This window comes from Actinocrinis sp., assembly GCF_035653575.1.
Lineage (GTDB): Bacteria > Actinomycetota > Actinomycetes > Streptomycetales > Catenulisporaceae > Actinocrinis.
On sequence record NZ_DASRBQ010000003.1, the window covers coordinates 1 to 57,671 of the forward strand.

The 57,671-nt window shown below is 69.6% G+C and carries 45 protein-coding genes (1 of these 45 running past the window's edge); 28 read left to right on the forward strand and 17 right to left on the reverse strand.

Translation table 11 applies throughout. The features are described from left to right. Positions 1–1,918, reverse strand: a 1,918-nt coding sequence (locus VFA06_RS00375) for an AAA family ATPase (RefSeq protein ID WP_324838291.1), incomplete at its 3' end; no start/stop codon positions are given. Further along, complete coding sequence (locus VFA06_RS00380) at positions 1,915–3,081, reverse strand: DNA repair exonuclease (RefSeq protein WP_324838292.1); 1,167 nt, start codon at positions 3,079–3,081, stop codon at positions 1,915–1,917. The genes VFA06_RS00380 and VFA06_RS00375, both read right to left, overlap by 4 nt. Before the next feature lie 145 nt (positions 3,082–3,226). On the opposite strand from VFA06_RS00380, the gene lepA reads away from it, so the two are divergent. Together lepA and hemW are read left to right on the forward strand one after the other, a co-directional pair. Beyond that, positions 3,227–5,089 carry a translation elongation factor 4 gene (gene lepA, locus VFA06_RS00385; RefSeq protein ID WP_324838293.1) on the forward strand — a complete coding sequence of 621 codons (1,863 nt, stop codon included), beginning with the start codon at positions 3,227–3,229 and terminating at the stop codon, positions 5,087–5,089. 33 nt (positions 5,090–5,122) lie between these two features. Further along, positions 5,123–6,343 carry a radical SAM family heme chaperone HemW gene (gene hemW / locus VFA06_RS00390; protein WP_324838294.1) on the forward strand — a complete coding sequence of 407 codons (1,221 nt, stop codon included), beginning with the start codon at positions 5,123–5,125 and terminating at the stop codon, positions 6,341–6,343. Positions 6,344–6,424: 81 nt separating this feature from the next. Here hemW and VFA06_RS00395 read toward each other — a convergent pair whose 3' ends face one another. Further along, positions 6,425–7,456: an RNA polymerase subunit sigma-70 gene (locus VFA06_RS00395; protein ID WP_324838295.1), complete on the reverse strand. Its 1,032-nt coding sequence runs from the start codon at positions 7,454–7,456 to the stop codon at positions 6,425–6,427. 158 nt (positions 7,457–7,614) lie between these two features. On the opposite strand from VFA06_RS00395, the gene VFA06_RS00400 reads away from it, so the two are divergent. Further along, positions 7,615–9,093 (forward strand): MFS transporter, encoded by a 1,479-nt coding sequence (locus VFA06_RS00400; protein ID WP_324838296.1) that lies wholly within the window; start codon positions 7,615–7,617, stop codon positions 9,091–9,093. A 72-nt stretch (positions 9,094–9,165) separates the two neighbouring features. On the opposite strand, the gene VFA06_RS00405 is transcribed toward VFA06_RS00400, so the two are convergent. Further along, the gene (locus VFA06_RS00405; RefSeq protein ID WP_324838297.1) at positions 9,166–10,050 is read right to left on the reverse strand and encodes a DUF3097 domain-containing protein; all 885 of its coding nucleotides are present in this window, start codon (positions 10,048–10,050) and stop codon (positions 9,166–9,168) included. 197 nt (positions 10,051–10,247) lie between these two features. Here VFA06_RS00405 and hrcA point away from each other — a divergent pair, with 197 nt between their 5' ends. The 3 genes from hrcA (at position 10,248) to VFA06_RS00420 (ending at position 13,402) form a co-directional block, all read left to right on the forward strand. After that, positions 10,248–11,354 (forward strand): heat-inducible transcriptional repressor HrcA, encoded by a 1,107-nt coding sequence (hrcA, locus tag VFA06_RS00410; protein WP_324838298.1) that lies wholly within the window; start codon positions 10,248–10,250, stop codon positions 11,352–11,354. A 91-nt stretch (positions 11,355–11,445) separates the two neighbouring features. Continuing rightward, positions 11,446–12,582: a molecular chaperone DnaJ gene (gene dnaJ, locus VFA06_RS00415; RefSeq protein WP_324838299.1), complete on the forward strand. Its 1,137-nt coding sequence runs from the start codon at positions 11,446–11,448 to the stop codon at positions 12,580–12,582. Between the two features lie 61 nt (positions 12,583–12,643). Continuing rightward, positions 12,644–13,402 carry a 16S rRNA (uracil(1498)-N(3))-methyltransferase gene (locus tag VFA06_RS00420; RefSeq protein ID WP_324838300.1) on the forward strand — a complete coding sequence of 253 codons (759 nt, stop codon included), beginning with the start codon at positions 12,644–12,646 and terminating at the stop codon, positions 13,400–13,402. Between the two features lie 16 nt (positions 13,403–13,418). On the opposite strand, the gene VFA06_RS00425 is transcribed toward VFA06_RS00420, so the two are convergent. Further along, on the reverse strand, positions 13,419–14,000 hold the full coding sequence (locus VFA06_RS00425) for a hypothetical protein (protein WP_324838301.1): 582 nt from the start codon (positions 13,998–14,000) through the stop codon (positions 13,419–13,421). Positions 14,001–14,199: 199 nt separating this feature from the next. On the opposite strand from VFA06_RS00425, the gene VFA06_RS00430 reads away from it, so the two are divergent. From VFA06_RS00430 to VFA06_RS00455, 6 genes are all read left to right on the forward strand, one after another. Then, complete coding sequence (locus tag VFA06_RS00430; protein ID WP_324838302.1) at positions 14,200–14,592, forward strand: histidine triad nucleotide-binding protein; 393 nt, start codon at positions 14,200–14,202, stop codon at positions 14,590–14,592. 174 nt (positions 14,593–14,766) lie between these two features. Continuing rightward, positions 14,767–15,948: a PhoH family protein gene (locus VFA06_RS00435; RefSeq protein WP_324838303.1), complete on the forward strand. Its 1,182-nt coding sequence runs from the start codon at positions 14,767–14,769 to the stop codon at positions 15,946–15,948. Positions 15,949–15,956: 8 nt separating this feature from the next. Next, a complete protein-coding gene (ybeY, locus tag VFA06_RS00440) occupies positions 15,957–16,436 on the forward strand; it encodes an rRNA maturation RNase YbeY (protein ID WP_324838304.1) in 480 nt (159 codons plus the stop codon). 3 nt (positions 16,437–16,439) lie between these two features. After that, entirely contained in the window at positions 16,440–17,918 is a 1,479-nt protein-coding gene (locus tag VFA06_RS00445; protein WP_324838305.1) for a hemolysin family protein, read from the forward strand. Between the two features lie 40 nt (positions 17,919–17,958). Continuing rightward, positions 17,959–18,312 carry a cytidine deaminase gene (locus tag VFA06_RS00450; RefSeq protein ID WP_324838306.1) on the forward strand — a complete coding sequence of 118 codons (354 nt, stop codon included), beginning with the start codon at positions 17,959–17,961 and terminating at the stop codon, positions 18,310–18,312. Between the two features lie 91 nt (positions 18,313–18,403). Further along, on the forward strand, positions 18,404–19,606 hold the full coding sequence (locus VFA06_RS00455; RefSeq protein WP_324838307.1) for an LCP family protein: 1,203 nt from the start codon (positions 18,404–18,406) through the stop codon (positions 19,604–19,606). Between the two features lie 82 nt (positions 19,607–19,688). Here the strand turns inward: VFA06_RS00455 and VFA06_RS00460 are convergent, their stop codons facing one another. Together VFA06_RS00460 and VFA06_RS00465 are read right to left on the reverse strand one after the other, a co-directional pair. Further along, positions 19,689–20,291, reverse strand: a complete 603-nt coding sequence (locus VFA06_RS00460) for a TMEM165/GDT1 family protein (RefSeq protein WP_324838308.1) — start codon at positions 20,289–20,291, stop codon at positions 19,689–19,691. Positions 20,292–20,379: 88 nt separating this feature from the next. Further along, complete coding sequence (locus VFA06_RS00465; protein WP_324838309.1) at positions 20,380–20,589, reverse strand: hypothetical protein; 210 nt, start codon at positions 20,587–20,589, stop codon at positions 20,380–20,382. Between the two features lie 411 nt (positions 20,590–21,000). On the opposite strand from VFA06_RS00465, the gene VFA06_RS00470 reads away from it, so the two are divergent. The 5 genes from VFA06_RS00470 to VFA06_RS00495 all read left to right on the forward strand — a co-directional run bounded on the left by VFA06_RS00470 (position 21,001) and on the right by VFA06_RS00495 (position 30,270). Then, positions 21,001–21,969 (forward strand): acyl-ACP desaturase, encoded by a 969-nt coding sequence (locus tag VFA06_RS00470; RefSeq protein ID WP_324838310.1) that lies wholly within the window; start codon positions 21,001–21,003, stop codon positions 21,967–21,969. 258 nt (positions 21,970–22,227) lie between these two features. Further along, positions 22,228–23,913 (forward strand): chaplin, encoded by a 1,686-nt coding sequence (locus VFA06_RS00475; protein ID WP_349259994.1) that lies wholly within the window; start codon positions 22,228–22,230, stop codon positions 23,911–23,913. Positions 23,914–24,049: 136 nt separating this feature from the next. Further along, on the forward strand, positions 24,050–24,811 hold the full coding sequence (locus VFA06_RS00485) for a class E sortase (protein ID WP_324838311.1): 762 nt from the start codon (positions 24,050–24,052) through the stop codon (positions 24,809–24,811). Positions 24,812–24,987: 176 nt separating this feature from the next. After that, positions 24,988–28,482 (forward strand): choice-of-anchor D domain-containing protein, encoded by a 3,495-nt coding sequence (locus VFA06_RS00490; RefSeq protein ID WP_324838312.1) that lies wholly within the window; start codon positions 24,988–24,990, stop codon positions 28,480–28,482. A 219-nt stretch (positions 28,483–28,701) separates the two neighbouring features. After that, positions 28,702–30,270, forward strand: coding sequence for a cellulase family glycosylhydrolase (locus tag VFA06_RS00495; protein ID WP_324838313.1), 1,569 nt, complete (start codon positions 28,702–28,704; stop codon positions 30,268–30,270). 128 nt (positions 30,271–30,398) lie between these two features. On the opposite strand, the gene VFA06_RS00500 is transcribed toward VFA06_RS00495, so the two are convergent. Continuing rightward, complete coding sequence (locus VFA06_RS00500) at positions 30,399–32,318, reverse strand: cellulase family glycosylhydrolase (RefSeq protein ID WP_324838314.1); 1,920 nt, start codon at positions 32,316–32,318, stop codon at positions 30,399–30,401. Positions 32,319–32,614: 296 nt separating this feature from the next. Here VFA06_RS00500 and VFA06_RS00505 point away from each other — a divergent pair, with 296 nt between their 5' ends. The 6 genes from VFA06_RS00505 to VFA06_RS00530 all read left to right on the forward strand — a co-directional run bounded on the left by VFA06_RS00505 (position 32,615) and on the right by VFA06_RS00530 (position 39,870). Further along, on the forward strand, positions 32,615–33,637 hold the full coding sequence (locus VFA06_RS00505; RefSeq protein WP_324838315.1) for a LacI family DNA-binding transcriptional regulator: 1,023 nt from the start codon (positions 32,615–32,617) through the stop codon (positions 33,635–33,637). A gap of 347 nt (positions 33,638–33,984) precedes the next feature. After that, the gene (locus tag VFA06_RS00510) at positions 33,985–35,646 is read left to right on the forward strand and encodes an ABC transporter substrate-binding protein (RefSeq protein ID WP_324838316.1); all 1,662 of its coding nucleotides are present in this window, start codon (positions 33,985–33,987) and stop codon (positions 35,644–35,646) included. A 145-nt stretch (positions 35,647–35,791) separates the two neighbouring features. Then, positions 35,792–36,772 carry an ABC transporter permease gene (locus tag VFA06_RS00515; protein ID WP_349259996.1) on the forward strand — a complete coding sequence of 327 codons (981 nt, stop codon included), beginning with the start codon at positions 35,792–35,794 and terminating at the stop codon, positions 36,770–36,772. Between the two features lies 1 nt (position 36,773). Further along, a complete protein-coding gene (locus VFA06_RS00520) occupies positions 36,774–37,730 on the forward strand; it encodes an ABC transporter permease (RefSeq protein ID WP_324838318.1) in 957 nt (318 codons plus the stop codon). Continuing rightward, a complete protein-coding gene (locus tag VFA06_RS00525; RefSeq protein WP_324838319.1) occupies positions 37,727–38,827 on the forward strand; it encodes an ABC transporter ATP-binding protein in 1,101 nt (366 codons plus the stop codon). The genes VFA06_RS00520 and VFA06_RS00525 overlap by 4 nt, the downstream gene beginning before the upstream one ends. Continuing rightward, entirely contained in the window at positions 38,824–39,870 is a 1,047-nt protein-coding gene (locus VFA06_RS00530) for an ABC transporter ATP-binding protein (protein ID WP_324838320.1), read from the forward strand. The genes VFA06_RS00525 and VFA06_RS00530 overlap by 4 nt, the downstream gene beginning before the upstream one ends. A gap of 72 nt (positions 39,871–39,942) precedes the next feature. Here the strand turns inward: VFA06_RS00530 and VFA06_RS00535 are convergent, their stop codons facing one another. The 7 genes from VFA06_RS00535 to VFA06_RS00565 all read right to left on the reverse strand — a co-directional run bounded on the left by VFA06_RS00535 (position 39,943) and on the right by VFA06_RS00565 (position 49,292). After that, complete coding sequence (locus VFA06_RS00535) at positions 39,943–40,914, reverse strand: acetylxylan esterase (protein ID WP_324838321.1); 972 nt, start codon at positions 40,912–40,914, stop codon at positions 39,943–39,945. A gap of 2 nt (positions 40,915–40,916) precedes the next feature. Beyond that, the gene (mmuM, locus tag VFA06_RS00540) at positions 40,917–41,867 is read right to left on the reverse strand and encodes a homocysteine S-methyltransferase (protein WP_324838322.1); all 951 of its coding nucleotides are present in this window, start codon (positions 41,865–41,867) and stop codon (positions 40,917–40,919) included. A 103-nt stretch (positions 41,868–41,970) separates the two neighbouring features. Beyond that, positions 41,971–43,551: a Na+/H+ antiporter gene (locus tag VFA06_RS00545; RefSeq protein WP_324838323.1), complete on the reverse strand. Its 1,581-nt coding sequence runs from the start codon at positions 43,549–43,551 to the stop codon at positions 41,971–41,973. A 194-nt stretch (positions 43,552–43,745) separates the two neighbouring features. Further along, complete coding sequence (locus VFA06_RS00550) at positions 43,746–45,449, reverse strand: MFS transporter (protein ID WP_324838324.1); 1,704 nt, start codon at positions 45,447–45,449, stop codon at positions 43,746–43,748. A gap of 158 nt (positions 45,450–45,607) precedes the next feature. Next, a complete protein-coding gene (locus tag VFA06_RS00555; protein ID WP_324838325.1) occupies positions 45,608–46,231 on the reverse strand; it encodes a TetR/AcrR family transcriptional regulator in 624 nt (207 codons plus the stop codon). A gap of 35 nt (positions 46,232–46,266) precedes the next feature. After that, the gene (locus tag VFA06_RS00560; protein WP_324838326.1) at positions 46,267–47,520 is read right to left on the reverse strand and encodes an acyl-CoA dehydrogenase family protein; all 1,254 of its coding nucleotides are present in this window, start codon (positions 47,518–47,520) and stop codon (positions 46,267–46,269) included. Positions 47,521–47,552: 32 nt separating this feature from the next. Next, a complete protein-coding gene (locus VFA06_RS00565) occupies positions 47,553–49,292 on the reverse strand; it encodes a long-chain fatty acid--CoA ligase (RefSeq protein WP_324838327.1) in 1,740 nt (579 codons plus the stop codon). A 109-nt stretch (positions 49,293–49,401) separates the two neighbouring features. Here VFA06_RS00565 and VFA06_RS00570 point away from each other — a divergent pair, with 109 nt between their 5' ends. From VFA06_RS00570 to VFA06_RS00585, 4 genes are all read left to right on the forward strand, one after another. Next, positions 49,402–50,493, forward strand: coding sequence for a phosphotransferase family protein (locus VFA06_RS00570; RefSeq protein ID WP_324838328.1), 1,092 nt, complete (start codon positions 49,402–49,404; stop codon positions 50,491–50,493). Positions 50,494–50,508: 15 nt separating this feature from the next. Next, complete coding sequence (locus tag VFA06_RS00575) at positions 50,509–51,708, forward strand: acyl-CoA dehydrogenase family protein (RefSeq protein ID WP_324838329.1); 1,200 nt, start codon at positions 50,509–50,511, stop codon at positions 51,706–51,708. A 113-nt stretch (positions 51,709–51,821) separates the two neighbouring features. Continuing rightward, positions 51,822–52,988: an acyl-CoA dehydrogenase family protein gene (locus VFA06_RS00580; protein ID WP_324838330.1), complete on the forward strand. Its 1,167-nt coding sequence runs from the start codon at positions 51,822–51,824 to the stop codon at positions 52,986–52,988. Positions 52,989–53,177: 189 nt separating this feature from the next. Further along, positions 53,178–55,175 (forward strand): LamG-like jellyroll fold domain-containing protein, encoded by a 1,998-nt coding sequence (locus VFA06_RS00585; protein ID WP_324838331.1) that lies wholly within the window; start codon positions 53,178–53,180, stop codon positions 55,173–55,175. Between the two features lie 60 nt (positions 55,176–55,235). On the opposite strand, the gene VFA06_RS00590 is transcribed toward VFA06_RS00585, so the two are convergent. Then, the gene (locus VFA06_RS00590; protein ID WP_324838332.1) at positions 55,236–55,529 is read right to left on the reverse strand and encodes a hypothetical protein; all 294 of its coding nucleotides are present in this window, start codon (positions 55,527–55,529) and stop codon (positions 55,236–55,238) included. On the opposite strand from VFA06_RS00590, the gene VFA06_RS00595 reads away from it, so the two are divergent. Continuing rightward, positions 55,486–56,163, forward strand: a complete 678-nt coding sequence (locus VFA06_RS00595) for an N-acetylmuramoyl-L-alanine amidase (protein ID WP_324838333.1) — start codon at positions 55,486–55,488, stop codon at positions 56,161–56,163. The two genes, VFA06_RS00590 and VFA06_RS00595, sit on opposite strands and share 44 nt — an antisense overlap. A 364-nt stretch (positions 56,164–56,527) precedes the next feature. Here VFA06_RS00595 and VFA06_RS00600 read toward each other — a convergent pair whose 3' ends face one another. After that, on the reverse strand, positions 56,528–57,671 hold the 3' portion of the coding sequence (locus tag VFA06_RS00600) for a helix-turn-helix transcriptional regulator (RefSeq protein WP_324838334.1). The gene runs 272 nt beyond the window's last position; the window shows 1,144 of its 1,416 coding nt (coding positions 273–1,416); its start codon lies beyond the right edge, outside the window; it ends in the stop codon at positions 56,528–56,530.

Here is a 57,671-nt window from a genome sequence, read left to right on the forward strand (position 1 = left end):
CCGCGTTGTCGACCTCGCGCTGGAGCGACGCGATCTTCTCCCGCAGGCCGACGACTCGCGACTCCTCGTGACCTGCCGCGGAATCGGCGACATGCAGCCGCGCCTCCGCGTCATCCTGAGCACTGCGCAGCTGCGTTTCCGCAGCCAGGGCCGCCTCAAGCGTTTCGGGCACCGGCTGATCGGCGGCCCGGCCGGCCTCCTGCGCGGTGATCCGGTCTCTGAGCGCCGCGAGCCGGTCGTGTAGGTCGGACAGCTCCTCGCCGTGTTGGCGCGCATCGGCGACCGCGGCGTCCCGCTCCTGAACTGCTGCGCGGCGCTCCTCTTCGGCCGCGCGTCGCCTGCGGTGAGCGTCCTTGGCCGCGGCCAGGTCCGCGACGCCAGCCGCCGCGCACAGCTCCCGGTATTGCGCGCGCGTCGTGCGCTCCTCCTCCCGGCGCTGGCTCTCGCCCGCACCCGGGCTGACCACGACACGCACGACGCCGGGTGCCTCGACCGTGATCGACTCGACGGCGGGGTAACTGGCCGGCATCGCCTCCAGCCCGGAACCTGAAGCGCGGCCAACTGCGCCGTCAATCGCGCTGCTCACCGTGCCGTCGGCCTCGGTACCGACGCCTGGCGCCTCGCCGCTGGCCACGCTCACCGGAGCATCTCCCAGCGGCGTGACGGTCACCGTCGCCGCGTTCGCGTGAAGGAGCGCCGCAGCCTTGTCCCACTGCTTATGCGCGGCTTCGATCCGGTCCAGCATCCGCTCGGTGAGCGGATTAGCCGCCAACAGTTGATCCGCGGCGCGCACCCGCTTCGCCGCGGCCTCCGCGCGTTCGAGTTGCGCCGCGAGCCGGTCCGCCACCTGCCGGTCTCGGTGCCAGCGGACGTCCTCTTCGGCCAGTCGCGCCGCTTCGCGCAGCCGTTCCGCCTCCGCGCGCAGACCGGCGGCTTGCTGCTGTGCGCCCTGATAATCGGCCTGCGCTGTGCCGAGCTCCGTCGTCGCAGTCGCCAGTTCCGCCTCCAGCTGCGCAGACCGGGCGGTGAAGCGTTCCACATCCGCAGCCGCGGCCTCGATCTGATGCGCCAGCGCGAGCGCCGCGTCGATCTCGCCGAGCCGACCGCGCAGCTGCGCCAGTTCCGCGCTCTGCTTTTCGAGCGCCGCGAGATCCGCGCGCGCCTCATCCAGTTCGAGCGCCGCTTCGTGTGACTCGCCGCGCAGCCGCGTCTGCTCCGCGATCGCGCCCTCGGCGTCGGCGAGCGCCTGCTTCGCCGCCTCGACCCTGCTGTTCGCTTCATCGAGCGCGGCGCGCGCCTCGGCGTATTCGCCACGCGGCTCGCCGCGCTTGGGGGTGTAGTAAAGCTCGTACTGCTGACGGGCCTGCTCGTACAGCGCCTCTTCCGGACCGGTACGCACCACGTGCGCGTTCTGCCGCTCCAGCGCACCGCTGACCGCCGGCAGTCCCGCGATCGCCGACTGTCCGTCCGGACGCTGACCCTGGGCACGGCTGCGCTGCCAGTCCTGACTGATCCTCAGCTGCCGCCACAAGAACAGATCGATACCCGCCTCGCCCAGCAACTCGGCGAAGCGCTCGTGTGCGGGATTGCCGCTGACCTGTTGCGGAGTCGGGCTGAGAATCCGCAGCTCGGTGGTCTTCCCCTTGATCCATTGCTTGCGGTACACCACCCGGTACCGGCCGAAACTCAGCTCCGCTTCGACGCACGGGCCGACATCGCGCCCGGCCGGCTGTACGGCCATGATCTCTCTGCGGGTCGAGCTGGCCTTCTCCTCGAGCAGCAGGTCCAGCGCCTCGACCAGCGAGGTCTTGCCGATTTCGTTGGGCCCGGACACGATCGTCACGCCCTGCTCGGCGAAGTGCACGGTCCGATCGCGCACGCCCCGATAGTCGGTCAGCGTGATCCGATGCAGCCTCATCGCACACCCGCCCCGCTCGCCATTGCGACGCCACCGGCCTTGGCAGCGCTGCCGCCGGCCAGCCGCAGCAGCAGGCCAAGCGCGTCGCGCGCCGTGTCGCTGTCCACGCCGCGCAACTCGTCCAGCGCTTCAGCCGCGAACCCGGTCAGCTCCAGGTCCGCGAAATCCTGATCATCCGACCGGACCCGCACATCGCTGCGTCCCGACGCCGGGATCGCCGCGAACAGATCACGCCGGTGCTCGATCGCCTCGGTCAGCCGAGCATGTTCCGCGATGGTCAACTCGCCGCGCAGGATCGGTTTCGCGACCGTGCGCGCCGGCGTGGGAAAGCCATCAAGCCACGCCAGCACGTCATCCGCGGAGTCGGCGCCACGCAGCACGAACTCCCGCTCCGCGAACGTCCAGGTCGCGACCTGATGCGGTGTCACTTTCGCTGCTGCGCCGGGCTCGACGTCGACCACGAGCAGCTGTCCCGGATCGATCTCACGTGTCGCGGTCGGCTCCGGCGTGCCCGAGTACCAGATGCGGCCGGTCGTGCCCACTTGCGTGCGCGAATGCCGGTCGCCGAGGGCCACGAAGTCGATTCGCCGGTCGGCCAGCGCCTTCTCGAGAGTCGCCACGCTGATCGGACCCTCGGTCAGCTGCGAGGCCGACGTGTCCACACCGCCATGGCCGACGCCGATCCGGACCGCGTCCGATCCGATAATCGGTGCACGCGCGGCCAAACGGTCGACCTGTTCGGCCGGCGGCTGCTTGCCATCCCAGGGCGCGACAAGCAGTTCGACGCCGGCACGCACCTCGACCACACCGGGCTCGTTCAGCACGTGCACGTTCGCCGGTCGCTCGGGGCCGAACCAGTGCGAGGCATAGATCGAAGCCGAGGAGAGGTGGTCGTGGTTGCCCGGCAGCAGATAGACCGGCACCTGCTCGGAAACGGCCCGAAGCGCGCGCAGCGCCGGAGCCGCCGTCTTGCGCGCGACCTGCACATGCTCGAACACGTCCCCGCACACCACGATGAACTCGCAGCCCTCAGCCCCCGCGATCCGCCCGATCCGTTCGATCGCCTCGAGCCGTGCCTGGTCGTAGCGCCCCTGCGCGCCGGGGCTGAGGAAGTGCCTGGTCATGCCGAGCTGCCAGTCGGCCGTGTGCGCGAACCGGACCATTCAGGGCCTTCCGAAGATCGGGATGACGCGAGGCTCCAGCATGGCACGCGCGTCCGCCCGATCGCTGGCACTTCTCCATTCGGAGAACGTGCTCGCCTCATGGGACCATGGAGCCGGTTCCCACCAGTCGAATGGATTGACTTCGTTGCCCTCGCTTCCGCCCAACGTGCCGCAGCCGTCCCGCACGGACCCCGCGCTGATCCGGAACTTCTGCATCATCGCGCACATCGACCACGGCAAGTCCACCCTGGCCGACCGGATGTTGCAGCTCACCGGCGTCGTCGACGAGCGGCAGATGCGCGCGCAGTACCTCGACCGGATGGACATCGAGCGCGAGCGCGGCATCACCATCAAGTCCCAGGCGGTCCGGCTGCCGTGGCGCGTCGAGGGCACCACGCACATCCTCAACCTGATCGACACCCCGGGCCACGTCGACTTCACCTACGAGGTCTCGCGCTCGCTCGCCGCTTGCGAGGGCGCGGTGCTGCTGGTCGACGCGGCGCAGGGAATCGAGGCGCAGACGCTGGCGAACCTGTACATGGCGCTGGAGAACGATCTGACGATCATCCCGGTGCTCAACAAGATCGACCTGCCGGCCGCGCAGCCGGAGAAGTACGCCGCCGAGCTGGCGCACCTGATCGGCTGCGCGCCGGAAGAGGTGCTGCGGGTCTCCGGCAAGACCGGGCAGGGCGTGCCCGAACTGCTGGACCATGTCGTGCGCACCATCCCCGGCCCGGTCGGCGAGCCGGACGGCAAGGCCCGCGCGATGATCTTCGACTCGGTCTATGACTCGTACCGAGGCGTGGTCACCTACGTCCGTGTCGTGGACGGCCACCTCACGAAGCGCGAGCGCATCCTGATGATGTCGACCGGCGCTACCCACGAGCTCCTGGAGATCGGGGTCATCTCACCCGAGCCGATGCCCGCGGACGGACTCGGTGCCGGCGAGGTCGGATACCTGATCACCGGCGTGAAGGACGTGCGCCAGTCCAAGGTCGGCGACACGATCACGGCGCAGAACAAGGGGGCGACCACGCCGCTCGGCGGCTACAAGGACCCCAAGCCGATGGTCTTCTCAGGGCTTTATCCGATCGACGGATCGGACTACCCGGACCTGCGCGACGCCCTGGACAAGCTGCGCCTCAACGACGCCGCGCTCGTCTACGAGCCGGAGACCTCGGCCGCGCTCGGCTTCGGCTTCCGCGTCGGGTTCCTCGGCCTGCTGCACCTGGAGATCATCCGCGAGCGGCTCGAGCGCGAGTTCAACCTCGACCTGATCGCGACCGCGCCGAACGTGGTCTACCGCGTCGTCATGGAGAACGGCCAGGAGCACACGGTCACCAACCCGAGCGAGTTCCCCTCGGACGGCAAGATCGCCGAGGTATACGAGCCGATGGTGCGCGCGACCGTGCTGGCGCCGTCCGACTACATCGGCGCGATCATGGAGCTGTGCCAGTCCCGCCGCGGCAACCTGCTCGGCATGGACTACCTGTCCGAGGACCGGGTCGAGCTGCGGTACACGCTGCCGCTCGGCGAGATCATCTTCGACTTCTTCGACGCGCTCAAGTCCAAGACCCGCGGCTACGCCTCGCTGGACTACGAACCGACCGGCGAGCAGCAGGCCGACCTGGTGAAGGTCGACATCCTGCTGCACGGCGAGAAGGTGGACGCGTTCTCCTCCATCGTGCACAAGGACCGGGCCTACAACTACGGCGTGAAGATGGCCGAACGGCTCAAGGACCTGATCCCGCGTCAGCAGTTCGAGGTCCCGATCCAGGCCGCGATCGGCGCCCGGGTGATCGCCCGCGAGACGGTCCGCGCGATGCGCAAGGACGTGCTGGCCAAGTGCTACGGCGGTGACATCACGCGTAAGCGCAAGCTGCTGGAGAAGCAGAAGGAAGGCAAGAAGCGGATGAAGATGGTCGGCCGGGTCGAGGTGCCGCAGGAGGCGTTCATCGCGGCGCTTTCCACCGACTCGGACGCACCCGTGGACGCGAAGAAGAAGTAGGAAACAGCGCGGCGGCAGGCGGACAATCGATTCATGCCATCAGTTCCACCCGACGGAGTACCGGTCCCGGATGACGGGGCGCTGCCTGCCGCGTCCGCAGCCGCGTTCGGGGAGCGGCCGTTCGGTTTCTACGTGCACGTGCCCTACTGCGCGACCCGCTGCGGTTACTGCGACTTCAACACCTATACCGCTAAGGAACTCGGCGGCGGTGCGTCCCAGGCGTCTTACGCGGAAACGGCTATCGCGGAGATCCGGCTGGCCAGGCGGGTACTCGGCGACCGATACGTGCCCGTAGAGACGGTGTTCTTCGGCGGCGGTACGCCCACACTGCTCCCCGCGCGGGACCTGAAGGCGATCCTCAAAACAATTCGCGACGAGTTCGGCCTGGACGCCGCGGCCGAGATCACCACCGAGGCGAATCCCGAATCGGTCGACGAGAAATATCTGGTTGAACTGGCCGAGGGCGGCTTTAACCGGATCTCGTTCGGCATGCAGTCCGCGCGCAAGCACGTCCTCGAGGTACTGGAACGCGGGCACACCCCTGGCCGACCGGAGCAATGCGTGCGCTGGGCGTACGACGCGGGATTCGAGCAGGTCAATCTCGACCTGATCTACGGCACGCCTGGGGAGACCGATGACGACTGGCGGGCTTCGCTCGAAGCGGTGATCGGCGCGTATCCGGACCACGTCTCGGCCTACTCGCTCATCGTGGAGGAGGGTACGCGGCTCGCGGCCCGGATAAGGCGCGGCGAGCTGCCGAATATCGACGATGACGTGCACGCGGACCGCTATGTAATCGCCGACGAGATGCTCACGGCGGCCGGTTATGGCTGGTATGAGGTATCGAACTGGGCGGTGTCCGAGGACGCGCGATGCCGCCACAACCTGCTGTATTGGAATGGCGCGGACTGGTGGGGCGTCGGACCGGGGGCGCACAGCCACGTCGCAGGCACGCGCTGGTGGAACGTGAAGCACCCAGCCGTCTACGCACAGCGCATCGCGGCAGGACAGTCTCCGGGCCAAGCGCGGGAACTGCTCGCCGGAGAAGATCGCCGAATCGAGCGCATTTTGCTGGAGCTGCGGCTGATCGACGGCCTCGACCTCGCCCTGCTCTCGCCCCAAGCCCGCGCCGCCGCCGGCCGCGCGCTGGGCGACGAACTGCTGGAGCCGCTGCCGTTCGCCGACGGGCACGCGGTGCTGACCCTGCGCGGCCGCCTGCTCGCAGACGCCTTAGTCCGTGACCTCACGGACTAAGAGCGTGAGATCCGATTGTCTGAAAGAAAAGATATGGATCTTGTAGGACGTGGGGCTTGCGGTGCTGTTGAGCGGCGTTGGTCATACGTGCGGTAGAGCTGCGTGCGTCGTGCAATGACGAAGCCGGCTACGTGCGTGGCAGGGTGCGGGGGTAGCCGAAGCGTGTCGGCAGGTTCGCGCCCGGAAGCGGGTGAGCTCCTGAACCTGATCTCCCCGAAGAGAGATGACGATGAGGCCGCAGGCCCGCCAGATCGGCGCGTGCGGATCGGGGAGGTAGAGCACCAGGGCGGGCTGGCCGTTGGCCCGGGTGGGGAGGAACTTGAGCTCGTGGCCCGCATGGGACTGCAACAGGAAGCGAGCGATCGTCCCGGGCCCCCGATGTTCGATGGGCTCCGGCGGCATCGTCAGCCTGGCGTCGTCGGTCAGCAGGCTCACCAGTTCTTCTAGGTCGAAGCGTTGAAATGCACTGACGAACCGGTCGACGACGGCGGCTTCGGCCGGTGACTTGGGGATGGGCACCTCGTGCGGGTGCCGTCCGGGCGGGAGTGCGGCACGGGCCCGGATGAGCGCGCTGTTGACGGCGGCCTGGGTGGTGCCGAGGATGCCCGCGGTCTCGGCTGCCGGGAAACCGAGCACGTCCCGGAGCACCAGCACCGCACGCTGCTGCGGCGGTAGATGCTGCAGGCCTGCCACGAACGAGAGGGCGATCGACTCGCGGGCGTCGTACCGCGCCTCGGGGCCGGGAGTCAGGTCGTCCGGATCGCCGGGGAAGGGCTCGAGCCACCACGGGTCGGCGGACTGTCCCGACCCCGTCCAGCTCGCGCGGTGATCGGACGGGCCTGCCGGCCGCGGGCGGCGGGACTCGCCGCGCAGGTAGTTGAGACACTGGTTGGTGGCGATTCGATACAGCCACGCCCGCAGCGACCGGCCGTCGAACCGGCCGATCGAACGCCATGCCGCCAACAGGGCCTCCTGAAGTACGTCCTCGGCGTCCTGCACTGAGCCAAGGATCCGGTAGCAGTGCGCCTGCAACTCGCGGCGGTGGGGATCGACGAGCTCGCGGAAGGCCTCACCGTCCCCGGCCTGGGCAAGCGCGAGGGTGGTCTGGGTCATGGCAGGCCTGTCCTCTCCTCCGGCGGTCGCCCGGAATTCGGCTCCTGGCTATGCAACACCGGCGGCGCGCCGAATTCATCGCCGCGCGGCGACGAATCCCCGGGACGCCCGGTGCTTGAACCGGTGAGAACTCCCACCCGTGACGGCCGGAGGCCCGCATGACTTCGCTGGACCGCAGCATCGACGACATCCGAGACCGGGCGCCCGCGCAGCCCGCGGCGCCTGTCGCAGTACACCGATGGCGGGCGTTCGCGCTGCTCGCGGTCGCGTGCTTCATGACGGCCGTCGACATGCTGATCGTCAACGTGGCGCTGCCGACGATCGGCACCGAGCTGCACTTCGCCCGGGCGGACCTGCAGTGGGTGGTGACCGCGTACGCGATCACCTTCGGCGGCTTCCTGCTGCTCGGCGGCCGGACCGCCGACCTGCTCGGGCGCAGGCGGATGTTCGCGGCCGGGCTCGGGCTCTTCACGGCGGCCTCGCTCGCGTGCGCCCTGGCGACCAGTGGCACGTTCCTGATCGTCATGCGCGGGCTCCAGGGCCTGGGCGCCGCCGCGGTGCTGCCCGCCGCGCTCTCGATCGTGATGAACCTGTTCCCGGAGGGCGCAGAGCGCAACAAGGCGCTCGGCATCTGGGGCGCGGTCGGCGCGAGCGGAGCGACGTTCGGCGTGCTCGCCGGCGGCGTTCTGACCCGATACGCCGGCTGGCCGTACATCTTCTACCTGAACGTCGCCATCGGGGGCGCCGCACTGCTGTTGACCCGTCAGGTCGTGCCGCCGAGCAGTGCGCCAGGCGGCAGTGGGCCGGCCGGGCGTCGCAGCTACGACGTGCCTGGCGCCGTCAGCGTGACCGCCTCCCTGGTCCTCGCGGTCTATGCGATCTCGCAGGCGCCGATCGTCGGATGGACCGCCACCCGGACCGTCGCCCTGCTTGCGTCCGCGGTGGCGCTGCTGATCGCGTTCGTGATCATCGAGGCCAGGACGCGGTCACCGCTGCTGCCGCCGCGGCTGTTCCGGCTCAAGACCCTCGCCGGGTCCAATGCGGTCGGGTTCCTGCTGGGCGCCAGCTTCTACGGCTACATCTTCATCGGCACCCTCTACATGCAACAGGTGCTGCGGTACTCCGCCATGACGACCGGCCTGGCTTGGCTCACCGTCGGCCTGACCGGAGTGCTGTTCGCCGGCCCGGCCCAGGCCCTAGTCACCCGCTTGTCGGTCAAGCTGGTGATGGCGAGCGGGCTGGTCCTGACCGGCGCCGGGATCCTGTGGGCGACCCAGGCGCCGGTGCACGGGGGCTTCTGGTCGAACCTGGCCGGCCCCTTCTTCCTGACCGGGAGCGTGACCTGGGTGTTCATCCCGGTCTCGATCGGGGCTCTGGTCGGTGTCACCGAGCGCGACGCGGGCGTCGCCTCCGGACTGATCGACTCCTCCCAGCAACTCGGCGGCGCGATCGGGATCGCCGTGGCCTCAACCGTCGCGGCCGCGCGCACCACCGCGCTGATCGGCCACGGCCATGCCACCGCCGTCGCGCTCACCGATGGGTTCCACCGGGCCCTGTGGGTCTGCGGCCTTGTCGGCCTGAGCGCCGTCTTCGTGGCGCTGATCCTTGTCCGGCGCGTGACTGAGCCGAATTCGTGAGCCCGGCTCGATGCCGCATCAGGGCCTGTGTGGAAGGTCTCGCTGGGCCCGGCGCCACATGCCAAGCAGGCCCTACGGTGCGGTGACGAAGTCGATCAGGGCCTCGACCCGTCCCAGCAGGGTCGGCTCCAGGTCTTTGTATGACGTCACGGCGCCGAGGATGCGCGACCATGCCTGGCGTGGGTCGAGCGGCCAGGAGGGGTCCTTGCGGCGCAGGCGCTCGCAGACTCCTTCCTTCCACTCCTCCGATCGCGGCACTCTGGGCCACGCTTCGAAGCCCAGCACCTGCGGTTTGACGGCCTGCCAGATGTCTACGTACGGATGGCCGAGAACCAGGACGCTGTCTTCCCGGCCCTCCTGGACCTGGCTCGCGATCCTGGTCTCCTTCGAGCCCGCGACCATGTGGTCCACCAGGACGCCGAGCCTTCTTCCCTCGCCCGGCTGGAATTCGTCGACGATGCCGGGCAGATAGTCGATCCCGTCGAGCAGCTCCACGACCACGCCCTCGATCCGCAGGTCGTCGCCCCAGACCCGCTCGACCAGCTCCGCGTCGTGCTTGCCTTCGACGTAGATGCGGCCTTCGCGCGCCACTCTCGCGCGCAGCCCGTGGACCGCGCGCGAGCCGGACGCGGTACGGGTGGCCGGACTTGTTTGCTCGGATTTTGATTTAGGTCGCACCAGGCTGATCGGCTTGCCTTCTAACAAAAAGCCCGGGCCGAGCGGGAACACCCGGTGCTTGCGGAAGCGGTCCTCCAGGGTGACCGTGAAGCCGCCCGGGGTCTTCTCGACCCGTACCACCGCGCCGCAGAAGCCGGTGGTCACCTCCTCGACCACCAGGTCCGCTACCGCCTCGACCTCGGGTAACGGGCGGTTCGCGCGGCTGAACTGTGCACTGCGCGGCAGCAGGTCGTCCGGTCCGTACTGCTTCGGCCTGGGGCCGCGATCGCGGGGGTCCACGCGGTCGAGCGTAGCGCCCGGCTTCGCCGCGGCGGGCGCGGCGGCTTCGTGAACAGCGCTCGGCGATCGCGGCCTGCGGCTGAAGACTGATCCCGGTCCCGCGCCGTACACTGGACTCACCTCCATTGGCACTCACTCGCCCCGAGTGCCAGGAGCGCTCGGTGATCAGGCCGCTACAAGAGCGGGAGGTGGTGGGCATGCGCGAGGATCCAAGGCCGGGAGACACGGTTTTCGGTGAATCCAGGCTCGGCGAGCCGCGGCTCGCGGACTCCAGGGTCGAGGACCCGAGGCTCGATCGCAGACGCCTCGAAGTGCTGCGCGCGATCGTCCAGGACTACGTCTCCACTCAGGAGCCGGTCGGCTCCAAGGCCTTGGTGGAGCGGCACAACCTCGGCGTCTCCCCGGCGACCATACGAAACGACATGGCCGCGCTGGAGGAGGAGGGCTACATCCACCAGCCGCACACCAGCGCCGGCCGGGTGCCCACCGACAAGGGCTACCGGCTGTTCGTGGACCGACTCTCCAGCGTGAAGCCGCTGTCCTCGGCCGAGCGCAGCGCCATTCACGCCTTCCTCGGCGGCGCGGTGGACCTCGACGACGTGATCTCGCGCACAGTCCGGCTGCTCGCTCAGATCACCCGGCAGGTCGCGGTCGTGCAGTACCCGTCGCTATCCCGCTCCGCGGTGCGGCACGTCGAACTCGTCGCGATCACGCCAAGCCGGATCATGCTCGTGCTGATCACCGACACCGGCCGGGTCGAACAGCGCTTCGTCGAGACCATCCCGGTCAGCGAGACGACCGTGGCCGACCTGCGCGCCCGGCTCAACGCCCTGATCGTCGGGCACCGGCTCTCCGAGGTGCCGAGCCGGGTCGACGACTTCGCCGACCAGTTCCCGCACGAGGACCGCCCGGCGATCGACTCGCTGGTCGCGGCGCTGCTCGAGGTGATCGTGGAGCAGCGCGAGGAGCGGGTCGTGCTCGGCGGCACGGCCAACCTCACCAGGTTCCGCCAGGACTTCCCGGACACCATCGGCCCGGTGCTCGAAGCCCTCGAGGAGCAGATGGTCTTGCTCAAGCTGCTCGGCGAGTCCACCGGACCGTCCACGCTCACCGTACGCATCGGGCACGAGACCGGGTACGAGGGACTGTCCGCGACCTCCGTCGTCACCAGCGGCTACGGTCGCGACGGAGATACGGTGGCGCAGCTCGGCGTGCTCGGTCCGACGCGCATGGACTACCCGGGCACTATGGGCGCGGTCTCAGCCGTTGCTCGTTACGTCGGGCGAATTCTGGATCAGGCGTAGCCTGGTCCGTCGGCGAAAGCTGTAAGTAGCACAACAGGCACACGCAATCGCATCACGCAGGCAGTGTCCGAATCCGGCTGGAGTTACACGAGTGGCGACCGACTACTACGCGGTCCTGGGGGTACGGCGTGACGCCACCCAGGAGGAGATCAAGAAGGCGTACCGCCGTCTCGCTCGCGAGCTGCACCCGGACGTCAACCCGGACCCGGAGACCCAGGAGCGGTTCAAGGAGATAGGGCTGGCCTACGAGGTCCTGTCCGACCCGCAGAAGCGCCAGGTCTACGACCTCGGCGGCGACCCGACCCGCAGCTCCGCCTCCTCCGGCGCGCCGGGCGGCGGCTTCGGCGCCGGCTTCGCGTTCAGCGACATCATGGACGCGTTCTTCGGCGGCGGGGCCTCGCGCGGGCCGCGCTCCCGGGTGCGCCGCGGCCAGGACGCGCTGATCCGGGTCGAGATCGACCTGAGCGAAGCGGCCTTCGGCGCGCAGCGGGACATCCAGGTGGACACCGCGGTGGTCTGCCCGACCTGCGCCGGAGACGGCGCCGCCCCGGGTACCTCGCCGGTCACCTGCGACATGTGCCGGGGTCGTGGCGAGGTCTCGCAGGTCACCCGTTCGTTCCTGGGCCAGGTGATGACCTCGCGGCCGTGCCCGCAGTGCCAGGGATACGGCACGGTCGTCCCCACGCCCTGCGTGGAGTGCGCGGGCGACGGCCGGGTACGCACGCGCCGGACCTTGACCGTGAAGATCCCGCCGGGCGTGGACAACGGCACCCGCATTCAGCTGGCGGGGGAGGGCGAGGTCGGCCCCGGCGCGGGCCCGGCCGGGGACCTGTACATCGAGATCGTCGAGGAGCCGCACCCGATCTTCCAGCGGCGGGGCGACGACCTGCACTGCACCGTCACCATGCCGATGACGGCGGCGTCGTTGGGCACCAAGATCCCGCTGGAGACCCTGGACGGCTCGGTGGAGCTGGACATCCGGCCGGGCACCCAGTCCGGCCAGGCCATCACCCTGCGCAATCGGGGCATCCAGCATCTGCGCGGCACCAGCCGGGGCGACCTGGTGGTGCACGTGGAGGTACAGACCCCGAAGAACCTCGACCCGGAGCAGGAGGAGCTGATGCGCAAGCTCGCCCGGCTGCGCGGCGAGGAGCGCCCGGCCGGCACCTTCGCCCCGGGCAAGCAGGGCCTCTTCTCCCGGATCAAGGACGCGATCAACAACGGGTGACGGCCGGCCGCGAACCACCGCCTACCGCTTTGACGACAGCTCACATGACCACAGTTCATAAATGACCACAGTGCCCGTGTTCCGCGTCGAGGCGGAGAAGATGTCCGGACCGGCGATCCGGCTGGACGGTCCCGAGGGCCGGCATGCCGCGCTGGTGCGCAGAATGCGGCCCGGCGAACGGGTCGACCTGACCGACGGCGCGGGGCGGCTGGCCGAGTGCGTCGTGCGCTCGGTCGGCGGCTCCGGCGATCCGGCGCTGGAGCTCGACGTGCTCGAACACCGCTCGGTGCCGAGGCCGCGGCCGGCCGTCACGGTGGTGCAGGCGCTGGCGAAGGGCGATCGCGGCGAGCTGGCGGTCGAGATGATGACCGAGGTCGGCGTGGACGTGATCGTGCCCTGGTCGGCCTCCAGGTCGATCGTGCAGTGGCGCGCCGATCGCGGCGAGAAGGCCCTGGCCAAGTGGCGCTCGACCGCGGCCGAGGCGGCCAAGCAGTCGCGGCGGTCGTGGTGGCCGCAGATCACCGAACCGGCGACGACGGCGCAGGTCGCGCGGCTGCTGGACAAGGCGGCCACGGCAGCGGTCCTGCACGAGGACGCGGCCGGCTCGCTCGCCGACCTGACGGTCGATCAGGAAGGCGACATCGTTCTGGTCGTCGGCCCCGAGGGCGGAATTTCGCCCGAGGAATTGCGCGCGTTCGCGGACGCTGGCGCGGTCGCGTACCGCATGGGACCGACCGTCCTACGCACGTCCACCGCTGGTACCGTCGCCGCCGCCGTGCTGCTCGCGCGCTCCGGCCGCTGGTCGTCAAGCGGCCGGTAACGCGTCACGTCCCCGACTAAAGGCAGAACTTGTCGGTGAATGTGTCGGTCTCGGTGTCCGGAAAGAAGACGTGCGCCAGGCCCTGAGTGCAGGTGCCGGCCGTCGGAACGAACGGAGCGGACCAGAAATCCGGGCCGCCGGTGCCGTTCAGGAAGGTCCGCGCGCCCACGATCGCGTCGTGGGTGAGGTCGAACACCGCCATGCCGAGGTCGTAGTGCTGCTTCTGCTGGCGGAACTGGAGCCACGGGTACGCGTATCCGTACACGCTGTGGCACTTCGGCGAGTAGAACTGCTTCACCGAGAACGCGATCATGCCGTGCCAGCGGGCGTACGACGTGGTGCCGACCTGAAAGGCGTCAGGGCAGGGGATCGGCACCAGCTCCGGCTTCGTGGGGGTCGACTTCGGCGTGGGCGTAGAGGTCGGGGTCGGGGCGACGGCAGAGGCCGCGGCCGAGGCGCTCGGCGATGAGCTTGCGGCGGACAGCGCGACCTTGAATGTGCTGGCTTCGGAGGTCGGCTTGGCCAGCGCGAGCGGCACCGCGGCGAGGGCGGCGGTGAGCAGTGCGGTGGCGACGACATGTGCGGCGAGGCGGTCCATTGAAGCTTTCCCTGCTGTGCGTGGGATCCGGGAGAAGTACCCGTTGTGATCACGTGGTGGCGATCCGGAACGGTACACAGTGGGAGACCAACGAGAAGGCCTAGGATCGGTCCGACTGAACGGAATCGACTCGTTCGTGCGAACGATGATCACCGGTTCGAGCGAATCGTGACCTGCGGCTACAACCCCGGAGAGCGGTATGACAAGTACGGAAACGGCCTACGACGACAACTGCCTGTTCTGCCGGATCGTGGCCGGGCAGATCCCCGCGACGATCGTCCGGGACAGCGCCGACTTCCTCTCCTTCCGCGACATCAATCCGCAGGCTCCGACGCACGTGCTGGTGATCCCCAAGGCGCACGGCTACCGCGACGCCGGCGAACTGGCCGCGAAGAACCCGGAACTGGCCGGCCGGCTGATCGCCGAGGGCGCCGAGGTAGCCCGACTGGAGGGACTGGTCGACCACGCGGACATTCCCGGGTACCGCCTGGTCCTGAACACCGACGACGCCGCCGGACAGACGGTGTACCACGTCCATCTGCACGTCCTCGGCGGAGATGCCCTGGGGCACTTCGGGTCGGCGCCGCACTAGTCTCCGGCGCGCCGCACGCCGGAAACGCGGCCTTAGCGCCGCGTTGACCAGTGCTTTGCCCTGGGAACTGTTGAAATAATTAGCGGGGAGCGAGACGTTTGTGCTCGATATCATGGACACCGTCCCCGTCAGCCTCGATCGAAGGAATGATTCGAAGGCCCCCGCGGCCCGCCTATGACTGAGCAGCCAAACAGGTCCCGCACCTCTTCCTCCACCTCTCGCGCGCGCACCCGCAAGGGCTCGCCCACCGCCCCCGCGCAGGCCGCCTCGTCGACCGTCTCGCCCTCGAGCGAGCCCGAGGCCGCCGTGCCCGCGCAGACCAAGATCACCATCCCGGCGGCGCATCCGATGGTGGCCGTCCTGGGCACCGGCGACAGCATCCTGCGGGTCATCGAGGAGCAGCTGCCCGGACTCGACCTGCACGCGCGCGGCAACGAGATCACCGCGACCGGCCCGCGCGAGGACGTCGAGCTCGCCGAGCAGCTGTTCGCCGAGATGCTGCTGGTGCTGCGCACCGGCGCGCCGTTGACCGAGGACGCCGTCCAGCGCTCGATCGCCATCCTGCGGTCCGCCCGCAACGGCGAGTCCGGCGAGCGGCCCGCCGAGGTGCTGACCCAGAACATCCTGTCCAACCGCGGCCGCACCATCCGGCCGAAGACCGTGAACCAGAAGCGGTACGTCGACGCGATCGACAAGCACACGATCGTCTTCGGCATCGGTCCCGCGGGCACCGGCAAGACCTACCTGGCGATGGCCAAGGCCGTGCAGGCGCTCCAGGCCAAGGACGTCAATCGGATCATCCTCACGCGTCCCGCGGTCGAGGCCGGCGAGCGGCTCGGCTTCCTGCCCGGAACGCTGTACGAGAAGATCGACCCCTACCTGCGCCCGCTGTACGACGCGCTGCACGACATGATCGACCCCGACTCGATCCCGCGGCTGATGGCCGCAGGCACCATCGAGGTCGCCCCGCTCGCTTACATGCGGGGAAGGACCTTGAATGACGCGTTCATCATCCTGGACGAGGCGCAGAACACCTCGGCCGAGCAGATGAAGATGTTCCTGACCCGCCTCGGCTTCGGCTCCAAGGTGGTCGTCACCGGCGACGTCACACAGGTGGACCTGCCCGGCGGCACCGAGTCCGGGCTGCGCGTGGTGCAGCACATCCTCGAGGGCGTGGACGACATCCACTTCGCCCGGCTGACGAGCACTGACGTGGTGCGGCACCGGCTGGTCGGGGAGATCGTGGACGCCTACGGGCGCTACGACGCGGCCCGGCAGGAGCGCGAGCGGGGGCAGGTCGCGCCGATGAACCGGGCGCAGCGCCGCGCCGCCCCCCGGGCCCGCGCGGTGGGATGATTCCCGCCATGTCGATCGATATCAACAACGAGTCGGGCGTGGCCGTGGACGAGGCGGCCATCGTCGCGCTCGCCCGGCATGTCCTCGACCAGATGGGCATCCACCCGCTGGCCGAGTTGTCCATCCTGCTGGTCGACACCGCCGCGATGGAGCAGCTGCACATCCAGTGGATGGACGAGCCGGGACCGACCGACGTGCTGTCCTTCCCGATGGACGAGCTGCGTCCGTCGCGCGCGGAGGACGACAACGAGCCGACGCCGGGGCTGCTCGGCGACGTGGTGCTGTGCCCGGAGGTGGCGGCCAAGCAGGGCGAGGCGGCCGGCCACTCGATGGAGGACGAGCTGCACCTGCTCACCACGCACGGCATCCTGCACCTGCTCGGCTACGACCATGCCGAGCCGGACGAGAAGGCCGAGATGTTCGGGCTCCAGCAGGAACTGCTCGACCGCTGGCGCAAGCACCCCTCCGATGAGCGCCCCGGACGCTGAGCCGTGACCGCGACCATAGCGTGGCTTCTTGTCGGCGCGGTCGTGTCGGTGCTGATCGCGGGGCTGGCGGCTGGGGTCGAGGCCGCGCTGGCGCGCATCTCCCGAGTACGCGCGGCCGAACTGCTCGAGCGCGGCGCACCGGGGGCGGCTCGGCTGGTACGGCTGAGCGCGGACCCGGCGCGGTACGTCAACCTGGTGCTGCTTATCCGCGTCGTCGGCGAAATGGCCGCGGCGGTGATGGTCACCATGGTGTGTGCGCATCGCTGGGGCCTGACCGTCGGCACTGGCGCGCTCGCCGTCGCCATCATGGCCGTCGTCTCTTACGTGGTCGTCGGGGTCAGCCCGCGCACCCTCGGCCGCCAGCACGCCCCGCAGATCGCCGCCGCCGGCGCCGCCGTGCTGCTGCCGCTCAGCCGCATCCTCGGACCGCTTCCGCGCGCGCTGATCGTGCTCGGCAACGCGCTGACGCCCGGCAAGGGCTTCCGCGAGGGCCCGTTCGCCACCGAGGCCGAGCTGCGCGCGCTGGTCGACATCGCGGAGCAGAACAGCGAGATCGAGGCCGCCGAGCGGCGCATGGTGCACTCGGTGTTCGAACTCGGCGACACGCTGGTCAAAGAGGTCATGGTCCCCCGCACGGACATGCTCTTCATCGAGCGCGGCAAGACCCTGCGACAGGCGCTGAACCTGGCGCTGCGCAGCGGGTTCTCCCGGATCCCGGTCACCGGCCAGAACGCGGACGACGTGGTCGGCATCGTGTATCTCAAGGATCTGGCGCGGCGGATGTACGAGGGCTCGGCCGCCGCCGACCCGCTGTCCGATCCGGTCGAGACGGTCATGCGCCCCGCCAGCTTCGTGCCGGACTCCAAGCACGCTGACGAACTGCTGCGGGACATGCAGGCCCAGCGCATCCACCTGGCGATCGTGATCGACGAATACGGCGGCACGGCCGGCCTGGTCACCATCGAGGACATCCTGGAGGAGATCGTCGGGGAGATCGCCGACGAGTACGACCAGGGCAAGCCGCAGGTCGAGTGGCTCGCCAAGCCGGGTGATCTGAGCGGTGGCGCACGCGTGTCCGCGCGGCTCGGCCTGGACGAACTCGGCGAACTGTTCCATCGCGACCTTGAGGACGAGGACGTCGAGACGGTAGGCGGCCTGCTCGGCAAGCGCCTCGGCAAGGTACCGATCCCGGGCGCGACGGTACGCATCGACGGACTCACCATCACCGCCGAATCCACCGAGGGCCGCAGGCGCAGGATCGGGACCGTGCTGGTGCAGGCGGTGCCGGATGAGGATGACGAGGGCGGCGAGCACCAGTCGCGCGGTTCTGACTCTCGCGGTTCAGAGCCGCGCGGTTCTGAGTCGCGCGGCCTCGAGTCGCAGAGTCCCGACTCGCGTGAACAGGAGCCGCGCACTCCGGACCGCAACGGTTCGCGCCCGGTCGACGACTTCGATCCGGTCGACGCCGATCCCGACGATTGAACTCCCTGAGCCATTTGAACTCCCTGGACCAGAGGAACCGATGACCGCCGAACAGTCCGCCGCAGCGCCGGAACTCGACCCCGAGGACGTGAAGATCATCACCTTGGCCCGTTCCGCGCGGGCTCGGAACCGCACGCCGGAGGGCGCCGCCGTGCGCGACGCCACCGGTCGTACGTACGCGGCGGTGACCGTGGCGCTGCCCTCGCTCAAGCTCTCCGCGCTCGACGCGGCCGTGGCGACGGCGGTCTCCTCGGGAGCCGACCGGCTGGAAGCGGCCGCGATCGTGTCCGAGGCGGCCGAGCTTTCCGAGGCCGACATCGCCGCCGCCCGCGACCTCAACGTCGGCGCGGTCTTCCTCGCGGCTCCGGACGGCACTGTGGTTACCCGTCGATAGGCTGGTCGCAGAATCGTGACAGTTCTGCACGAAAGTGCGCGGCGGCGCGCGCCGCGGCACCTTAGCGTTGGGCTTGTCGTACGGTGGCACGGTGAGCGGTAACGGTTCAGACCGGTACTACGGCAGCGGTGGCGGCGGCGCCCAGTGGCCTGAGTTCGACCCCGAGCAGGTCACTCAGGACGCCCCGGCGCGCGATCCGCTGGCCCCGTCGACCTCGACCTACGGACGCGGCGGCAAGAGCGTCAAGCCAAGGCCGCCGCGTACCGGCGGCTCCGCCCGCGCGGGCGGCGGCCGGCGCTGGGGGCGCATCGCCGCGTTCACGGTGCTCGCGCTCATCCTGCTGTTCGTCGGCACCGCGATCGGCACCTGGTTCTGGGCCTCCGGCAAGGTGACCAAGGTCGCCGCGCTGTCCGACTACGACGGCAGGCCGGCGCAGGGCGCGGGCACGAACTGGCTGGTCGTCGGCTCCGACAGCCGCTCGAATCTGACCCCGGCCCAGAAGAACGAGCTGCACGTCGGCTCGGATCAGGGCCAGCGCACCGACACGATCCTGCTGCTGCACTACGGCTCCAGCGGCACCGACCTGATCTCGATCCCGCGCGACTCGTACGTCACCATCCCGGCGTATACGGACTCCTCCGGCAAGTCGCACGGTGCGACGAAGAACAAGATCAACGCCGCCTACGACCTCGGCGGCGCGCCGCTGCTGACCAAGACCGTCGAGACGGCCACCGGCGTACGCATCGACCACTACATGGAGATCGGCTTCCTCGGCGTCGTGAACGTCGTCGACGCGGTCGGCGGCGTGCACCTCTGCCTCGACGCGCCGGTGAAGGACAGCCACTCGGGCGCGGACCTGCCGGCCGGCTGCCAGAACCTCAACGGCACGCAGTCGCTCGCGCTGATCCGCACCCGCTACTCCCTGGCCAACTCCGACATCAGCCGGATGGCGAACCAGCAGAAATTCGTGGCCGCGCTGGCCAAATCCGCGATGCGGCCCGGTGTCGAGCTCAACCCGTTCACCTTGTACCCGTTCCTGAACTCGGCTCTCGGCGCGATCGCGGTGGACGACGGCTCGGGCCTGTCCGACCTGGTGAGCATGGCCAGGAAGATGGGGCCGGTCACCGGCGGCGGGAAGGGCAATGTGGGCACCGTGCCGATCAAGAACGAGGGCTACCAGGTCTCGGGCCTCGGCTCGACGGTGCTGTGGGATTCGGCGCGGGCGCAGCAGCTGTTCGGCGCGGTGAATCAGGACACGGCGATTCCCGCCGGGCTGCTGAACCGGATCGGCTGACTCCGGCTGGTCCCACCGGCGACCGGCGACCGGCGACCGGCGACCGGCGACCGGCGACCGGCGACCGGCGGCGAGCAGGCCGTCAGCCGCGAATGGCCGAGACCAGCGAGATCACCGCGAGCGCCGCCATGATCACGGCCGCGATCCGGGTGATCCAGGTCAGCGAGATGAACCGCAGCAGCGCCTGGCCGCCCAGGATCGCCAGTGCGGCGACCGCCCACAGCGCCACCAGGGCGCCGATGCCGACCGGCAGCCAGTCGTACTTGGCGGCGAGGTTGGCGGTGACGATCTGGGTCAGGTCGCCGAACTCCGCGATCGTGATGACCGTGAAGCTGGTCAGCATCGCGCGCCAGGTGCCGTTGCCCGGCTTCGCGTCGCGCGCTGCCTCCTCGGCCTCGCTCTCGGCCTGCGCCTCGTCCTCGCGTCCGTGCCGGAAGATCAGGAACGCGCCGAGCAGGAACAGCGCGGCGACGATTGCCTCAAGGGTGCGATGCGGCAGCAGGGAGAGCAGTTCCCCGGCGGCCAGCGCTATGGCGACTTGCACCGCGAATCCGCCTGCCGCGCCAACGAATACGTCCAGGGCGCGGTACCTGGTCGCCAGCACGAGGCTGGCCAAAGCGGTCTTATCGGGCAGTTCGGCGAGGAAGACGATGCCGAAGGTGGTGGCTATGACGGCGGCGTTCACTGGGCGCTGTTCATCGCTCGATGTTCACTGATCGGTCCACGGCCCTCGACGCTGTCCTTCGGTCTTATCCACCGATCAGTCTAAACGGTCAATCACCGTAGAAAGCCCGTTTGAGCGCGATCATGCCGATGACGACGCCGGCCACCGCGACGCCGACCACGATGCCGACCAGGAACGGCGCGTGCTCCTGGACCGCGAGGATCGCCGTGATCAGGCCGATGCCCAGCGCGGGCAGCACGATCGAGCGGGTCAGGAGGCGCGGGCGCTTGGTTTCGGCCGCGGCGGACTTGGTCGCCATGCGCTGAGCGTAGGGCAGCGCGGGCCGGGCGGGGAAGAGAGCGGAGGTACGCGGGGCGAAGCGCGCTCGTCCCCGGAAAAGCACATCGCCGCATCGGTGCGGCGATGCGGCGATGTTTATTCAATTCAGCGCTCCGGACCGGCCCGGCTCAGGGGCCGAGCGGTTCGGGGCCTGGGCTCCTGGGCGCGCCGTGCGCGGCCCCCGGAGTCCACCCTCGATTACGAGAGTGGCCGAGATCACTAGATTTGTCAACTCGCGCAACAAAACTCGCCGGAGTGTGTCAGATGACCCTGCTCAGCCCTCGCTGAGCGGACTCTCAGCTTTGTAAGCTACGTTGGCGTAACTTACGCGATCGTAGGTTTCGCGCGCAGTTCCAACCAGATATCCGTCCCGGCCTCCCAGGAGCCAGCCGTGCCCCTTTCGACCGACTCCCGCCCCGCCGCCGACCCGGCGGACCAGTCCGCGCTGCTGTTCGAGCTCGAACCCGTCGTCGAGGCGAACCTCAACCGCCACCTCGCGGTGGCCAAGGAGTGGTTCCCGCACGCCTACGTCCCGTGGAGCGAAGGCCGGGACTTCGACGGGCCGCTCGGCGGCACGCCGTGGGAGCCGGGCCAGTCCAAGCTCGACGAGACCGCGCGCACCTCGCTGATCCTCAACCTGCTGACCGAGGACAACCTGCCGAGCTACCACCACGAGATCGCGCTGCTGTTCGGCCGGGACGGGGCCTGGGGCTCGTGGGTGCACCGCTGGACCGCCGAGGAGGGCAGGCACGGCACGGCGATCCGCGACTACCTGCTGACCACGCGCGCGGTCGACCCGATCGCCCTGGAGCGGGCCCGCATGACGCACATGTCGACCGGCTACGACTCGCCGTACGGGCACCGGGCGGTCAACTCGATCGCATACGTCTCCTTCCAGGAGTTGGCGACCCGCATCTCGCACCGCAACACCGGCGGCTACAGCGGCGAACCGCTGTGCGAGCAACTGCTCACCCGGATCGCCGCGGACGAGAACCTGCACATGATCTTCTACCGCAACCTGCTGGCCGCGGCCTTCGATGTGGCTCCGGACCTGACGATGGAGGCGGTGCTCGACGTGGTCAAGCGGTTCCAGATGCCCGGCGCGACCGTGGAGAACTACACCCGCAAGTCGGTCGAGATCGCGCTCGCCGGGATCTACAACCTGCGTATCCACCGCGACGAGGTGCTGATCCCGGTGCTGCGGAACGTGAAGGCGCTGGAGCGCACCGACCTGGGCCCGGAAGGCGAGCGTGCCCGCGAGGAGCTGGCCGGGATCCTCGACGCGCTCGACGTCGCGGCCCGCCGCTTCGAGGAGAAGCGCGATGCCCGCCTGGCCCGCCGGGCCGAGCGGGGCGCGTGATCCGCCGACCCCGTGCAGCGCTGTCGTCATTCGGCGCTGTCGTCATTCGGCGCCGCCGTCATTCGGAGCCGTCGTCATTGTGCGATGACACCGTGATTGCACGTGATGAGCTGCGAACTAAATACTCGTATCAGTATTCACTCGTGAAGCCGTAGCGGGCGTGACCTCCACTCTTCTGGGCCGTTTCGCGGAGCAGGCGGCACCTTTTCCTTCGCCGCTTTCTCCTCTACTGATCAGAAGAGGTCCTCCATGTACGACATGGCCAAGCGCAGCCTGGCCTTCACGGTCGCGACGGGCGGGCTGCTGCTGACCGGGACGGGCTACGCCCCGGCCGAGGCGGCTGTCGGCTTCGGCGCCCTGCCCGGTCCGGCTCAGGCCCAGGGGGCCGCGGCGAACCAGGCGTCCCCGTCCAGTGTCAGCACTCCCATCAGCGTCCGTGGACCCGAGGCCGCACAGCCGAAGGCTCCGCAGGATGTCCACGTCCTGAAGCCGGCGGCGCCGCAGTTGCCGTCGAGTTCGGGCTCCGGCGCGGGCGCCTCGGCGACCAGCACGGTGAAGGACTCCAAGGGCATCCTGTCCGGCAACACCGTGCAGATCCCGATCGACCTCGGCCTGAACCTGTGCACCAACCAGGTCGCCGCCATCGCGGCCGGCAACCACGTGGCGCCCAGCGCCTGTGGCGGCTCGAACGCGGCCGGCGGGTCGAAGAGCGGTTCGTCCGCGACGGCGAGCACCAGCCACTCGGGCGGCATCCTGTCCGGCAACACCATCCAGGCGCCGATCAACGCGCCGCTGGAGGTGTGCGGTAACCAGGCGGTCGCCATCGGGCTGAAGAACACCGTGCACGGCACCACCTGCCCGGCTCCGGGCTCCGGTGCGGGCGCGGGCAGCACCGGCGGCGGCGCCAAGGCGACGGCGGTGACCGACCACTCGGGCGGCATCCTGTCCGGCAACATCATCCAGGCGCCGGTCAACGTGCCGATCAACGCGTGTGGCAACCAGGCCAACGTGATCGCGGCCAAGGACAAGGTCACCGGGAGCGACTGCTCCACGAACCCGTCCGGTTCCAACACCTACGGCGGTTCGAGCGCGACCGCGGTCGTGACGCACTCCGGCGGCATCGGCTCCGGCATGACCGTGCAGACCCCGATCAACGTGCCGATCAACGCCTGCGGCAACCAGGCGAACGTGATCGGTCTGGCCAACAAGGACGCCGGCTCGACCTGCGTCAACGAGGCCGGCACTTCCACCGCGACCAGTTTCACCGCGTACTCGGGCGGCATCGCGTCCGGCAACTCGGCGCAGGTGCCGATCAACGTGCCGATCAACGCATGTGGCAACCAGGTCAACGTGATCGGCGCCGAGAACAAGCTCCACGGCTCCGAGTGCTTCATCCCGGGCCCGCCGAGCGCGACTAGCACCAGCATCATCACGCACTCGGGCGGCGCCCTGTCGGGCAATGGCGTCAATGTGCCGATCAATGTGCCGCTGAACGTGTGTGGCAACCAGGTGGACGTCATCGGCCTTGAGAACAAGACCGGTAAGACGGTCTGCGAGCAGGGCCACCCGCACCCGACGCCGTCTCCGAGCGGTACCCCGTCGAGCTCGCCGAGCTCGTCGCCGTCGGGCACCCCGTCTGGCACGCCCAGCGGTACGCCGTCGGGCACGCCGAGCTCGTCGCCGTCGGGCACCCCGTCCGGCACGCCCAGCGGTACGCCGTCGAGCTCGCCGTCCACGTCGGCCTCGTCCTCGCCGAGCAACTCGCCGACGTCGACCACTCCGGGCAGCCCGTCGGGCACCCCGTCGAAGCCGTCGCACCCGCACGGTGGTTCGCTGGCCGGGACGGGTACCGAGGAAGGCGCTGTGGTGGCTCTGGCCGGTGCCGCGCTGCTCGCCGGCGTCGGCCTGCGCGCCGCCTCCAAGCGCGGCCGCCGGTCGCACTGATCCGGGCGCCGCGGCGTACGGTCATGAGATGACCGAATAACTGAATAAGAGGGCAGATCCCGACGCTTCGGGATCTGCCCTCTGTTTTCCCGACAAGCCGGTAGGATCGGTCGATCCGAGACGGAAGGAGCGGGCGGTGTCCGAGGGGTTCGACGTCTACGACCCGGGCAGTGGATACGAGCTCTACGACGCCTCGTCGGCGGCGGGCGCCCCGCGGTCCTGGACCCGGTTCCTCGGCGGGCTCGGCGAAGCGCTGATCACGCTCGGGTTGGTGATCGCCCTGTACGCCGTGTACGAGCTCTGGTGGAGCAACATCACCGCGGGCGAGCAGACCCGCCGCAATTCCGCCGCTCTGCTGCGCACCTGGGCCGCCCCGGCGCCCGCCGCGGCCAAGCCCAGCGACGCGATCGCGATCGGGCAGAGTTTCGGCTTCCTTTACATCCCGGCCTTCGGCGCCGACTGGCGTGCGCTGATCATGCAGTCGGTGGACCGGACCAGGGTGCTGAACACCGGTGCGGTCGGGCACTACACGCAGCCGCCCTCCGCGCTTCCCTGGGACGCCTCGGGCAATTTCGCGATCGCCGGGCACCGGGACGGCCACGGCATGGTGTTCCGCGATCTGGACCAGCTCGCCGTGGGCGACCGGGTGTACGTGCAGACCGCCTACGGCTGGTTCGTCTACCAGTTGGACCGCGAGGCTTCTTCCGTGCCGATCAACGACGTCGGCGCGGTGGAGCCGATCCCGGTCGGCTCCGGATTCACCAAGCCCGGCCGTTACATCACGCTCACCACGTGCACGCCGATCTACATCGACTCGAACCGCATGGTGTGGTGGGGCCATTTGATCGAGCAGACCCCGAAGGGCCGGGTGCCGGCCGGGGTGACTCCGATCTCGTAGGTGCGATAAGTACGGGCGATGACATAACGCGCAAATCGCCGCGGCCATGGTTCGGATTTCGTCACGGTTAGAGCGCGGACCGGATATCGCGCGGGCGTAGGCCGTAACCTCTCCTCGCAGTTGTGCTCATGCTGCCCGGCACCGGCACAGCGCAGCCTTTCAGAGGGGGGAACCGGGTGAACCTCGTCCGTGGATATCCGCGTGCCGCTTTCATAGCCTTGATCGCGGCCGGGCTCATATCCGGCGCCGCGTATGTCGCCTTCCCGGCGCGCGGCGAGGAGGTCACCGTCTCGCAGGACACGCTGCGCACCGGCTGGGACAAGAGCGAGACGGCGCTGGACCCGGCCTCGGTCCAGTCCCCCGACTTCGGCCAGCAGTTCTCCACCACGCTGGACGGCCAGGTCTACGCCCAGCCCCTGATCGTCGGCAACACCTTGATAGCGGTGACCGAGAACGACAAGGTTTACGGTCTCGACAAGGCGACCGGCGCTATCCTGTGGAGCGACAATTTCGGCCCCGCCTGGCCCGCCTCCACCATCGGCTGTTCAGACCTGACGCCGAACCTCGGCATCACCTCGGCCCCGGTCTACGACTCCTCGACCGGATACGTGTATTTGGTCACGAAGGTCAATGACGGTGCGGACGCGATGCATCCGCACTACTACATGCACGCGGTCAACGTCACCAGCGGCGCGGAGAAGGCCAACTTCCCGGTGGCCATCGGCGGCCATCCCTCGAACGACGCGGCGGCGACCTTCGATCCCGCCTACGAAGGCCAGCGTCCCGGTCTGCTGCTCCTCAACGGGGTCGTCTACGCGGCCTTCGGCTCGCACTGCGACTACGGACCCGACTATCGCGGATACGTCGCGGGAGTCTCCACAGCGGGCAACCAGACCGCGCTCTGGTCTGACGAAACCGGCACCGGCAACAACGGCGCCGGTGTTTGGCAGGGCGGCGGCGGCTTGGTCTCGGACGGCGCCGGGCAGATCATCCTCGCCACCGGCAACGGCGTCTCCCCGGCTCCAGGTCCCGGCAACGCGCCTCCCGGCAACCTGGCCGAGTCCGTGGTCCGGCTGCACGTGAACGCGGACGGCTCGCTCTCGCCGGCCGACTTCTTCAGTCCGCACGACGCGACCAAGATGGACGCCAACGACACCGACTTCGGCTCGGGCGGCCCGATGGGCCTGCCGGACGGATACGGCACCGCGGCGCACCCGCACCTGCTCGTGCAGATGGGCAAGGACGGCCGACTGTTCCTGCTCGACCGGGACAACCTGGGCGGGCACGCTGCCTCCACCGGCACTGACGCCTCGCTCGGCATGGTCGGTCCCTACCAGGGGCAGTGGGGACACCCCGCGTTCTACGGCGGAGACGGCGGCTACGTGTACCTCGTCGGCAACGGCGGTCCGCTGCGCGCGTTCAAGGTAGGCGTGGACGGTTCTGGAAACCCGGCGCTCAGCCTCGTCGGCACCAGCGCGGGCACCTTCAACTACACCTCCGGCTCGCCGGTGGTGACCTCGAACGGCACGACGGCGGGCACCGGCGTCGTCTGGGTCGTCTGGTCCTCCGGTCCGACCGGCACCAACGCCGAGCTTCGCGCGTACAGCGCCGAGCCGGACGGCAACGGCGTGCTGACCGAGCTGTGGTCCGCGCCGATCGGCACCGCGGTCAAGTTCACCACCCCGGCGACCAGCGACGGCCGCGTCTACATCGGCACCCGCGACGGCAAGATCCTCGCCTTCGGCCGGCCGGCCAACTCCGCGCTGACCGGTTCGCCGGTCTCCTTCGGCAATGTCGCCGTCGGCACTACCGGCAGCGCGACGCTGACCGTCACGGCCACCAAGGCGCTGAACGTCACCGGGGTTTCAGCCACCTCGCCGTTCTCGGCCACCGCGCCGCCCCTGCCGCACGCGATGAACTCCGGGGACACCCTCTCGATCCCGATGACCTTCGTCCCCGGCGGCACCGGCACGATCAGCGGAACCGTCACCGTGAGCACCGACTCGGGACCGGTCTCGTTCACCGTCGACGGCTACGGAACCAAGCCCGGTCTCGGCGCCAATCCGCCCAACGCGGTCTTCCTGGATCAGCCGGTCGGCCTGAGCGCGACGAAGAACATCCAGGTCACCAACACGGGTACGAGTACTGAGACGATCAGCGCGGCGACCTCGCCGAGCGCGCCGTTCACCGTCACCGGCCTGCCCGCCGCCGGCGCGACCGTTGCGCCGGGCGGTTCGTTCATCGCCTCGGTGACTTACTCGCCGACCGCGTCGACGGGTACCGGAGCGAATACGGACTCGTTCACCGTGACCTCCACCTCGGCCGACGATCCCAGCACCACGCACTCGGTGACGATCTCGCTGAGCGGCAACGCGGTGGACGCGGTCAAGAACCTGAACATCTCGCCGTGGCCGCTGGACTTCGGCGCGGTCCCGATCGGCGGCACCGCGACCAAGACCTTCAGCATCACCAACACCGGAAACGTGCCGGTGACGATCACCAAGGCCAAGGCGCCGGACTCGGACTTCAGCTCCGCCTCGCCGCTGCCCGAAGGCCAGGTCATCGGCCCGGACCAGACCTACGTCCAGCAGGTCACCTTCACCCCGACCTCGGTCGGGTCCGAGACCGCGCAGTACGAGATGACCAGCGATGACGGCCAGGGCGCCCGCTACCTGCCGATCACCGGCACGGCGACCGGCACCCTGCCGCAGGTTCCGACCGGCTGGCAGCTGAACGGTACGGCCACGACTACCGCCGCCGGCACGATCCAGCTGACCCCGGCGACGACGCCCGAGGTCGCCGGCTCCGCCTTCGGCACTGCGGCGGTCTCGACGAACAACCTCGCGGCCTCCTTCACGGCGCAGCTGAACGGCGGGTCCGGCGCCGACGGGCTGACCTTCTCGCTGATCGATGCGACCAAGAACCAGCCGACCGCCCTGGGCAGTCCGGGCGGCGGACTCGGTCTCGACGGGCTGAGCGGCATCGGCGTGGCCCTCGACACGTTCTGGAACGCGCAGGCCAACTCGGGCAACTACGTCGCGATCGCGACCGGCGCGGACAACGGTACGGGCGCGACCACCTACCTCGCGACCGCCCCGATTCCGGCGCCCTTGCGCACCGGGACGCACGCGGTGACCGTGACCGTCATCGCCGGTGTCATCACCGTGTACGTCGATGCCGCACAGGTGCTGACGTACACACCGGCAGCCGGCCTGATTCCGGCGAGCGCGTACGCGGGATTCACCGCGGGCAACGGAGGACAGACCGACCTGCACGCGGTGAGCAACATCGTCATCGCCACCTCTCCGGCCACGGCGACGGTCACCGCGCCTGCGGCCACCCCGGCCTCGGTGTCGTTCGCGGGCCAGCCGGTGGGCTTCCACTCACAGACCACGGTGACGCTCAAGAACACCGGCGCGGTGCCGGTAGTGGTCACCGGAGTCACCACCACCGGGCTGACGGGCGAGCTCGGAGTCTCCGCGCTGCCCGCAGTGGGCACGGTGATCGCGGCCGGCGGCTCCATCACCGTCAACCTCACCTTCGTGCCGACCGTGGCCAGCAAGGCGCACGGCTCGCTCTCGGTGGCCACGACCGGCGGGACGATCACCGTTCCGGTCACCGCCGTCACCTGGCCGCCGCCCGGCGTCACGATCGCCGTGAAAGCCCACTGAAACCGCCCGCCGATCAAGGGGCTGAGGCCGCATCCCGGCCCGCGCCTGCTCTGCCTTCATGAAGGAGAGCCGGCGCGGGCCGAGTCGTCCCCGGTGTCGCGACTGCACCAGATGCAACTTTCAGCCTTGCTTGACCGGTTAAGTAGGCGGTCCTACCGTGCTAGGGCACTAGGGCGCGGCAATGTCGCCGTGCGCTTCTTTGCCCACGGAGGTCTCTGCATGGATACGCTCCACAACCGCTCGCCACGGCTGCGCGCCGCACTCGCCAGCATGGGCGTCGCCGCGCTGGCCGCGAGTGCCGGAATCGTCGCGCTCACCACGGGTCAGGCCGCTGCCGCCACTCCCGCGTGCGCTGTCACCTACACCGTCAGCAGCCAGTGGCCCGGCGGCTTCGGCGCGAGTATCACCATCGTCAACAACGCGGCCGCGATCAACGGCTGGACCTTCGGCTTCTCCTTCGGCGCCGGGCAGACCGTCACCCAGGGCTGGAACGGCACCTGGTCGCAGAGTGGCGCGAACGTCACCGTCAGCAGCCTGAGCTGGAACGCCTCGGTCGCGACGGGCGGCTCGATCCAGCTGGGCTTCAACGGCTCGTGGACCGGCAGCAACCCGGTGCCGAGCACGTTCACGCTCAACGGCACGACCTGCAACGGCGCCTCCGCGAGCGGCAGCCCGACACCCTCGGCCAGCCCGTCGAAGTCCGCTTCGCCGAGCGCCTCGCCGTCCTCTTCGCCCTCGGCCTCGCCCTCCGGATCGAGCGGTGGCGGCGGCCCGGCCCCGCAGCTGCACGTCTCCGGCAACAAGATCGTCACCTCGACCGGCGCCGCCTGGACCCCGCACGGCGTGGACCGCTCCGGCGGCGAGTACGAGTGCGTGCAGGGTTACGGCATCTGGGACGGCCCCGCGGACCAGGCCTCAATCACGGCCATGAAGACCTGGAACGTGAACGCGGTGCGCATCCCGCTCAACGAGGCCTGCTGGAACGGCGAGTCGTACGTCAACTCGGCGTATGCGGGCTCGAACTACATCAACGCGGTCAAGGCCTTCGTCAACCTGCTGAACTCGAACGGCCTGGTGGCGATCCTGGACCTGCACTGGACCGACGGCACATACACCGGCAACTCCTCCGGCTGTTCCGCGGCCACGGCCACCTGCCAGAAGCCGATGCCGGACGCGGCGCAGGCCATCCCGTTCTGGACCTCGGTCGCCAACACCTTCAAGGGCAACAACGCGGTCATCTTCGACCTGTTCAACGAGCCCTACGCGTCCCGTGCCACCGGTGACAGCACCTCCGGCTGGACCTGCTGGAAGAACGGCGGCACCTGCAACGGGATCGGCTACCAGGTCGCCGGCATGCAGGGCATGGTCAACGCGGTGCGCAGCACCGGAGCGAGCAACGTGCTGATGCTCGGCGGCGAGGAGTACTCCAACGACCTGACCGGCTGGCTGGCCAACGAGCCCACCGACCCGGACAACAACCTGGTCGCCTCGTTCCACGACTACAACTTCAACACCTGCGCCCCACAGTCCTGCTGGACCAGCCAGGTCGCCCCGGTCATCGCCAAGGTGCCGGTCATCGCGGGCGAGATCGGCGAGAACGACTGCTCCGGCAGCTTCATCGACCCGCTGATGTCCTGGCTGGACTCCGAGCACACCGGCTACCTCGCCTGGACCTGGGACAACTGGTCCGGCGGCTGCTCCAGCGGCCCGACCCTGATCACCGACTACACCGGAACGCCGACCAACTTCGGCGCGGCGTACAAGGCGCACATCACCACGCTGCCGTAAACAGCCGAGGCCGAAGAGCCATGAGATGCCGCGCCGCGGTCCCTCCGCACTAGGGACCGCGGCGCGGCTCGTCTGTATCAGTGATCGACTGCCAAAGTCAATCAATCCATTGCTTTAGGTGATGCGCATCAGCCTTCGAGCTTGACGACCCGCACTCCGAACGGCGGAAGCGTCACCGCGTCCTCAGCCAGCCGGCCACCGTTTCGTAGCGTGGGTTTCACGGTCAGCTCCTCGGCGGCCTGGCTCACGAACCAGACCCACCGGGTACCGTCCTCGTGTTCGAGCACGTCCACGGCGACCCGCGGCTCGTCTACCGTGACCGCCCGCGCGACGCCGGCGAAGTCCGCCAGCGCGTCGTACAGGTCCCGGGTCGGATCCGGATTGACCCGCGGCAGGTAAGCCGCCATGTGCTCGATCGGATAGGTGCAGAACACCATTGACCCTGATCCGACCCGCCGTACCAGCAGCGCCGGGCGGCCCTTTCCGTCCACGGCGACGACCTCGGCGTCGGTGGGCTCCACCGGCAGCATCGCGCGGCTGTGCTCGTTGCCGCCGGTGCGGAAGCGCAACCGGCTGCCCTCGGCCAGGGCGCCGAACGGCCGGACGAACTCGAATTCGAACTCGTCCTCCTCCACCGTGTCTACGAGTCCATAGACGAGTTGGTGTTCGAACCCGAACAGGGTGTTCATCGCGGCGTGCCAGGGACCGCGCTGGTTGCCGTGCGCGCCCGCGAAGTAGGACACGTACACCGTCGCGCCATCCGCCGCCAGATCGGCCAGCGCGTACCAGGTGGGGGAGAGCAGCTGCTTGGTCGAGGGCACGAGGTACAACTTCGCGTCGGTGCCGATTCCGTCGCTCTCCCGCGCGATCGCCACCGGCAGGTCCGCAAGCCGCGTGGCGACATAGGCCTGCCCCAGCGTGTGGCACAGCTCCGGTCCGTCCGTGCTCGGCTCGGTGAACGGATACTCGGTGTCAAGGAACGAACTGACCACGAGGGCGGCCTCGGCCGGAGTGCGGCGCAGTCGCGGGAAGTCGACCTCGGCCAGCACCTCGGCGAAGGCGCGCAACTCGGCCAGCTGCGGCTTCGGCGTGCCCTGCGCGTCGGTCAACCCGAAGTGCAGCTCGAACGGATGGTGTCGATAAGGGTCCTGATGTTCGAGGCCGTCGAAGTCGGTGTTGTTCCAGGCGCCCCAGCCGGTGGCCCCGGCCAGCAGCGAGTTGTGCAGCGCCTGCCGGTAGAAGTGCGCGCCGTAGGCGTCGGAGGTGAAGTCCGAGGTGAGGCCGAACTCCTCCAGGATCACCGGCAGCCCGAACGAGCCAGCCAGCTCGCAGATCCAGGCGGCCGTGTAGTGCTGGCGCACCACGTCGTTGCCCATGGGATAGCTGTGCGGGCCGAGAAAGTCGCAGAGGCGCGCGGCGTCACGCAGCCGGAAGCCGTTGTCCCGTCCGGTGATCTCCAGTCCCCACGCCCCGTCGCCCAGCGAGATCGGCTGGGTTCCGCCGTTCGCGCGCACCGCGTCGATGATCAGCTGGGCCCAGGAGGCGACCTGCTCGCGCGGGGAGTTCTCGCCGCCGTAGATCGGCATCTCGTTGCTCACCAGCCAGCCGGCCACCGCCGGGTGCGAGGCGTAGCGGCGGGCCATCTCCCCGCCGAACCAGGCCTGCTGGGCAACCATCCACACGTCGGCGTACAGGTCGCGGCCGCCGCGCCAGGCCGGGTCCCAGTTCTCTCCGGACATGTGCCCGACGATCAGCGTCGGGATCGTGTACATGCCCAGCTCGGTGTGCAAGTCGAGAAACTGCGCGTAGCTGGCGCAGCACTGCTCGTCGACCCGGTTCGGCTCCGGCATGAAGTCCGGCCAGTAGAAGAACGAGCGGGTGAAAGTCAGCCCGTGTTCGCGCAGCACCGCGAGTTCCGCCCTGACCGTGTCCGCGTCGAACTGACGCCACATCAGCGGGCCGCCGCGGCGGGACCAGAAGTTCGCGCCGATCCACGGCGCGGGACTGGAACCGGGCTCGCCGGGCAGCCGGAGTGAGGGACGGTGCATGCGGGTCACGACCTTTCACGGGCGGGACTTGAGGCGCGTTCGGAGCGTCGGCACCCCTGGACGGGAGGTGGGTGGGCGCTATACCGGTTTAGTGGACCGTAAATCGGCCCTGCGCGCAAGAGCCTTCCCAGGGCCGGGCAGGTCGCGGGATCCGGTCGGTCCTCAAGCGCGCTTGTGAACTTCCCGCCGCTCGGCGCGCCCACTCGCCACAGCGGACGCTGCGGTCTGAGCCGCCGCCGCGCCGTAGACTGCCCACGGACGGTGGGGTCGCTGCTCGGTTTGGGAGGTTGCTCGCGGTGAAACGGCCTACGATCGCGGACATCGCCCAGCGGGCCGGGGTCACCAAGGCTGCGGTGTCCTTCGCGCTGAACAACCAGCCGGGCGTCTCGCCGACCACCCGGCAGCGGATTCTGGAGATCGCCCGGGAGATCGGCTGGCAGCCCAACAGCGCGGCGCGCGCCTTGTCCGACGGCAGGGCCGGGGCCTTCGGCCTGGTCATCGACCGCCCGGCCGGGATCCTCGGCGCGGAGCCGTTCTTCATGCAGCTGATCGCGGGCATCCAGGGTGCGCTCGCCGAGGGGCACACCGCGCTGCTGTTCACCGTGGCCGAGGACCGCCAGGCGGAGATGGAGCTCTACCGCACCTGGTGGGCGCAGCGCCGGGTGGACGGGGTCTTCATGGTGGACCTGCGCATCGACGACCCGCGCATCGCGGTGCTGCGGGAACTGGCGCTGCCCACGGTCGTGGTCGGGGCGCCGGAGGGTTCGGGCGGGCTCTCGGCGGTCTGGACGGACGACGAGACGGCGGCCCGGCTGGCCGTGGAGCACTTGGCCAAGCTTGGCCACCGGCGGATCGCCCGGGTGACCGGTATGACAGACCTCTGGCACACGCGGATCCGCACCGACGCCTTCATGCAGGCGGCGAACGAGGCGGGTATCGAAGCGCACTGCGTCACGGCGGACTACACGGCTGAGGGCGGCGCCGACGCGACGACCGCGCTGCTGGCCGAACCTGAGCCGCCGACCGCGATCGTCTACGACAATGACCTGATGGCGGTCTCCGGACTCGGCGCGGCGCAGCGAGCCGGTGTGGACGTGCCCGGTGAGCTGTCCGTGGTCTCCTGGGATGACTCGGTGCTCTGCCAGCTCGTGCATCCAGCGCTCACCGCCCTGCGCAGAGACGTGGTCGCTTACGGCGCGCACGCCGCGCAGCGGTTGCTGGAACTGGCGGCCGGCGGGGCGCCCGGCTCGCGCGGCGAGGCACCGGCCGTGCTGACGCCGCGGGCGTCGACCGCGCCGCCGCCTGCGCGTCGCAGGTGAGTTGCGTTCTGGTGTTTCGTCTGTCGAAGCGCCAGCGCTGCCACTAGCACCGCCACCGCCACCGCCACTAGCCCTGGCACCGAACCGGGTCATAAGTCCGATTCTGTCCTTATGTTCGGTTCCCCGCGCATGATCGTCGAATGTTTCCTTCGGCCGAGCGCACCCGCACCGACCCCCGCCGCACCCACCTGCCCGGTTCCAACTCCGGTCCGCCGCACTCTTGACGCTTAACCGGTTCAGTGCCAGCATCCGTGAACACTCGGCAATGCTGCGAACCGGTGGCAGCAGTACCCGCCTGGGTTGTGAATCCGCACCTAAATCCTGGCGTAGCGAAGTGAGGCTCAACGATGAGATCTAGATGGCGCGCGGTATCCACCCTGGTCCTGGCCCCCGTTCTGGCCGCGGCCGCGGCCTGCGGGAGCGGGGGCTCCGGCTCCTCGGCAAGCTCCGGACCCAGCGGCGTGCTCACCGTCTCCGGTTCTTCCAACCCCTTCACGGCCAACTTCAACCCGTACTCGCCGAGCGTGGTCATCGGCACCATCGGGATGATCTACGAGCCGCTGATGTTCTTCAACACCGCCAAGGCCGGCGACGTGCAGCCGTGGCTCGCCCAGTCCTACAGCTGGAACTCCGACGGCACCGCGATCACCTTCAAGCTGCGCTCCGGCGTCACCTGGAACGACGGCAAGCCGTTCACCGCCGCCGACGTCGCCTACACCTTCAACCTGGACACCGACAGCGCGCTCAACACCAACGGCCTGCCGGTGAAGGACGCCGTAGCGAACGGCACCGACTCGGTGACGATCAACTTCACCAAGCCCGCGTATCAGGACCTGGTCTACATCGCGGACAAGACGATGATCCTGCCGCAGCACATCTGGTCCACCGTCGGCGACAAGAAGACCTGGACCAACCCGAAGCCGGTCGGCACCGGGGCGTGGATCCCGAGCAAGGTCAACAGCCAGGTGATGGAGTTCACCGCCAACCCGCACTACTACCTGCCGAACACGCCGCACTTCAAGACCGTCCGGTTCCTCGAGTACAGCGCCAACAGCACGGCCGACCAGGCCATCGAGTCCGGCTCCGTGGACTGGTCCGGCGGCTTCATCCCGGACATCAAGAAGAACTACCTGGCCAAGAACGCGAAGTACGCGGTCGAGGACATCCCGCTCTCGGTGACCTACCTGGTGCCGAACTACAAGCAGGGCCCGACCGCGGACAAGGCGGTGCGCCAGGCGATCAGCCAGGCCATCGACCGCGACTTCATCAGCCAGTCCGTCTACAACGGCTACGCCCCGCCGGTCAATCCGATGGACCTGCTGACCCCGAACTTCAACAGCATCCTGGATCCGAGCCTGGCCGACCAGAAGTTCGCAAAGCCCGACCCCGCCGCCGCAAAGGCGACCCTCCAGGCGGCCGGCTACACCCTCGGCTCGGACAACGTCTTCCGCGACAAGGCGGGCAAGCCGCTGGACATCTCGATCAAGGTGGTCACCGGCTGGTCCGACTACATCAGCATCCTGCAGATCGTGGAGCAGGAGCTGGCCGCGGTGGGGATCAAGGTGGACGGGCAGGCCGAGGCGTACAACGCGTGGCTGCAGGACCAGAACTCCGGCAACTTCCAGCTGATGATCGACAACTTCGGCTACACCTCGGACCCGTACACCTACTACAACCAGCTGCTCAACGGCTCGGTGGCCCCGCCGGTCGGCCAGGTGGACCAGTTCGGCGACTACGGCCGCTATGACGACCCGCAGGTCGACTCGCTGCTCGCGGACATCGCCGGAACCTCGGACGCGGCCAAGCAGAAGCAGGACTTCTACCAGATCGAGCACCTGGTCGTGCAGGACATGCCGACCATCGCGCTGTTCGCCGCCCAGGACGAGATCGAGTTCAACGGCAACCACGTGAAGGACTTCCCGACCACGGACAACCCGTACGCCGCCCCGCCGATCTGGCTGCAGCCGGACGAGGGCTGGACGGCCCTGCACATCGCGCCCGCGAGCTGACCTGACGCGGTCGCCGCGCAACGACGGCCGCGCGTCCCGGAACGCACATGCTCCCAAAGTGAAGCATGATCCTGATTTCGCAGGGTTCCGGGGCGCGCGCCGCCGCCGCGGCGGCGCACTACGAGTGAGGAGGCGGGGCGTGCGCCTGCGCTATGTCGGCCGGAAACTCGGCTTCTACCTGGTGGCCGCGTGGATCGCGATCACCCTGAACTTCTTCCTGCCGCGGCTGATCCCCGGCGACCCGATCGCGGTCATCATCAACAAGCAGTCCCAGACCGGCACCGTGCCGCCCGGCGAGGCCGATCAGCTGCGCAAGCTGCTCGGGCTCGGCTCCGGCAGCCTGATCAGCCAGTACGGCCAGTACCTCGATTCCCTCGCGCATCTGCGCTTCGGCCTGTCCATCACGGTGTTCCCGACCCCGGTGATCGACCTGGTGCGGCAGGCGATCTTCTGGACCCTGATCCTGGTGGGCATCGCCACCCTGCTCAGCTTCCTGCTCGGCATCGGCCTCGGCACGCTCGTCGGCTGGCGGCGCGGCAGCAAGCTGGAGGCGATCGTGCCGGCCACCACGCTGCTGACCGCGGTGCCGTACTTCTGGCTGGCGCTGCTGCTGGTGTATCTGTTCGCGAACACCTGGCATCTGTTCCCGGCGCAGGGCGGCTACGACGTAACGCTGGATCCCGGCTGGAGCGGCCCGTTCATCTCCTCGGCGATTCAGCACTCGCTGTTACCCGCGATCACCCTCATCGTCGCGTCGATCGGCGGCTGGCTGCTGGGAATGCGCAACATGATGGTGGCGACCCTCGCCGAGGACTACGTGGTCGCGGCCGAGGCGAAGGGCCTGAGCTCGATGCGGGTCATGGTCCGGTACGCGGCCCGCAACGCGGTGCTGCCGAGCGTGTCAGGGTTCGCGGTCTCCATCGGCTTCGTGGTCACCGGGCAGATCGTGATGGAGCAGGTCTTCAACTACCCCGGCATCGGCAACCTGCTGTTCAACGCCGTGCAGAACCAGGACTACCCGCTCATGCAAGGCATCTTCCTGGCCATCAGCTTCGCCGTGCTCGGCGCGAATCTGCTGGTGGACCTGCTCTACGGCGTCATCGACCCGCGCACGAAGGAGGCCTGAGGTGTCGGCCACGGTCACTACTCAGCTGGTAGAGGCGCCGGCTGAAACCGCCGCACGCGGCACCGGCCTGCTGCGTACCGCGCTGCGCTCCCGGCGCCTGATCGCAGGGCTCTGCATCGTCGGCTTCTTCATCCTGCTCGGGGCGATCGGGCCGCTGTTCCTCGGCAATCCGAACCTGGTCAGCACGGACCGGGCCGCCGGGCCGTCCGCCGCGCACTGGTTCGGCACCACGGACATCGGACAGGACGTGTTCTCGCAGACCGTGGTGGGAACCCGCGCCACCCTGGAGATCGGCGCGGCGGCCGGCCTGGTCGCGACCGCGATCTCGGTGATCATCGGGATCGGCGGCGGCTACGCGGGCGGCTGGGTGGACGAGATCCTCGCCCTGATCTCCAACGTGGCCCTGGTGATCCCGACCCTGCCGCTGGTCATCGTGGTGGCCGCGTTCGTGAAGAACACCGGCCTGCTGCCGACCGTGTTCGTGATCGCGATGACCGCCTGGGCCGCCTCGGCCCGGGTGCTGCGCGGGCAGACACTCTCGATCCGCAACCGCGACTACGTGCTCGCCTCCAAAGCCCTCGGCGAACCGGTCTGGCGGATCGTGCTCGTGGAGATCCTGCCGAACGAGCTGCCGATCATCGTCTCGCAGTTCCTGTTCTCGATGATCTTCGCGATCCTCGCCCAGGCCGGCCTCGCCTTCCTCGGATTGCAGAGCCCTGACCTGCTCACCTGGGGCAACACGCTGTACTTCGCCCAGAACGCCGAGGCGCTCTCCTCCGGCGACTGGTGGTGGTTCGCGCCGCCGGGCCTGTGCATCGCCCTGCTCGGCGCGGGCCTTGCCCTGATCAATTTCGGGCTCGACGAACTGCTCAACCCGCGGCTGCGCGTGTACCGCGAACCCCGCGGCCGGCGCGCGAACAAGCTCAGCCCGGTAGCCGGAACGGAGACGCAGCAGTGATCACGAAGACCGGAACCGAGGCGCCGCACGGCTTCGCCGGCCTCGGCACCGACCTGGTGTTGCGCGCGAGCAACGTGAGCGTCGAATACGCTGGAAGCCGCCCGACCCGGGCCGTGCGCGACGTGTCGCTGGAGCTGCGGCGCGGCGAAGTGCTCGGCATCGTCGGCGAGAGCGGCTGCGGTAAGTCAACCTTCGCATACGCGCTGACCCGGATGCTGCGGCCGCCGGCCCGGATGACCGCCGGCGTCGTGGAGTATTTCAGCCGCGACGGCGAGAGTGTCGACCTGGCCACCCTGGACGGCGACCGGCTGCGCGAGTTCCGCTGGAACAAGGTCTCGATGGTGTTCCAGAGCGCGATGAACGCACTGAACCCGGTGACCAGCATCGGCAGCCAGATGGACGACATCTTCCGCACGCACCGGCCGGGCATGGACAAGGCCGCGCGCCGCGCCCGCTCCGGCGAACTGCTGGAGATGGTGGGCATCGATCCAAGGCGGCTGCGCTCCTTCCCGCACGAGCTGTCCGGCGGTATGCGCCAGCGCGTGGTGATCGCGATGGCACTGGTCCTGGAGCCGGAGGTCGTGGTCATGGACGAGCCGACCACGGCTCTCGACGTGCTGGTGCAGCGGGAGATCCTGGACGAGATCGAGCGGCTGCGCGCCGAGCTCGGCTTCTCAGTGATCTTCATCACCCACGATCTGGCGCTGCTGCTGGAGATCAGCGACCGGCTCGCCGTGATGTACGCCGGCCAGGTGATCGAGTACGCCCCGGCCGAGCAGGTCGCCGCCTCGCCGCTGCACCCGTATACCAGGGGCCTGCTCCGCTCGTTCCCGGACCTGCGCGGGGAGCGGCGCGAGATGCACGGCATCCCGGGCAGTCCGCCGGACCTGCGCACGACGCTGGCCGGCTGTCCGTTCGCGCCGCGCTGCGAATCGGTATTCGACCCCTGCCACCAGATCACCCCGCCGCTGCGAGCGCCGGCCGGCGCCTGGCCGGTGGCCTGCCATCTGCACGACCCGCGTTACGCCGGCGGGCTTCCTGGCGGCGCTGAGGGCTCGACCAGCACCGCCGAAACAGCCGAGGAGGACAGGCGATGAGCGCGCTTACCGTCACCGACCTGACCGTCGACTATCGCCAGCACGGCGGCCGCTTGCGCGCGGTGGAGGGTCTCTCCTTCGCGCTCGAGCCCGGCCAGACCCTCGCCCTGGTGGGGGAGAGCGGCAGTGGAAAGTCCACCGTCGTCAGGACCCTGAGCCGCTTCGTGAAGCCCAGCGCGGGCGAGATCGTGCTGCCTGACCTCGCCGGCGGTGCGGGGCGACTGGGCCGCCGCGCCGAACGCAAGGCCTATCACAAGGCCATGCAGCTGGTCTTCCAGGACCCGTTCGCCTCGCTCAACCCGATGCACACGGTCGCGCACCACCTACGCCGGCCGCTGCTGCTGCACGGCGGCTACCGGCGCGGCCCGAAACTCGACGCCGCAGTGCTCGACCTGCTGCGCTCGGTCAACCTGACCCCGCCCGAAGACGTGGCCGGCAAGCATCCGCACGAGCTGTCCGGCGGCCAGCGCCAGCGCGTCGCCATCGCGCGTGCCCTCGCCACCAACCCCAAGGTGCTGCTGGCCGACGAACCGGTGTCAATGCTCGACGTCTCGATCCGCCTGGAGATCCTCAATCTGCTCGACCGGCTGAAACGGGACCGCGACCTCGCGCTGCTCTATGTCACGCACGACCTGGCCACCGCGCGGCACTTCTCCTCGCAGATCATGGTCATGTATCGCGGCGAGGTGGTGGAACGCGGGCCGAGCGATGAGGTGATCCTGCATCCGGCGCATCCGTACACGCAGATGCTCGCCTCCGCGGCGCCGGACCCGACGCTGACCCGCTCGAAGCTGGCCGAGGCGCGGGCGCAGCGGGCCCGGGCCCGCGACTCGCGCGCCGCGGAGCACCGGGAATCAGCGCTCGATCAGGGCTGCCGGTTCCGCAGCCGGTGCCCCTTCGCGATGGCGGTCTGCGCGACCCGGCCGCCGGACCTGCCGGCGGTGAAGGGCGCCGTGAACGGCTCGGCGGCGGGGCATGTCGCACGCTGCTGGCTGCTTGACGAGTCGGCGGCGGCCGCACCTGCCGCCGACTCGTCGAACTAACAGGGTTCTTAGCCTCGATTTGCGTTACACCGGCCCGGCGCCGTCACGACGCCGGGCCGACGTCCGGGTGAACTACTTGGTCACCTCGGCGGCGAACGAGAACGCGCGCGGCGTGTGGTGCGCCTGTCCGCCTTCGTGGCCGTTGTACGTGTAGACCGCGATGTCCTTAGGCCCGGCGTAGTGGTTGTAGGACGCGTACACGGTGGACGGCGGGCAGATGTCGTCCATCAGCGCGACCGAGTACAGCGCCGGGGCGGTCGCCCGCGCCGCGAAGTTCAGCCCGTCGAAGTAAGACAGGGTCCTGAACACCTGCTCCACCTTGTCCCGGTGCACCTTACAGAAGTTGGCGATCTCCTTGTACGGATAGCCGTCCGTGATCTCGGTCGCGCGCCGGAAGTGCTGGAGGAAAGGCACGTCGGTGAGCACCCCGGCCAGGTCGTTCACCAGACCCGCGACCGCGAGCGACAGGCCGCCGCCCTGGCTGCCGCCGTGCACGACGATGCGCGAACCGTCGACGTACGGATGCGTCCGCGCCGCCTCGACCGCGCGTACCGCGTCGGTGTAGAGCCGGCGGTAGTAGTAAGTCCCCGGCGCGAGGATTCCGCGCGTCATCACGCCCGGATATGCCGGGCCGTTGCCGTCGCCGAAGTCGTCCGGGGTGTCGCCGACCGACCACGAGGCGCCCTGTCCGCGCGTGTCCATGATGAAGTGCGCGTAGCCGGCGCTCGCCCACAGCAGCCGCTCGAAATGCAGGCCGCGTCCGCCGCCGTAGCCGATGTACTCGACGATGGTGGGCAGCGGGCCGCTCGCCGAGGCCGGGTAAAGCATCCAGCCCTTGATGGGTTGGCCGCCGAAGCCGCGGAACGTCACGTCCTCGACCACGACGGTGTTCAGCTGGCTCTCTACCGGCTCGAACGCCGCGTCGATCGGGTGCGAGCGCGCCGAGGCGAGGGTGTCGGCCCAGAAGGCCGCGAAGTCGTCGGGTTCAGTGCGGGATGGAACGTATTCGACGAGCTCGTCGAGGTCCTTGTCTACGAACGCCATGTTCAGACCTTACCGGTGGGCTGCGCTGCTGGGATACACCCTTTCAGCGCTTGCGCTACCGCGCTGATTCCCACCGGACCGACCCGGCAACAGCCTCCGATCAGGCGCGCACCCGCGCGGACCCAGGACTCGACCAGGCCCGCGTCGAATGTATTCGATCCCTGCCACGTATGCGCCGCCGCGTCCCAGGATTCGCCGCTGTTGGGATAGACGACCACTGGCTTACCCGTCACGGCAGCGGCGATTTCCACGGCGGGCGCGACATCCTGCGGCGCGCAGCAGTTGACCCCGATCGCAAGGATCGAATCGACCGACGCGGCGAGCTCGAAGGCCTCGGCGAGCGGCTGCCCGGCCCGGGTGCGCGATCCGCAGATCGTGTAGGAGAGCCAGCTCGGCAGCCCGAGCGAGCCGACCACCCGTAGCATCGCCTCGGCCTCGTCGGTATCCGGGACGGTCTCCAGCGCGAGCACGTCGGGGGCGGCCGCGGCCAGCGCCTCGATGCGCGACCGGTGGAAGCCTTCGAGCTGCGCGACTGTCAGCCCATAGCGCCCGCGATACTCCGAGCCGTCCGCGAGCACCGCGCCGTAAGGGCCGACCGACGCCGCGACGTAACGCGGTCGCTGCGCGTCGCGGAAGTCTTCAGCGGCACGCCGCGCCAACTCGACGCTGAGGCCGAACAGCCTCGCAGCCTCGTCGCGCGAGAATCCCTTACGGGCAAAGCCATCGAAGCTCGCCTGATAGCTGGAGCTGATGGCCACCTGCGCGCCCGCCGCGAAGTAGGCCGCGTGCGCCGCGACGATGGCCGACGGATCATCCGCGAGCAGCCGCGCGGACCACAGCGCGTCCGAAAGATCGTGCCCCGCGGCTTCGAGCTGATTGGACATCCCGCCGTCGAGCACCATCGGCCCGGCAGCCAGCGCCTGCGCCAGCGATGGACGTGCGGGTGTGGTCATAGCTTGATCCTAAACCGGAACCGATCCCGCCTCGCGGTCTCGCTCGGCTGGGCAGCCATCCGATCGCCGCCTGTCCAGTTGAACGGGACGGGCGCGGGTTCGGCTAGTGCCGCTCGCTGCGCAGGTCCAGGCGGCGCATCACGCGGTCGACCAGCTCAGGGTCCGAGCCGGGTTCGGCGCGGGCCGCGAGCAGCTCCCGGCGGCCGGCCGCGATCATCTCCTGATCCAGCGCCTGCAGCCGCTTCACCTCGCCATAGCGCTTCTTCGCGGCCGCGCGCATCTCGTCGTCGACCGACTCGGGGAACGCCTGCGCCAGCCGCCCCTGGCGCCGGGTGGCCAGCCGGTCGTACAGCTCGTCCGGGACCGAGCCGTTCTCGGCCGCCGCGTTGAGCTGGCGCAGTTCGGCCTTCGCGACGCGGTACCAGAGCCGCTTCTCCGCCTCCCGCTCCGCCTGGTCATCCGCGTCGACCTTCAGCAGCCGCACCAGGACCGGCAGCGTCAGCCCCTGCACGACGAGGGTGAACAGGACCACCGCGAACGCGGTGAACAGCAGCGCGTCGCGGCCGGGGAACGCCTGCCCGCCGTTGATCGTGAGCGGGATCGCGAGCGCCAGCGCGACGGTCACCACGCCGCGCATCCCGGCCCACCACATGACCACGGTCTCGCGCATGGTGATCGGCTTGTCGTCGCCCTCGGCCCGGCCCATCCGGTTGGCCAGCCAGGCGGCCGGAAGCAGCCAGAGCAGCCGGGTGAAGACCACGACCGCGACCACGGCGAACGCGTCGCCGAGCAGCGAGGTCCACCGGTCGCCGACATCGCGCACGACCACGTACAGCTCCTGGCCGATGAGCCCGAACGCGAAGCCGGTCACCAGCAGCTCGACGATGTCCCAGAACGCCGTGCCTACCAGCCGATAGGCCACGTCGTCGGCGTCGATCTTGTCGGAGAGGTAGAGCCCGTACACGAGCACCGCGAGCACGCCGGAGCCGTGCAGATGGTCGGCCGCCACGTACGCCGCCGTCGGGATCAGCAGGCTGAGACTCACCTGCAGCGTCGCGTCGCCGAGCAGGCCCATCGCCCGGTTCGAGCACCAGCCGAGCACCAGGCCGACCGCCACCGCGATGACCGCGGACAGGGCGAACTCGCCGAGCGCTTCCCAGCCGGAGAAGTGGTGCGAGACCACTGAGCTGACTGCAACGCTGTAGATGACGACCGCGGTCACGTCATTGAACAGGCCCTCGGTCTCCAGGGTGCTGATGAGCCGGCGCGGCAGGCTCAGATCCCCGGCCACCGCGGTGGCCGCGACCGGATCCGGCGGCGAGATGAGCGCGCCGAGCAGCACCGCCACGCCGATCGGCATGCCCGGGTTCAGCACGCTGAACACCCCGGCCACGGCCGCCGTGGTCACCAGCACCAGCAGGATCGCGAGCAGCAGCACGGTGCGCCAGCTCGCCTTGAACTGCCGCCAGTGGGTGCGCCTTGCCGCGGCGAACAGCAGCGGCGGCAGCACCAGCGGCAGGATCAGGTCCGGGCGCAGATTCGGGTTCGGCACCTGCGGCAGCAGCGCCATCGCGGCGCCGAACAGGGTCATCAGCACGGGGGAGGGAAGCCCGATCCGGCGGCCGATCGGCACGGAGAAGATGGTGGCCAGGCCGATCGCGAACAGAATGGTCAGTTGGTCCATGCGGGCTCCTCCTGTCGGGCCGGGCGGGAGCGTGCCCCGTTGGCCGGTTCGGCGGGATACCCGTGATGCTATCCGGATGGTGGTTTTCTAGGGGGAATTGTCCGCAGGCGGGACGCGGGGCGCTGAAGGTTCGGTGCCCGTCCGCCCGTGCGGAGGCGGACGGGCACCGAGGGGTGGAGCGGCTTGTCAGGCGGTCACGCCGCGGTCGCGGACCCGCCGCCGAGTTGGGCCAGCTGCTCGCTGATCAACTGCTCGTGCGCGGCCACGTCCGCCCGCGCCTTGCGCGGGCTCCAGCGTCCCGCCATCAGGAAGATCGCCGGGATGAAGACCGCCTCGCCGCCGAGGCACACCCACCACCAGGTCTGCCAGTTCTTCGGGTTCTGCGCCGCGGCCTGCTGCACCGCCGGGCCGTACTGGCCGAGGACGGCGAGCTGCGGCGCGGCCTTCTGGACGATCAGCAGGTTGGGAATGCCGACCTCCTGGGCCGCCTGAGCCTGGAGCGCCGGCGGGATCTGGTTGGGCGGGTACTGCTGCAGCTGGGCGAACAGCTTCGGGTGCTGCTGCACGATCGCCAGCGCCGGTCCGGCCTGCGCCTGCGCGGCGGCTACCTGCGCGCCGTGGTCGACCAGCGGCGTCGCGCTGGAGACCACGATGGGCAGGATCGCCGAGGAGATCGCGACGACCGCGCGGATGATCCAGCCGTACACCGCAAGGCCGGTCGCGGTGGCGGCCGGATTGCGCCGCTCGACGGTCTCGGTGAAGCTCGCCATCCACGGCGCGTAGGTGAAGCCGCCGAAGATGCCGACCCCGGCGACCAGCAGCGCGAAGGTGTAGTAACTGGTCTGCGGCCTGGTCGCGGCGAGGGCGAACGGGATCAGCACGCCGATCGAGGCCACCGCGCCGATGAGCATGAACGGCTTACGCACCTTGGCCCAGTCGGACAGCAGCCCGACCACCACGAGGCTGACCGCGTTCGCCGCCCAGTACCAGTTGAGCAGGCCGGCCGTGCGCTGCACCGAGTAGCCGAAGGTGGTGACGAAGTAGACGGTGAAGGAGCCCACCGCGGCGAAGTAGAGCAGGAGGAAGAGGCTAATGGCGAGCGCGGAGGAGAGGATGTCGGTGCGCAGCATCTGCCGCCAGTGGCCGCGCAGGGCCGCCTCGGTGTCAAGGCCCTGAGCCCTGGCCTCGATCAGCGCCCGGTCGCGCAGGCTCACCATGATCTGGTCGCGCAGCTGCGGGGACAGCTCGCGCAGGCCGAACAGGGCGATGACGAAGGCCAGCAGGCCGGCCCAGCCGGCGTAGCGGAACTCGTCCTGCCAGGTCGTCGAGCCCGAATACGTGTGGCTGGTCACGGCCGTGACGACCAGGCTGCCGACCACCGGTCCCATGGTCCAGTAGCCCATCGCCGAGGCGCGCCCGAGCTGCGGGGAGAAGTCGCGAACGAGCGCAGGGGTGGTGACCAGGATGATGCCCTCGACGAAGCTGACCAGGGCGATCAAGAACAGGAACATGCCCTTGGAGCCCGCGTTGGGCACCGCGAAGGCGACCAGCGCGCCGGTGATCAGCAGGCCGTACACGGTCAGGTTGGCGCGGCCCCAGCGATCCGCGAGACCGGCGAGAAGGGAGGCGAACGCGCCGACGGCGTTCCCGATGACGGACACGTACACGAAGTACGTGAACGTCATGTTGTAGTGCGTGATGATCGCGGTCGAGACCGCGTACTGGATGTAGAGCTCGTAATAGAGGACCACGGTCGCCACGACCACGATCGCGAGGTAGGCGTACCGTGCCGCGGTGTCCGGATACCTGGTCAGCTGCCGGTGCCACAGCGCGTTCGCGGCGCGTGGGGTGGCGGGGCTTGGGGTGGCGGGAATTCCTTCCGTTGCTGAAGCGGACATTGCTCTGGACCTCCTGAGCCGAAGGACTCACCACCGCACGACGCTGTGCGGCGGCGTGAGCGTAGTACCGACCGGACGGTATGGCTAGATGGGGCGGATGCCGTATTCGTCCGGTGGTGGGAGAGGGACGCTGAACGACGCGAACGGGATGTGCTGGACTACTCGACGCGCAGCGAGGCGAGGAAGAGATCGGCGTAGTGCTCGGCGATCTGTTGCCGGGTGAGCCCGCCGTCGCGGTGGTACCAGGTGCCCAGCTGGTTGACCGAGCCGAAGAAGAAGTGCACGGCCAGGTCGGCGGGCACGTCCTTGCGGAAGGCCCCGTCCCGCTGGCCCTCCTCGACCAGCGCGCGGAACCGCTCGTGGTAGCGCCGCCGCTCGGCCCGCACCTGCGCGCGCTGCGGGTTCGGCAGCATGTGCACCGAGCGGAAGGAGACGATCGCCTCCTCGATCGAGTCCAGCGTGCTCTCCACCACGTCGGCCGCGGCTGCCCTGACTCGCTCCGCCGCCGTGCCGGGCCCGTCCGCGATCGCGTTGAGCCGCTCGGTCTGCCGGCCGAGCAGCCGGTGGTAGATCTCGTAGAGCAGGTCGTCCTTGGACGCGAAGTAGTGGTACATCGCGCCCTTGGTCACACCCGCCGCGGCCACGATCTCCTGTACCGACGTCCCCTCGACGCCCTGCGCGGCGAACAGGCGCAACGAGGCCGCGATCAAGCGCTCCTGGACCGGGAGCCGGGCCAGTTCCGGTGCGGGGGCGGGCGGCTCCTTGATCGGTGTCCGTGGCATGTCAGCAAGGGTATCGACATGCGCCGAACGGGCCGTCACGTGTTGCCACCCTGGCCGGGCGGATTCTGTCGATTCAAGTACGGCTTCAGTTCGGTACGCGCGACGGACCGGATGTGTACCTCGTCGGGTCCGTCGGCGATGCGCAGGGTGCGCAGCCCGGCCCACATCGCGGCCAGCGGGGTGTCATCGCTGACGCCGGCGCCACCGTGCACCTGGATTGCCTTGTCGACGACGTCCAACGCCACCCGCGGCGCGACCACCTTGATCGCGGCGATCTCGGTACGCGCGCTCTTGGTCCCGTAGCGGTCGATCAGCCACGCGGTCTTGAGCGTCAGCAGCCTGGCCTGCTCGATCGCCATCCGCGACTCGGCGATCCATTGCTGCACGACGCCCTGCGCGGCCACCGGCTTTCCGAAGGCGACCCGGCCGACCGCGCGCTCGCACATCAGCTCCAGCGCCCGCTCCGCCATGCCGAGCGCGCGCATGCAGTGGTGGATGCGGCCGGGGCCGAGCCGCGCCTGCGCGATCGCGAAGCCGCCGCCCTCCTCGCCGATCAGGTTCGAGGCCGGGACCCGCACGCCGTCGAACACGATCTCGGCGTGGCCGTGCTGGTCCTGATAGCCGAAGACCGGCAGCGAGCGGACGACCTTCACACCTGGGGCGTCCAGCGGAACGAGCACCATCGACTGCTGGCGGTAGGCCGGCCCGTCCGGATCGGTCTTGCCCATGACGATCAGGATCTTGCAACGCGGATCCATCGCCCCGGAGGTCCACCACTTGCGTCCGGTGATGACGTACTCGTCGCCGTCGCGTTCGATCCGGGTCCTGATGTTCGAGGCGTCCGAGCTGGCCACCTCCGGCTCGGTCATGCCGAAGCCGCTGCGGATCTCGCCGCGCAGCAGCGGGGCGAGCCAGCGCTCCTTCTGCTCGGGTGTGCCGAAAAGGTGCAGGACCTCCATGTTGCCGGTGTCCGGGGCCGCGCAGTTGAGCGCTTCGGGGGCGAGCTCGATCGAGCGTCCGGTCAGCTCGGCCAGCGGGGCGTAGTCGGTGACCGAGAGGCCGTGCCGCGGATCGGCGGAGTCGGGAAGGAAGAGGTTCCACAGCCCGCGTTCGCGCGCCGCGACCTTCAGGTCCTCGACGACCTGCGGCACGCGGTGTACGTCCCCTGCTTCGATGAGCGCGCGGCGCTGCGCGGCGTACACCGGTTCGGCGGGGTAGACGTGGCTGTCCATGAACGCCCGCAGGCGCTCCTGGTACTCCTTGCCCAGAGGGCTCGGCTCGAAGTCCATCGCACATGCTCCTCGTCGATGCTGCTGCCTGCTTATGCGCCGGCGGCAGCGTCGGTGGTGGTTTCGGTGTCGGCTGTCGTGTCGGTGTCGGCTGTCGTTTCGATTTCACCGCGCGGGATGGCGTCGAGCTTCCGCACCTCGAGCGCGCCCTCCCGGTGCCGCGCGCGCAGCACCTTCTTGTCGAACTTGCCGACCGTGGTCTTCGGCACCTCGTCCACGAAGCTCCAGTAGTCCGGCACCTGCCACCTGGCCACCTTCCCGGCGAGGAAAGCGGCCAGCGCCTCGGGCGTCGCCGCCTCGCCGTCCGGTCCCGGCTTGCGCACGACGCAGGCCAGCGGCCGCTCGTCCCACTTCGGGTCCGGGATCGCGACCACGGCCGCCTCCAGCACGGCCGGGTGCGCGAGCAGCTGGTTCTCAAGCTCCACCGAGGAGATCCACTCGCCGCCGGACTTGATCAGATCCTTGACGCGGTCGGTGATCTGGAAGAAGCCGCGGTCGTCGATCGTGCCGAGGTCACCGGTGCGCAGCCAGCCGTCGTGGAATTTCTCCGGCGCGGGGTCCCGGTAGTACGAGCCGGTGATCCACGGTCCGCGCACCTCGATCTCGCCGACCGACTCGCCGTCCCAGGGCAGTTCGGCGCCGCTGTCCACGTCGACGACCCGCATCTCCACGCCGGGCGCGACCCGGCCGGACTTGAGCCGCCACTCGACGTCTTCCGGCGTACCGGGCTCGACCCCGGCCGGCGGATGCGCCATTCCGGCCACCGGGCTGGTCTCGGTCATGCCCCAGCCCTGGATGATGCGCAGGCCGTAGCGCTCCTCGAAGGCTTCGAGCAGGGCGCGCGGCGCGGCGGAACCGCCTGAGGTGGCCATGCGCAGCGAGGAGAGGTCGATCGGCCTCGCCTCGCCGTAGTTCAGGATCCAGTTCCAGATGGTGGGGACGGCGGAGGCGACGGTGGAACGCTCGGCCTCGATGAAGTTGACCAGGCCGTCAGGGCCCATATGCGGCCCAGGCATGTGCAGCGTGGTGCCGTTGAAGAAGGCGCCGTACGGAATGCCCCAGGCGTTCACGTGGAACATCGGCACGATCGTCAGGATCCGGTCGGACTCGGTGGTGCCCGCCATGCAGGCCGCCTGCCCGGCCAGCGCGTGCAGGAAGGTCGAGCGGTGCGAGTAGACCACGCCCTTCGGGTCGCCAGTGGTCCCGCTGGTGTAGCACATCGCCGCCGCGGACCGCTCGTCGAGCTCAGGCCACTGATAGCCGGGCTGCTCGGCGGCGAGCACGTCCGCGTACCGCAGCACCTTGACTCCGGCCGGCAGGCCCGCGAACCGGTCCAGGTCCGCCTCGCCGACCACGATGTACGCCTCGACCCCGGTCAACCCCGGCGCGATCGCGGCCAGCAGCGGCGCCAGGCTGCCGTCCACGATGATCACCCGGTCGCCGGCGTGCTGGATGATGTGCGCCAGTTGGTCACCGGGTAGCCGTATGTTGAGTGTGTGCAGCACCGCGCCCATGCAAGGCACCGCAAAGTAGGCCTCGAGGTGCTCCTGCGTGTTCCAGCAGAAGGTGCCGACCCGGTCGCCCGCGCCGATGCCGAGCCGAGCGAGCGCCGCGGCCAGCCGCTCGGCATTGCGGGCGATCTCGGCGTAGGTCGCGCGCCGCGCTTTCGTGCCCTCCCAGGTGACGCATTCGCTGCCGCCGTAGATCCGCGAGCCGTGCCGCAGGATCGCGGTGATGGTCAGCGGGTATTCCTGCATCGTGCTGAAGATCATCGTGGCGCCTTCCGACAGCGTCGTTGCTGGGGGTAGCCGACGTACCGACTAGTCGGTACTGTTCCACCGAGCCGTACTCCGTGCAAGCCCCCCGAGCGAGGTACCCGAGATGAGCAACCCCGCCGCGCCGCCCGGCCGCGAAGAGGCGCCCGACGGCGCGGATCCGCCCGGCCTGGCGCTGGCGCCGCTGCGCGCCTACCTGGCCGAACACGAGGCGGACCTCGACGCGGACCTCGGTGACGGAGCGCTGGGCGCGCAGCTGATCGCGGGCGGCAAGTCGAACCTCACCTACATCCTGCGCGGTCGGCGAAACGGCGCCCCGGCCTCGTGGGTGCTGCGCCGTCCGCCGCTCGGGCACGTGCTGGCCACCGCGCACGACATGACCCGCGAGTTCCGGGTCCTGTCCGCGCTGGCGCCGACCGGCGTGCCGGTGCCCAAGGTGCACCTGCTGTGCGAGGACGCCGAGGTGATCGGTGCGCCCTTCTACGTGATGGAGTTCGTCGAGGGCACGGTCTATCGGGAAAAGTCGCAGACGGCCACGCTGACCGCGGAGCGCGCCCGGGCGATGTCCTGGGCGCTGATGGACGTGCTCGCGGACCTGCACGCGGTCGATCCGGCCAAGGTCGGGCTCGGCGACTTCGGCCGGCCGGAGGGCTATCTGGATCGGCAGGTCGCACGCTGGGGCAAGCAGTTGGCGGCCTCGCGCAGCCGCGAGGTTCCTGGCATCGACGCACTGCACGAAGCGCTCGGCGACGCGATCCCGCAGTCGCAGCGTGCTGCGATCGTGCACGGCGACTACCGGCTCGACAACGCGATCGTGGACGACGAGGACCGGATCGCCGCGGTGCTTGACTGGGAGATGGCCACGCTCGGCGACCCGCTCGCTGACCTGGGCCTGCTCTGCGTGTACTGGACCGAACTGGAAACGCTGGGCGCCGGAAAGGCGCTGACTTCAGCGGTCGACAGCGCCGCGGGCTTCCCGGCGCAGGACGAGCTGATCGAGCGGTACGCCGCCCGCAGCGGCCTCGACGTGACCCCGTTGCCCTGGTACATCGCGTTCGGCTACTTCAAGCTCGCCGTGATCGCGGAGGGCATCTACTACCGCTATCTGAGCGGCCAGACCGTCGGATCAGGCTTCGAAGGAATGGGCGATCTGGTGCCCGCGCTGGTTCGGCGCGGCCTGGACACCCTCGCCGCGTGAGAAAGGAGGCTGCTGATGTCGCTGCAGCAGCGAATCAAGACCCTGCTGGAAGAGCACGATCCGGCGAGTACGCCCCGGCTGGACTTCCTGCGCGCCCAGTTCGACGCCGGACTGGCCTGGGTGCACTTCCCGGTCGGGCTCGGCGGGCTCGACGCGCCACGCGAACAGCAGCGGATCGTGGATGAGGCGCTGGCCGCGGCCGGAGCGCCGGACAACGACCCGCACCGCATCGGCATCGGGCTCGGCATGGCGGCGCCGACGATCCTCGCGCACGGCACCGACGAGCAGCGCCGCCGCTTCCTGCGCCCGCTGTGGACCGGCGAGGAGGTGTGGTGCCAGCTGTTCAGCGAGCCCGGCGCCGGCTCCGATCTCGCGGGCCTGGCCACCAAGGCGGTGCGCGAGAACCCCGGCGACGAGGGCTCCGACTGGATCGTGACCGGCCAGAAGGTGTGGACCTCGATGGCGCACGAGGCGCGCTGGGCCATCCTGATCGCGCGCACCGATCCAGCCGTGCCGAAACACAAGGGCCTGACATACTTCGTCTGCGACATGACCGACCCCGGCGTCGAAGTACGACCGCTGCGACAAATCACCGGCGAGGCCGAGTTCAACGAGGTCTTCCTGACCGGCGTGCGCATCCCCGACTCGCTTCGGCTCGGCCCGGTCGGCGCGGGCTGGGCCGTCGCGCAGACCACGCTGATGAACGAGCGGGTCGCCATCGGCGGCGGCGCGCAGCCGCGAGAGGGCGGGGTGATCGGCGTCGTCGCCAAGGCCTGGCGGGAGCGCCCGGAACTGCGCACGGCCGCGGCGCACGACACGCTGCTCGACCTCTGGGTGCAGGCGGAAGCCGCGCGGCTGACCGCGACCCGGCTGCGCCAGCAGTTGGCCGAGGGGCAGCCGGGTCCCGAGGGCTCGGCCGCCAAGCTCGCGTTCGCCCGCCTCAACCAGGAGATCTCAGGCTTCGAGGCCGACCTGCTGGGCGAGGAGGGCCTGCGCTACGACGACTGGACCACCGAGCGGTGGACGACCGACCGGCCGACCACGGTCGACTTCGCTGGCCGTGGCGCCGGATACCGCTACCTGCGCGCCAAGGGCAACTCGATCGAGGGCGGCACCTCGGAGATCCTGCGCAACATCATCGCCGAGCGCGTGCTCGGTCTTCCCCCGGAGATCCGGGTCGACAAGGACGTCGCGTGGAAGGACCTGGCCCAGTGAGCAGCGCCGCCGTTCCCGAATCGGGCACCGTTGAATTAAGCGCTGTTGACTCAAGCGCCGTTGACTCAAGCGCCGTTGATTCAAGTGCCACCGCGTCAGCCGCGGCAGAGGCTGTGGCCGCGCCCAGCCTGCTGTACTCAGAGGTCGAAGACGATCTGCGCGCCTCCGTGCGCGCGCTGCTGGCCGATCGCAGCCCGTGGAACGCGGTCCTGGCGCGCTGCGAGACGGATCAGCCTTATGACACCTCGGTGTGGAAGTCGCTCGCGGCCGATCTCGGCTGCGCGGGCCTCGCGATCCCGGAGAAGGCGGGCGGCGCCGGGGCGTCCTGGCGGGAGGCGGCGGTCGTGGCTGAGGAGGTCGGCCGCGCGGTCACGCCGGTACCGTTCCTCACCAGCTCGGTTATCGCCACCGCCGCTGTACTCGCGCTGCAGGAATCAGCGCAGGCCGCGGAGATCGGCGACCTGCTTGAGCGGCTTGCCGCCGGACGCACGGCGGCGGTCCTCGCGGTGCCGTTCTCCAGCGCTCCGGACGCGGCCTTTTCGAAGGCGCTCCTCTCGGACGCGCCCTTCTCGAACACCGTGCGCGCTGACGACGCCGGGCGGCTTTCCGGGGCGGTGACGAGTGTGGCAGACGCGCGCGTCGCAGACCTCTTCATCGTCCCGGCCACGGCTTCCGCCGGCCCGGCGCTCTTCGTGGTCGATGCCGACGCCGCAGGCGTGACGCTGGACGCCGCGACGTCACTCGATCTGACCCGGCCGCTCGCCGACCTGACGTTCACCGAAGCCACCGGTCGGCAGCTCGCATCCAACGACGCGGCCATGACGGCCCTTTCCCGCGCCCTGAGCACGGGAGCCGCCGTGCTCGCGTCCGAACAGCTAGGCATCGCAGAAGCCTGCCTCGAGCTGTCGGTCTCCTATCTCAAGACGCGCTATCAGTTCGCCCGGCCCATCGGCTCCTACCAAGCGCTCAAGCATCGTGCCGCCGATCTGTGGGCCTCGGTGGCGCAGGCGCGGGCCGTTGCTCGCTACGCGGCCGCGTGCGTCGCGGACGACGACCCGGACGCGCCGGTGGCCGTCGCGCTGGCGCAGGCGTACTGCTCCGGCGTCGCGGTGCGTGCGGCCGAGGAATGCGTGCAGTTCCACGGCGGCATCGGCTTCACCTGGGAGCACCCGGCGCACCTCTATCTCAAGCGCGCCAAGTCGGACTCCATCGCGCTTGGCACCGCGTCTCGGCACCGCGCCGCGCTTGGGCGATTGGTCGATCTACCGGCCGCGACCTGAGGTAGCCGAACTGCGTCCTCCGGCGCGGCGCCACGCGTTTGATCAGCGCGTGGTGCCGCGCCGGAGGCATGACATCGTTGCCAGGTTTGTTCGGGGAGAGTTCGCCTCGCAGCCGCCGACCGGTTGTGCGGTGGTGCATATCCACTCCCTAGCGTGCGCCCGAACCCCTCGCGCACCAGGAGACGCACCATGCCCGACGCCCTCTCGCCCGATCCGCACCACGACGCCGACGAGTGCGCGGCCGGCCACGACTGTCCATGCACTGTGGACTTCGATTCCAGCGCTCCCGCCGCAGCCAGCCGCCGCTCGTTCCTGCGCGTGACCGGTCTCATCGGCGCCGGCGCGGGCGTCGCCTCCCTGGGCATCGGCGCCGCTCCGGCGGCAATCGCCGCCACGGCCTCGTCGTCGCAGGACCCTTACGACGTCACGACCGTCTCGAAGAACGGCGGAAGCTGGCGTCCGGACCCGGACAGCCCTCGTTTCACCGTGGTCGTGATGCCCGACACGCAGTACCTCTTCGACCAGGACCGCATTCACCCGGCGCCGCTGGAGGCGTCACTGCGCTATGTCCTGGACTCCGGCGACGAGGAGAACATCGTCTTCCTCGCGCACCTCGGCGACCTGACCCAGAACGGTCTGACCGACGAATTCGCGGCGGTCGGCGGCGTCTTCGGCCTGCTTGACCGCAAGCGAGCCGCGTACAGCGTGCTGGCCGGTAACCACGACGTCGGCTCCTCGACGACCGACCAGCGCGGGGACACCCCGTACCTCGACACCTTCGGCCCGAAGCGCTTCGCCGGATCGCCGACGTACCGCGGCGCGAGCCCGGACGGCTACAACTCCTACCACGTCTTCCGCGCCGGGGGCCGGGACTGGATGGTGCTCGCGCTCGACTGGCGGCTGTCAGACACCGGATTCGCCTGGGCCCAGTCCGTCCTGGCCGCCCACCCGAGCCTGCCAGTCATCCTCACCACGCACGAGATCGCCGGAGCCGACGACAACGGCGTGGCCTCGCTGTCCGCCTACGGCCAGACACTGTGGGACCGCCTGATCAACACGCACGACCAGATCTTCCTCACCCTCAACGGGCACTACTGGCCGTCCGGCGCGACGACGCTCACCAACAAGGCGGGCAACGACGTGCACGTGCACATCACGAACTATCAGAACCGCTACTACGGCGGCGCGGCGATGATCCGCACCTACACCTTCGACCTGGACCGCGACATCATCGACGTGGCCACCTTCTCCCCGTGGATCCGCGAGCTGGCCGAGCAGCGGGAGTTCAACGAACTGGCCGCGCAGGAGATGGAGCTGACCACCTCGGTGGACCGCTTCTCCGTCCCGATCGACTTCGCGCAGCGCTTCGCCGGCTTCGCCCCGACCACGCCGCGGCCCGCGCGCCCGGCCCGCGACCTGCTGATCCGCGGCACGGTCGCCTACTGGCGCTTCGACGGCGCGACCGGCGCACCAGGCTCGGCGCTCGGTGACTCCGTCGTCATCAAGGACCTGACGGGCGCGGGCAACGACCTGACCAAGACGACCGTGCCGGGTTCGCCTGCCAGCTCCCTGACCTGGTCCGCCGACCACCACCCGGACCAGCCCGGTCACGCCAGCCTGTACTTCGGCGGGCAGGGCGACCCGCTGCGCGGCGCGTACCTCCAGACCGTCACCGGCGCTCCGCTCAACGCCGACACCTTCGCCCGCGGCTACACCTTCGAGGCGTTCTTCAAGCTGCCCGCGAACTGGGATTCGTCGCAGAGCGCGTGGACGGCGATCCTCAGCCGCTGGGGCATGAGCGGCGAGGCGGGAAAGAGCGGCGGCGCGACCGACCCGCAGGAGCCGGTCGCCACGCTCAGCCTCTCCGGCGACCGCGAGCTGCAGTGGTGCGTTTACCCGCTGAACCGGACCGACTCGTCGACCAACTGGGGGCATGAGTTGCCGCTCGGCGCGTGGTGGCACGTCGCGGTGGTCAACGACGGCCGGCTGACCAAGATGTACGTCGACGGCTGCGAGGTCGTGCGCAACCCCTCGACCCCGGCGGTCGGCCTCACGACGCTCGGCCACTCCTGGCTGCTCGGCGGATACGAGTACGCCGGGACGATCAACCAGGTGTTCAACGGCTGGATCGGCGACGTGCGGATCGTGAACCGCGCCCTGCGCCCCGATCAGTTCATGATCGCCTAAGCGTCCGTGATCAACGCAGCGTAATCGCCCAACACGGTGGATACCCGCGCGATCGACTCGCTAGGGTTGCCGCGTGACGACGCGAACGAAGCGACGGCGCGCCCAGGCCGCCGCCACGGTACTGCTGGCGGGCATGACGGCTTGGGCGTGCGCGGGCTGCGGGGGAAATGCGCACGCGACGCCGTCCGTGCTCGCCGCGGTATCGGTCGGCGCCAGCCCCAGCGACTCCTCCGCCAGCGCGAGCGTGTCGGCCTCGGCCTCCCCCTCGCCGAGCGCGAGCGCGTCCGCGTCCTCGTCACCGCCCGCGGTCATGCGGGCGAACACCGTCGGCGCGACCGGCAAGGTGGTCGTCATCGATCCCGGCCACGACGGCGGCAACGAGACGCACGCCGCCGAGATCAACCAGCTGGTCCCGCAGGGCTTCGGCCAGGAGAAGGCCTGCGACACGACCGGCACCAACGGCGCCGACGGGTACTCTGAGCACGAGTTCAACTTCCAGGTCTCGCTCCTGGTCAAGGCCGACCTGGAGCAGCACGGTCTGCGCGTGATCCTGACCAGGAACAGCGACACCGGCGTCGGCCCCTGCGTCAACGTCCGCGCCGCGATCGGCAACAATGCCCACGCCGCCGCGGCGATCTCCATTCACGCCGACGGCGGTCCGGCCAGTGGCCGGGGTTACCAGTTGCTGGAGGCGGAGAACTCGGTCGGCGGCGCGGGCGTGGACGCCGCCTCGCACCGGCTCGCCGTGGACCTGCACAGCACCTTTGACCAGGAGTCCGGCCTGATCCCGTCCAACTACGTCGGCGCGGACGGCTACGAGCCGCGCGACGACATCGCCGGCCTGAACCTGTCCACGGTGCCGAAGATCCTGGTCGAGTGCGGCAACATGCGCAACGCTTCGGACCTGGCCCTCGAGGAGTCGGCGGCGGGCCGGGCGCGCATGGCTCAGGCGATCGCGGACGGGATCCTGCGCTTCCTCGGCCAGTAAGCGGGCCGCCGAGCCGTGCCGCCGGCCGTCTGGCAAGCCGGTGCGCTGCGGGCCCGGGGCTGACAAGTTGGAGCCCGCCGATCCTTCGGAGCGGAGCGGCGGGCTCCACGCGGGCCGTCACACCCGCGAGCCCGGCGGCGACCTCGCCGGGCGGCGGCGCTGAACCGGAGCGCCGGGCCGGGAACCGGAACTTGCGAATTCGGGCTGGGCACCGCCCGCCCCTGTCCCGGCCGCTCGGGTGCGGCCGAAGTGCCGGGACGACTGCAAACTTGCCAGGTCCACCCCACAGTCGCCCGACCCCGTGGAAAGGTTGCCGGCGGATCGGGAAGATTTTTCGGCCCGGCGCGGGCTGCCGCGTGCCTGTTCAGGGCCGCGGATAACTGCAGGCCGCGTCGGCCGCCGCGGCGCGCTGAGCCGGGGTCAGTGTCAATGGCGTGGCTTGGCTCGGGTCGGTGATGCTGACCGATTCCGGGTCCATCACGTCCGTCGCGCCCTGGCCTCCGTAGCAGGCCACTGCGACGATCGGCACTCGATCGGCCGCGGTGGCCGCCGCCGACTGCTCGACGCCGGGACCTGCCGTGCCGGACGGGCGCGCGGACCAGGCCAGGGTGAACCCGGTCGCGGTGGAGCCGACCATGCCGATCTGCTGCCACTTGGCCGACGCGGGCACCGGGCCGCCGGAGCGGTCGTCCGGCACGGTAGCGAAGCCCACGATCCACACGTGCACGCCGGTCGCGTGTAACTCGAACGCACCAGGGCTGTCCGCGGAGGCGGCGACGGACAAGGCGATCGAGGTGGGATTGGGCACACTGTCAGGGCACGCACTCGGCTTCAACCCGGCCGGGGGATTGCCGTGGATGACCGCCGAGGACACCACACCGCCGCCGCTGACCTCGAACCATCGCATGTCGGGAGTGCCGCCCATCGGGTCGGCTACCACGTCGCCGAGGCAGTAGCCGTCGAACTGGAGCTGGCAGAAGGGCTGGATCGTGCGCACCACGTTGTCCGCCATACTCGCGCCAGCGCGTATTCGCGCTCCCGAGCCGCGAGTGTCGCCGGCGAACAGCCCCTTGGGCCCGGCGATGACGCAGTGCGACGAGGGGGAGGCGCTCGGAGCCGCTTTGCCGGCCGCCGTACCGTGACTCGTGGACGCGTCGGCGTGACCGGCATTCCAGCGCACGCCGACGAAGGCGAACATGGATATCGCGGCGAGCGCCGCGACCGCTACGACGGCGCGCCGGGTGCGGCGGATCGGTCCCGGAGCGGGAGCAGGGGAGAAGGGCGGCATTGCCTCAGGGGGCTGAGGCGGGAGCGAGGCACCCTGACTGCCGGTCTCAATACCGCAGTCGCCGGTCGAAGGTGGCTCGACTAGCGCGTCGACGGCTGCGCTCGGTTCTGTCGCTGTCGTCGAGGATTCAGCCGGACTCGCCGCGGCCGTTGTAGAAGCTGCTGCGGCGGAATCGTCAGGCGCGTCAGTCCGCGATACCTGCCCGGCCTGCTCCAACTGC

What these genes read in the sequence shown, in the direction of transcription:
- VFA06_RS00510 (WP_324838316.1), top strand. Translation starts at nt 33,985, where the DNA reads ATGAGATCTAGATGGCGCGCGGTATCCACCCTGGTCCTGGCCCCCGTT.
- VFA06_RS00475 (WP_349259994.1), top strand. Translation starts at nt 22,228, where the DNA reads ATGGCCAAGCGCAGCCTGGCCTTCACGGTCGCGACGGGCGGGCTGCTG.
- VFA06_RS00595 (WP_324838333.1), top strand. Translation starts at nt 55,486, where the DNA reads ATGCGGGCGAACACCGTCGGCGCGACCGGCAAGGTGGTCGTCATCGAT.
- VFA06_RS00380 (WP_324838292.1), bottom strand. Translation starts at nt 3,081, where the DNA reads ATGGTCCGGTTCGCGCACACGGCCGACTGGCAGCTCGGCATGACCAGG.
- VFA06_RS00425 (WP_324838301.1), bottom strand. Translation starts at nt 14,000, where the DNA reads ATGGACCGCCTCGCCGCACATGTCGTCGCCACCGCACTGCTCACCGCC.
- VFA06_RS00565 (WP_324838327.1), bottom strand. Translation starts at nt 49,292, where the DNA reads ATGATCTTCAGCACGATGCAGGAATACCCGCTGACCATCACCGCGATC.
- VFA06_RS00500 (WP_324838314.1), bottom strand. Translation starts at nt 32,318, where the DNA reads ATGCACCGTCCCTCACTCCGGCTGCCCGGCGAGCCCGGTTCCAGTCCC.
- VFA06_RS00545 (WP_324838323.1), bottom strand. Translation starts at nt 43,551, where the DNA reads ATGGACCAACTGACCATTCTGTTCGCGATCGGCCTGGCCACCATCTTC.
- VFA06_RS00395 (WP_324838295.1), bottom strand. Translation starts at nt 7,456, where the DNA reads ATGACCCAGACCACCCTCGCGCTTGCCCAGGCCGGGGACGGTGAGGCC.
- VFA06_RS00585 (WP_324838331.1), top strand. Translation starts at nt 53,178, where the DNA reads ATGCCCGACGCCCTCTCGCCCGATCCGCACCACGACGCCGACGAGTGC.
- ybeY (WP_324838304.1), top strand. Translation starts at nt 15,957, where the DNA reads ATGTCGATCGATATCAACAACGAGTCGGGCGTGGCCGTGGACGAGGCG.
- VFA06_RS00550 (WP_324838324.1), bottom strand. Translation starts at nt 45,449, where the DNA reads ATGTCCGCTTCAGCAACGGAAGGAATTCCCGCCACCCCAAGCCCCGCC.
- VFA06_RS00530 (WP_324838320.1), top strand. Translation starts at nt 38,824, where the DNA reads ATGAGCGCGCTTACCGTCACCGACCTGACCGTCGACTATCGCCAGCAC.
- VFA06_RS00435 (WP_324838303.1), top strand. Translation starts at nt 14,767, where the DNA reads ATGACTGAGCAGCCAAACAGGTCCCGCACCTCTTCCTCCACCTCTCGC.
- VFA06_RS00450 (WP_324838306.1), top strand. Translation starts at nt 17,959, where the DNA reads ATGACCGCCGAACAGTCCGCCGCAGCGCCGGAACTCGACCCCGAGGAC.
- VFA06_RS00590 (WP_324838332.1), bottom strand. Translation starts at nt 55,529, where the DNA reads ATGACGACCACCTTGCCGGTCGCGCCGACGGTGTTCGCCCGCATGACC.
- VFA06_RS00575 (WP_324838329.1), top strand. Translation starts at nt 50,509, where the DNA reads ATGTCGCTGCAGCAGCGAATCAAGACCCTGCTGGAAGAGCACGATCCG.
- VFA06_RS00560 (WP_324838326.1), bottom strand. Translation starts at nt 47,520, where the DNA reads ATGGACTTCGAGCCGAGCCCTCTGGGCAAGGAGTACCAGGAGCGCCTG.
- VFA06_RS00535 (WP_324838321.1), bottom strand. Translation starts at nt 40,914, where the DNA reads ATGGCGTTCGTAGACAAGGACCTCGACGAGCTCGTCGAATACGTTCCA.
- mmuM (WP_324838322.1), bottom strand. Translation starts at nt 41,867, where the DNA reads ATGACCACACCCGCACGTCCATCGCTGGCGCAGGCGCTGGCTGCCGGG.
- VFA06_RS00420 (WP_324838300.1), top strand. Translation starts at nt 12,644, where the DNA reads ATGACCACAGTGCCCGTGTTCCGCGTCGAGGCGGAGAAGATGTCCGGA.
- VFA06_RS00495 (WP_324838313.1), top strand. Translation starts at nt 28,702, where the DNA reads ATGGATACGCTCCACAACCGCTCGCCACGGCTGCGCGCCGCACTCGCC.
- hrcA (WP_324838298.1), top strand. Translation starts at nt 10,248, where the DNA reads ATGCGCGAGGATCCAAGGCCGGGAGACACGGTTTTCGGTGAATCCAGG.
- VFA06_RS00465 (WP_324838309.1), bottom strand. Translation starts at nt 20,589, where the DNA reads ATGGCGACCAAGTCCGCCGCGGCCGAAACCAAGCGCCCGCGCCTCCTG.
- VFA06_RS00555 (WP_324838325.1), bottom strand. Translation starts at nt 46,231, where the DNA reads ATGCCACGGACACCGATCAAGGAGCCGCCCGCCCCCGCACCGGAACTG.
- VFA06_RS00430 (WP_324838302.1), top strand. Translation starts at nt 14,200, where the DNA reads ATGACAAGTACGGAAACGGCCTACGACGACAACTGCCTGTTCTGCCGG.
- VFA06_RS00400 (WP_324838296.1), top strand. Translation starts at nt 7,615, where the DNA reads ATGACTTCGCTGGACCGCAGCATCGACGACATCCGAGACCGGGCGCCC.
- hemW (WP_324838294.1), top strand. Translation starts at nt 5,123, where the DNA reads ATGCCATCAGTTCCACCCGACGGAGTACCGGTCCCGGATGACGGGGCG.
- VFA06_RS00570 (WP_324838328.1), top strand. Translation starts at nt 49,402, where the DNA reads ATGAGCAACCCCGCCGCGCCGCCCGGCCGCGAAGAGGCGCCCGACGGC.